Consider the following 54,130-nt stretch of genomic DNA (forward strand, 5'->3'; position numbering starts at 1 on the left):
GCCCGCGGCCGCGGCGCCCGCGCCGGACGTCCCGGCTCCGGCGGCGACCATCTGGGCGGCCGCGGCGCCGGCCATGGCCATGCCGCCAACCACAAGGCCCGTTCCGACGGCCGCGCCGGCGCCCAGTTGCGGCGCGCCCGACACCAGGCCCGACGCCACGCCAGGGCCGAAGATCGACAAGCCCAGAAGCGTCAGGGACGCCAGGGCCATGCCCAAGACCTCCTCCAGGGTGGGCTGACCGCTGGAGGCGCTGCTGAACTCGGCAAAGAGCGACGATCCGATGCCGACGATCACCGCCAGCACCATGACCTTGACGCCGCTGGCGATGACATTGCCTAGCACCTTTTCAGCCAGGAAGGCGGTGCGCCCGAAAAGGCCGAACGGCACCAGGACAAAGCCGGCCAGGGTCACGAGCTTGAACTCGATCAGGACGACGAAGACCTGAACGGCGATGATGAAGAAGGCGACTATGACCAGCAGGGCCACGGCCAGCAGGATGACGATCTGGACGATGTTCTCGAAGAAGCCCGGAAAGCCGCCCAGCTCCGCGGCGGCCTGGAGGATCGGCTTGCAGGCCGACACGCCTAGGGCCGCCAGGCGCCCGGGCCGCAAGAAGTCCTCGGCCGAGATCCCCGTCCCCGACGCCTTGAGGCCAAGGCCCGAGAAGCTCTTGAGCACGATAAGGCTGAGCGCCTGGAAGTTGCCGATCAGGAAGGCGAAGAAACCGACATAGAGGGTCTTCTTGACCAGCCGCGCCAGCACATCCTCGTTCTGCGCCCAGGCCCAGAACAGCGCCGCCAGGGTGACGTCGATGGCCACCAGGGTGGTCGACAGGAACGCCACCTCCCCGCCCAGGAGCCCGAACCCGCTATCGAGATAACGGTTGAAGGTGTCGAAGAACCGGTCGATGACGCCGACGTCGTTCATGACGCGGCCCCGCCGAAGAAGCGCTTGCGGGCCGACGCCCACGCCGCCCGGCATTGCGGGTCGTCGCCGCTGGCTTCGCCGAGCGTCTGGCATCGGGCCAGCTGGGGGTCTGGCGTCTCCGCGACCGATCGGTGATCCGATGATGGCTGGGACGCCCCGCCCGCCAAGACAGCGACGCCCAGTAGGATGATGAGGGCTGTCCCCCAAACGAGGGCTCGGGTCACGGCGTGCCAGCGCTCCCCATGAACTTGGAAAAGCGCGCCTTGGCGTCGGCTCGGGCGGCAGCCCGGTCGGCGGCTTCCAGGGCCTGGGCGCGGCCCTGGGCGATGTTGAGCGCGATCAGGTCCGACAATTGCTGAGCCTGGAGCGCCAAAAGCTGGTTGCCCGCCTGAGCGGCCTGCAGCCCGCCGACCGCGCCCTGGCTTTGACCCACCAGCGCGGTCAGCTGATCGCGGCTGGCCCCAAGCCCGCCGACCACGCCGGCCTGGACCTTCAGGGCGTCCTGAAATCCGGCCAGCGCCGCGCCCCAGCGCGCATCGGCGCGCTGCGTCAGGGCCGCGTCGGTGACCGACAGCGCGACGCTGCCGTACTGGCTCGAAAAGGCCTCGCGGATCGCGGCGACGTCATAGGCCAGGCCCTGAGCCTCCGCCAGCAGGGCCCGCGTGCGATCGACCTGGGCCTGCAGGGCGGCCAGCGACGAATAAGGCAGGCTCGCCAGGTTCCGGGCTTGTCCAACCAGCATCTGGGCCTGGTTCTGCAGGGCGGTGATCTGGTTGTTGATGGTCTGCAGGGCGCGGGCGGCCTGCAGGACGTTCTGGGCGTAGTTGGTCGGATCAAAGACCGTGAATTGGGCCAAGGCCGGGGTCGCAGCAACGGGCGCCAAGCCCAGAAGGCTCGCGGCCAGCACGCCCGCCAAGCGGCGGCGGTGTAAGATCATGACAATGTCTCCGAGGCGGAAGCTTGGGCGGCCGATCCGCCCGGCAGGAGGTCGGCGGTCCAATCCAGGCCCTTGCCGCGCAGCCAGGCGCGCGCGAACCCGCGCCGCCCGTGACTGGCCAAGACGCTGGCGATGGCGGCCTGGTCGGCCTTGGACGAGGCGGCGCAAAAGGCTAGGGCCACGGGCCCCAGGCCAAGATCGAACAATCGGTCGCCAACCCGGGATTGCAGGTAGTAGTCGCGGGCAGGCGTGGCTCGGGCCAGGATCTCGATTTGGCGCGGATTGAGGCCAAAGGCGGCGTAGGCCGCTGCACCCTGCGGCTCAAGTGCGCGCGGGTTGGGCAGGAAGATCCGGGTCGGGCAGCTTTCGATGATGGCCGGGGCGATGGCGCTGGTGGTGATGTCGGCCAGGGACTGAGTGGCGAAGACCACCGAGGCGTTCTTCTTGCGCAGGGTCTTGAGCCACTCGCGCAGCTGGGCGCCGAAGGCTGGGTCGTCGAGCGCCAGCCATCCCTCGTCGATGAGGATCAGGGTCGGGCGACCATCCAAGCGCCGGCCGATGCGGTGGAAGAGATAGGCCAGCACAGCAGGGGCCGCCGCGCCGCGCGCCAGGCCCTCGGTCTCGAAGACCTGGACGGCGGCGTCGCCGAGCCGCTCGCCCGCGCCATCGAGCAGCCGGCCATGCGGCCCGCCCAGCACGAAGGGGGCCAGGGCGGCTTTCAGGGCCGGCGCGGCCAGCAGCGCGACAAGGCCGGTCAGGGTGCGTTCGGGGAGCGGCGCGCCGGCAAGGCTTCCCAGCGCGGCCCACAGGTGCTCGCGCACCGAAGGGGTCAGGGTGACGCCTTCCCGAGCCAGGATCGCCGCCAGCCAGTCGGCCGCCCAGGTCCGCTCGTCGAGCTGGTCGATCCGGGCCAGGGGCTGGAGGGTCGGCGCCGCGCCGCTCTGTCCCGAAAGATCGTGGAAGTCACCGCCCATGCCGAGGACCGCCGCGCGGCTCGAGGCACCATAGTCGAAGGCGAAGACCTGGGCCTCGGGATAGCGGCGAAACGACAGGGCCAGCATGGCCAGGAGGACGCTCTTTCCCGCGCCGGTCGGCCCCACAACCAGGGTATGGCCGACATCGTCGACATGCAGGCAAAGCCGAAAGGGCGTCGATCCGGCCGTGCGCGCCACGAGCAGCGGCGGGCCGTCCAGATGCGCATTGCGCCGGGGTCCAGCCCACACCGCCGACATCGGCGCCAGATGCGCCAGGTTCAGGGTCGAGAGCGGCGGCTGGCGGATATTGGCGTAGACGTGGCCAGGCAAACTGCCGAGCCAGGCCTCCACGGCGTTGACGTCCTCGCGAATGACGGTGAGGTCGCGGGCCTGAATGACCTTCTCGACCAGGGCGAGCTTGGCGTCGGCCAGGGCGGGATCCTCGTCCCAGACCACGAGGCTTGCGGTGACATAGGCATAGGCGACCGCGTCGCCGCCGAGATCCTGCAGCGCCAGATCCGCGTCCCCGGCCTTGTTGGCCGCGTCGTTGTCGACCAGGGCCGCCGGCTCCTGGGTCAGGGCCTCGCGCAGCAGGACGAGCACGGACTTGCGCTTGGCGAACCATTGGCGGCGGATTTTGGTCAGCAGGCTCTGGGCGGCGGCCTTGTCCAGGCAGATGGCCCGGGTCGACCAGCGATAGGGCAAGGCCAGGCGGTTGAGGTCGTCGAGCAGGCCCGGCGTCGTCGAAGGGGGAAAGCCGACGATCGTCAGCACCCGCAGCGCGGCCCGGCCCAGACGCGGATCCAGGCCGCCGCTCAAGGGCTCAGTGGCCAGCAGAGCGTCGAGGTGGATGGGGGTCTCTGGAACCGCCACGCCCTGGCGAGCGGTCGAGACCGCCCCATGCAGGAAGCTCAATGTGGCCGCGTCATCGAGCCAGGCCAGGCGCGGCATTAGTCCGTCAAGGAGGGCCAGCAGCCGATCGGCGCGGTCGATGAAGGCGGAGCGCTCCGCGCGCCAGTCTATCTGGCTCCCGGCCCTGCCCTCCACGAAGAGGCGTTCAAGCCGGCCGCGGCGTTCGGCAGGCGGCAGGTAGGTCAGGGTCAGGAAGTAGCGGCTCTCGAAATGCTCGCCGCCGCCCAGAAAATCGGCGCGGCGCTCCTCGTCGACCAGGGCCGAGACCGGATCGGGAAAGACGCTCAAAGGATAGTCCTCCGCGCGGTCGCGGCGGGCCTCGACGAACAGCGCCCAGCCCGAGCCGAGTCTGCGCAAGGCGCCGTTGAGCCGCGCGGCGACAGCCGCGACCTCGGCATCGGTGGAGGAGTCGAGATCGGGCCCGCGAAACGCGGCGGTCCGCTGAAAGCCGCCGTCCTTGTTCAAAACGACGCCCGGCGCGACCAGGGCGACCCAGGGCAGGAAATCGGCCAGCAGCGCGGGCCGGCGGCGGTATTCGCGAAGATCGAGCATGGCTAGACCTCCAGTCGGGCCGGCAGGCGCACATGACGCGACCCGACCTCGAAGATCTGCGGATCGCGTCGCGCGGCCCAAACCGCCAGGCCGTGGCCGACCAGCCAGAGCATCAGGCCCAGCGCCCACAGGCGAAGGCCCATGCCCAGGGCCGCGGCCAGGGTGCCGTTGACCAGGGCGATCGCGCGTGGGGCGCCGGCCAGCAGCATCGGTTCGGTCAGGGCCCGGTGCACGGGCGCGGCGAACCCCATCGCGCGATCGCCGGCCATCAGATGACCGCCCCGCCGCCGAACGAGAAGAACGACAGGAAGAAGCTGGAGGCGGCGAAGGCGATCGACAGGCCAAACACGATCTGGATCAGCTTGCGCGATCCGCCCGAGGTCTCGCCAAAGGCCAGGGTCAGGCCCGTGACGATGATGATGATCACCGCGATGATCTTGGCGACCGGCCCCTCGACCGACTCCAGAATCTGCTGCAGCGGCTCTTCCCAGGGCATGGACGAACCGGCCGCGTGGGCCTGGGCGGCGATCAGGCCGAACGCCAGGACGCTCCCGGCGAGCAGCCAGCGCCGGATGGGCGGCAGGCGGGAAAAACGAGGGCGCTGGTCGGCGGGGGCGCACGCAGAAGCGCGCGGCACGGCAAGGCTCGTGGACACGAGACCATCTCCTTCAACGAGGTCAGGGTTTGCGGGGCTTAGGCTCTCAGGCGGGGCTGAGCTGGTAGGCGCCGTCGGGGCCAAAGCCCTCCAGGCGGACAAGGTCGGTCAAGCGTCGCGCTCGCCCGCGACCGGCGAGCACGGCGATGAGATCGATGGTTTCGGCGATCAGGGCCCGCGGCACGGTGACCACCGCTTCCTGGATCAGCTGGTCTAGACGCAGCAGCGCGCCCACGGCCGATCCGGCGTGCAGGGTCCCGACCCCGCCAGGGTGGCCGGTGCCCCAGGCCTTGATGAGATCCAGCGCCTCGGGTCCGCGGACCTCGCCGACGATAATTCGGTCAGGCCGCAGCCGCAGGGCCGAGCGCACGAGGTCGGTCAGCGAGGCCACGCCCTCGCGGGTCCGCAAGGCCACCTGGTTGCCAGCCGCGCACTGCAGCTCGCGCAGGTCCTCCAGCAGGATCACCCGGTCGCCGCCCATCGCCACCTCGGCCAGCAGGGCGTTGACCAGCGTGGTCTTGCCGCTCGAGGTGGGACCGGCGACCAGGATGTTGGCGCGCTCGCGCACGGCGCAGGCCAGCACCTGCCCTTCCCGCTCCGTCATGATCCCGGCCCGGACGTAGTCGTCGAGCCGAAAGACGAGGCTGGCGGGCTTTCGGATGGAGAAGGTCGGGGCGGCCGCCAGTGGCGGCATCAGGCCCTCGAAGCGCTCACCCGTTCCGGGGAGCTCGGCCGACAGTCGCGGCTGGCCGGCATGGATCTCGGCGGCGACGTGATGGGCCACCAGCCGCAGGATCCGTTCGGCGTCAGCGGGCGACACCGTCAGCCCCGCATCGATCATTCCCGCGTCGAGGCGGTCGATCCACACCCGGCCATCGGGGTTGAGCATGACCTCGGCCACGCCCGGATCCTCCAGCCGCGCCAGCAGCAGAGGCCCAAGAGCCGTGCGCAGCATCTGGCGGCTGCGCTCATGTCCAAGTTCGGTTTCGGAAGGGTCCACGGCTCATCCCCGGTTTCCACGGGGATGAGTAAGAAGACCTGGAATTGGCCGATCTCAACAGCCAAATCGCGCCGTCGTACCCTGGCGTACAGAGACAGGGAAACGGCGGCTCGACGCGCCAGGCCGGCCGGCGATCTAGGCCGCCGCGGCGCTCAGCGGCGTCACGAGCCGGGCGGCGATCTGGGCTCGCCGCGCTCCACGCTGGGCGTAGGTCACCGCCTCGGCGATCACTTCGGCCGCCACGTCAGCCTCCAGGGCGGCCAGCCTGATGAGGATAATCCCGGCCTTGCGCCGTCGGCCAGGCTCGCAGCTCAAGGCCTGGCTCATCGACAGCACCAGCGTCTGGCGCGCGGGATCGACCTTGATGACCGCATGGGCAGCGTCCGGCCAGCCCAGCGTGGCGAAGGTGTTTCCGCCGAGGCGAACCTGCCTGGCCTCCAAGACCAGCTTGGCCACCGCGCCGGGCGCGAGGCCGTGGACCCGTTGCAGAAAATCGTCCGGCGTCATCGCATCCCTCGTCACCTCGGCAAACAGACCCTGAGTCTGGCTGGCGAGGCAAAGTCGAGGCGCCCAACGTCAGAAGCGGACGCTCGAGGCGAGGCTTCGCACAAGCGGAGGTACGAGATCACCAGGGCGCCACGAAGCAGGTTGTGGGCGCTCACCGCCGAGGAGCCTCCGCACGGTGGAAAAAATGCTCCAATGCCGCAGCATCGTGCTGACAACTTCACTCGCTCCGCCTTGCGTCGCCGGCCAACCCCAATCAAGTTCTCGCCGAACTTATGAATGGATTGCGGCGTGACGGAAATCGCTGACGACATCGCGGCGGTCGCCTCGATCGAGGTCGTTCCCAGAATCCTGCAGAACGTCTGCCGGCTGACCGGCATGGGTTATGCCGTGGTCGCCAGGGTCACGCCTGACCGCTGGGTCGCGTGCGCGGTGGCCGATCACATCGACTTCGGACTTCCGGTCGGCGGGGAACTCAGCGTCGAGACGACGCTTTGCAGCGAGATCCGCGACCATCACCAGTCAGTCTTGATCAGCAACGTCGCCGAGGACGCGCAATACGCCAATCATCCCACGCCGGCCATGTACGGCCTGCAAAGCTACATCGCTGTCCCGATTTTTTGCCAAGGGGAGTTCTTCGGCACCCTGTGCGCCATCGATCCCGCGCCGGCTCCATTGGCTGAGCGCAACGCCAAGGAGACGTTCGAACTCTTCGCGCAGCTGATTGGGGCCCAGCTTGAGGCTGGACGTCGACTGGCGTTCAGCGAAGCGGCCCTGACCAATGAACGCGCCGGCTCCGAGCTGCGCGAACAGTTCATCGCCGTGCTCGGGCACGACCTTCGCAACCCCTTGGCGGCGGTCGAGGGCGGGGTTCGCCTCCTGCGCAAGGACCCCACAGGCCCACGCAGCGATTGGATCCTTAGTCAGATGGAGGCCAGCACGACGCGCATGGCCGGGTTGATTTCCGACGTCATGGATTTTGCCCGTGCGCGCTTGGGCGGCGGCTTCAATGTCGACCTCTCGCTGGACGGCGAAGTGGGCCCTGCCCTTCTGGCTGTGGTGTCCGAACTCTGGACGGCGCACCCCGATCGCGTGATCGAAGCCAACATCATCGTCCCCGAAGCGATTCCGGCCGACCGGCAAAGGCTGGCCCAGCTTCTCTCAAACCTGGTGGCCAACGCCCTCACCCACGGCGCCAAGGATAGCGCCGTGGTCGTCAAGGCCGAGATAAGCGGCCCGATGTTCGAGTTATCGGTCGCCAACCAGGGCCCGCCCATTCCCAGTGGAACCCTGGCGCGCCTGTTCCAGCCGTTCGAGCGCGCGTCAGCCACGCCAACCCAGCAGGGGCTTGGCCTTGGGCTCTATATCGCCTCGGAGATCGCTCGCGCCCATAAGGCGACGCTGACGGCGACCTCCACCTCCGAAGAGACCCGTTTCACCTTGCGCATGCCGATCGGTATCTGACCAACCGTCGCCAGTTCCCGCGTCAAGTCGGTGCGCAAGACGTCGAGTTTGGATTGGCGGCGAGCGGATAGTTGGAGGCGCGCCACATGCGGACATTGGGATCGAGCGAGGAACCGGACCCAAGATCCCCGGCGCCGAACGCGATGAGCAGCTCATCACTTCGGCTTTTGGCGGACGGCGTTGTAGACCGCGTCGAGACCTGTGAGTCCGCCCGGAACGAAGGGCTTGACCTCGATCGTGTCCCCCAACTCCAGGATGCGCGGATCGGCCTCATCAAACGGCGGCCAGGCGGGGCGGCCGTCGCCGTTCGGATCGCCGGTGCGGGCGAAGGCGACCCATTGGTCGACCATGGTCGCCGAGAGCCGCCGGTCGATCTCAGTCCAGGCCCAGCGCTCCTGATCGAGCTGACCGAACATGTACCAAAGCTCGGCGAAGTGCGATGCGCCCCAGCCGGCCCGAACCGAGTTGCTAGGGAACGGTGGCCGGCGTGAGAAGCGGTAGAGATAGGCCGGCGTCCCCGTCCGCGCCTGCAGCCGGACCCAGGCCCACATGTCCCAGCCGAAACGCAGATCGCGCTCGAACGCATCGCGTGCGGCTTGGGCCCCCACATCGTCGCTGAAGGGATAGCCGGCCAGCAGCGCGGACGGCAGTTGGCCGAACGTGTTGGCCAGATCTGCCTGGAAGCTTGCCGCGCGGATGGCCGACAGGTCGGTCAGGGACCGAGCCTCCTCGGCGTTGTAGCCTAGCAGCAGCGGGACGCGGCTCTGGCGGCGGGCCGTATAGGCGTCCCAGGGCGCCAGCGGCAGGACCCGCGCGCCTATCACCGGATGGCCCAGACGCGCCGCGTCAGGCGCAGTGAGAGCCTCTACCGGCAAGGCCCGCAACTGCGCCGTCGTTGTCGCGCCGAGCTTCTCGGCGAAGGCCGCTCCGTCGCGCTCGGCACTGGCCAATTGGTAGCTGGGGGCTAGGGCGATGGGCTCGAATAGACCGCCGCTCTGCGCGATGGCGCGATGAAACAGGCCCGTGGCCTCCGGCGACGCCAGCAGCAGGCTGACGGACATGGCGCCCGCCGACTGCCCCGCGATTGTCACGTTCCGCGGGTCGCCGCCAAACGCGGCGATGTTGCGTTGGACCCAGCGCAGCGCCGCGATCTGGTCCATGAGGCCGAAATTGCCGGATGATCCGCCATCCTCCGCGCTCAGCGCCGGATGGGCCATAAAGCCCAGCGCGCCCAGGCGATAGGCGATCGACACAACCACCACACCGCGCGCGGCTAAGGTGTCGCCGGAATACAGCGGCAACGACGTTGCGCCATTAGTCCAGCCCCCGCCGTGGATCCAGACGATGACCGGCGAGCGAGCGGCGGGCTTGGCGGTTTTGCTCGACGTCCACACGTTCAAATAGAGGCAGTCCTCGCTTGTCGCGGGAGCCGGCTCGCCAGGCATGGAGACGCCACGCTGCGGACAGGCCGGGGCAAACGTGTTCGCGGGCCGCAGACTCGTCCAAGGCATTGCGGGACGCGGCGCTCGCCACCGTAGGTCGCCGACCGGAGGCCGGGCGTAGGGCAGACCGAGGAAGGCCAGAACGCCGCCGGTTTCGACACCCTCGATGCTACCAGTGTCCAGCCGCGCCACCGGCGCGGCGTGCACAAGACTGACCCACATCCAAAACACCGTCACTAGCCCGATCCTACGCATCGCTTCGCCTCCTTGGGTACAAGGCGACAGGGTCGCGGCTTGCGCGCGGATCGATAAGACCGGTTTGTCCCGCCCAGACCTCGGCTCGTCACTTTGCCGAAAGGGCCGTGGACGCGGGGGACCCGGCCGGTGCAAATGACGCCATGGTTTTGCCGCGCTTACTTCCACGCCTCGACCGCCTATCCGGCCCCGGCTGGCTTGGCGCGGGCTTTCTCTATTGGCTGGCGCTGGTCTGCGCGCTCGAGCCTGGCAACCTCGCCGCCGCCAGCACGCCGCCTCCTTGGCTGCGCGAGGTCATACGCTTGCTGGCCGCCGGGGCCCTAGGCGCGGCCGCGACGCCGGCGGTGCTCGCCCTGGCCGGCGCAGGCAACCGCGCGCGCGCTGTGGGCGTGCTGGCCCTGGCCTTCGGCCTGATCATCGTCTCGTGTCTCTTGGAGGCTTGGCTCCTGGACGGCCACGCCTTGCCGAGCCTGCACGGGATCTGGCAGGAGCTGGCGGCCAACTTCGTGCTGCTCGTGTTCGGTTTGTCGGTGTCCCTGGGCTTCGTGCTGCTGGTCCGCCGCGACCGAGCGCAGCCCGCGCGCCTCGTGTTCAGCGAGCGGGGTCGGACTCTCGTGATCCACCCCCACGATATCGAATGGATCGAGAGCCAGGGCAATTACCAGGCCATCCGCGCGTGCGGTGTCACCCACCTGGTGCGCCAGACCTTGGAGGACCTGGAGGGGCGCCTTGATTCCGACCGCTTCGTGCGAATCCACCGCCGGACGATCGTCGCGGTGTCGGGCGTGCGGACACTCGCTGCCCTGTCGAATGGTGACGCCGAGCTCACCATGGCCGACGGCCAAGTCCTGAGGGTCGCGCGCGGTCGCCGGGCCCGACTGTCCGAAGCGTTGGCGAGGTTCGCGTAGAACCCTCCATGCAACGGTCGGCGCCTCTCTCCGGCCAGGTCGCGCCAGCAGCAGAACTTGGGATCGCTCCAGGAACACGACGTTCGATAGGGCCGGTCCGCAGCGATAAATGCCTTATTCGGTGCGCATTCCCATCGGAACCTGCTGCAGCTAAGCTCATCGATCGAGGCAAGCCTGCAGATACTCGATGAAGCGCTGGGTTTTGGCCGGCAAGAGGCGCGTCTCGGTGATGGCGTAGACAGAGATCGGCGCGGCTGACCATTCAGGTAAGACGCGGCAAAGATCGCCGCGCTCTACGTCCTCGGAAACGATGCCGTCGGCAAGCAGGCCGATCCCCATTCCCATCGTCGCCAGCCGGCGGATCATGCCAATGCTGTTGAGCCTGAAGCGTCCGTGCGTGAGGACTTCCACGACGTCGCCGCCTGACGACAGGCTCCAGTGGTCGATCCTCGGCGTGCAAAGGCACTCGTGGTCGATGAGATCAGCGGGCGCCTTCGGTGCGCCTCGTCGATCCAGATAGGCTGGCGAGGCATAGAGGCTGCGGCCGACCGTGGCCAGTCGGCGGGCGATAAGCCCGGAGTCGCTCAGCTCCCCCATCCGGATCGCCACATCGAACGGCTCGGCGACAAGGTCGACGCGGCGCGGGGTCAGATCGAACTCAAACGAGATGGCGGGGTATTTTTCGGCAAATTCGGCGATCACCGGCGTCAGGAAGTAGGTTCCAAAATCCACGGGTAGCGACACCCGCAAGGTTCCGCTCGGCTGTTCCAGCAACTCGCCCAATTGCTCATGAGCAAGACGGGCCTCATCAACGATGCGGCGACAACGTTCATAATAGAGCTGACCGGCTTCGGTGGGCTCGACTTTACGGGTGGTCCGGTTGAGCAGCCGAAGGCCAACGGCCTTTTCCAGCATTCCAATCCGGCGCGATAAGGTCGAGCTTGGCATGTGCAGGGCCTCTGCGGCCCTTCGGAAACTCCGTGTTTTCATGACCTCGACGAACAGCGCCATGTCGGCCAAAAGTTCCATGTCGATTGTTCCACCAGTGGATTATTCAATCCCAATCTGACGCCTTTATCTCATTGCCAGAGAGGTTGCACGATGGGCCATGGAAGACATTCGGCATTCGGCGGACAGCGCTGGCCCTACGGTCCTGAACTTGCAGCGCGCGCGTCACGGGCCGACGTTTCAAGCCTTCGGGCTTCGGGGCTCCAAGATCCAAGCGCTCTGCGACCCCTATCTGAACATCGACCACGCCTGGATGAGCGCACCGACCTTTCCGCCCCACCCTCACGCGGGCTTCTCGGCGATCTCTTACGTCTTTGCCGATTCAGAAACCGGCCTGGCCAATCGTGACTCCCTGGGCACGCAAAACCTGATCGCGCCCGGCGGGCTGCATTGGACCGCGGCAGGCCAAGGCATCGTTCACGAGGAGAGGCCTGCAGAGCCGGGCAAGACCGTCCACGCGCTTCAGATCTTCGTCGATCTGCCGCCTCGGCTTCGGACCGCTTCCCCGTTTGTTCTTGGCCTGGGCCCGGAAGAGATCCCGATCGCGCGGACGTCTGGCGCAGCTGTCAGAGTCGCGCTTGGTGACTTTGCGGGTCAGCGCTCGCCGCTCCAGCCGCCCAATGACGTTGGCCTCTTGGATATCACGCTGAACGCGGCGGGAAGTCTCGGCGTAGCCATCCCGGCGGGCCATGTGGCGATCCTGATGCCCATCGCCGGCGCCACGCGGGTCGAGGGGAGACGCTACGCCCTCGAAGACGCGCGCCTTCCCGTGTTTCCCGCCGCCGCCTCACAGCGCCAGATCACCCTGACCGCCGACGAAGGTCCCGCACAGGTGGTCGTCTTTACCGGTCGCCCGTTGGCCGAGCGGCTGGTGTGAAGGCCCTGATATGTCGATCCCCTCACAAGGAACATCTCTATGAGCTTTGAACCCTTCACGGCGCAGAACGCGGTCATGCTGTTGGTGGATCATCAGGTCGGCACGATCGCAATGGTCGGCTCGACCGATCCTGAGCGCCTCAAGCGCAACGTGGTGATGCTGGCGCAGGTCGCTCGGATCCTTGATCTACCGGTCATTCTCACCTCCAGTATGGAGGACCAAGCCCAGGGTCCGCTGGTCGAGGATCTACCGGCGATCTTGCCGGCCGCCCACGCGGCGCGGATCAAGCGGCGGGGCGTGATCAACGCCGTAGAGGATCCGGCCGTCGCGAGGGCGATCCAAACGACGGGGCGAAAGAAGATCATCCTGGCCGGCGTCACCAACGACGTCTGCACCGTGCTCCCGGCTTTGAGCTTGGTCGGCGACAGGTTCACTGTCCAGGTCGTCGCCGACGCGGGTGGATCGCCGACGCTGGCCGGTGACGAGCTGGCCCTGCGCCGCATGGAACAAGCCGGCGTCTTGCTTGCGGGGACCAACCAGATGGTCGCCGAACTGGTCGGGGACTGGAGTACGCCGCAAGGCCAGGAGGTCATCAAGCTCATCCGGTCGGACGCGGGCTGATATGAAAAGGGACAAGTCGTTTTCCTTGGGGCTGAAGGCGGGCGCGCCCGTCAGTTTTGCAGGCAAGACCGCGATCATCGTGGGCGGCACCGGCGGTCTGGGCCGGGAGATCGCGCGCAGCATCGCGCAGCGAGGCGGCCAGGTGGTTGTCGTCGGCCGAACATTCAGGGACACCGAGATGCTAGGCATCCGGTTCGTCCAGGCCGATCTTAGTTTGATGCGGGAAGCCGCCCGAGTGGCCGATGTGCTGCCGGCCGAGCATGCCGACTTTCTGATCTTCACCACCGGCATCTTCGCAGCGCCCCACCGTCAGCAAACGCAGGAGGGTCTTGAACGCGACATCGCCGTCAGCTTCCTCAATCGTGTGGTCATGCTGCGACGACTGGCGCCGCGGCTAGGCAGGGCCCGAACGGACGCCACGAGCAGACCGCGCGTGTTCGTCATGGGCTATCCCGGCAGCGGGCAGGCGGGCGCCTATGATGACCTCAACGCCGAGCGAAGCTACAAGGGCATGGCGGTCCACATGAATACCGTCGCGGGCAACGAGATCCTCGTGGCCGACGCGGTCGATCGCTACCCCGAGTTGGACACGTTCGGGCTCAATCCCGGGCTGATCAAGACCGATATCCGCTCCAACATGCTGGGGGCGGGTTCTTTGCAACATCGCATCATCGAGGCCCTGATCGGCGCCTTTTCGCCCACGCCACGTGCCTATGCCGAAAAGATGGCCCCGCTGATCGCCAGCCCAAGGCTGGAAGGCCAGAGCGGGCGGCTGTTCAACCGCGATGGCGATGCGCTGTCGCCCTCGCCTGGCATCGACAAGATCCATTCGCAGCGATTCCTGAACGCGTCGGAAGCGCTCGTTCGCCGGACCGGCATCACCCTGGCCGGCTGAGCCGTCCTTGTCCTCACCCTGGAAAACACCATGTCGAAACTGAACATCGCCGTGATCATCGGCAGTACGCGCGACGCGCGATTTGCCCCTACGCCAGCGGCCTGGATCGCTGATCTGGCTGGCCGGCGTGACGATCTCGATGTCGAGATCGTCGACCTGAAGGGCTTCGACCTGCCCTTCTTCAACGAGGTCGCGTCAAACGCCTGGCGTCCTAGCCAAGACCCGCGCGCCATCGCCTGGCAAAAGAAGATTTCGGAATTTGACGGCTACGTCGTGGTGACGGCGGAGTACAACCACTCGATTACGGCCGCGCTCAAGAACGCCTTCGACCAAGCTTATGTGGAATGGGGTCGCAAGCCCATCGGCTTCGTCGGCTATGGCGGCGTTGGAGCCGCACGCGCGATCGAGCATGCCCGCGCTATCGCCGTCGAACTGCAGATGGTCCCCGTGCGAAGCGCGGTCCACATCGGCGGTGGCGATTTCGTCAAGGTCGTTCACCAGCGCCAGCCCATGACGGAGATCGAAACCTCGATCACGCCGGCAGCCAACGAGATGCTCGATCAGCTGGCCTGGTGGGGCCGCGCGACCAAGGCGGCGCGCTAGCTAGGAGGCACGAATGGACGACGCGGCGGCGGTAGAGGCCTACTTCGAAGCCTGGCAGGCCAATCAACCCGAATGGCTGGACGCGGTGCTGGCCCCAGACATCCACGTCGAGGGTCCTTTAGGGGTGATCGACGGCGCGTCGCAATACAAGGCGGCGCTCTCGCGTCTCTTCGCTATCACCCGACGACTGGAAATTCGAAAGCGCTGGGTCGATGGGCCGGACGTAGGGACCTGGTTCGACCTGCACCATACTGGTGACGCCAAGGCGATCGCTTGCGTGAATTGGCTGCGCATTGAGGCTGGTCTCGTAACTCAGGTGAAGGTTGCGTTCGATCCGAGGGCTATCCTGACCCTGATGAACCGTTGAGGCCGTTTGTTAGGCAACTGCGCGCCATAAGCTGCCCTTGAGCCAGCTTCACGAACTCGACATTCGCAAGCGCAACCATCGAAATGGGCACAAATCACTGACGCCATCTCTGGCGAGCCCGGCTACCCCATCGTGAGCACGAGCTTGCCGCGGACTTTCTGTGTCGCGAGCATCCTGTAAGCGTCGCGAGCCTCGCTGAGGGGGTAAGTTCGACCGACGTGCACCTTGAGCTTGCCGTCCGCCACGAGGGCGTTGGCTTTGGCAAGGGCGTCGGCGGCCGGAGCGGCCCTGACAAGGATCGCGCGAACCCCGTATTTTTCCGCCTCGGCTTGATCGGGCGGCGCGACGATGCTGACGACGATGCCGCCCGCCTTTACCAATCCCCAGGATCGCGCCTGGGCGTCCGGGCCGAACAGGTCGATCACCGCATCGACGCCAGCGACGGCGTTCTCGTACGCGCTCGTCCGGTCGATGACCTGATGTGCGCCGAGCGCCCGGACGAAGTCGGTGTTGGCGGACGAGGCCAACGCAATCACTTCCGCGCCGCGGTTGACGGCGAGTTGTACGAGGATGGAGCCCACGCCACCGGCGGCGGCGTGAACGAGGATCCGATCCCCAGTCTTTACCGCAACAGCATCCAGCACCGCGGTGGCGGTGCTTGCCGCGACCGGCAGGGCCGCAGCCTCGACGAAGCTCAACGCAGACGGCTTGGCGACGAGCTTGTCGGCGTCAATCGCGATGTATTCGGCGAACGCGCCGCCCATGCCGTTGACCGCATGCACCGCGTCGCCAACGGCAAATCCCTGCACATCGGGGCCAAGTTCGGCGACCACGCCGGAGAACTCGCCGCCGGGCCGAAACGGGAACTGGATTGGAAGAAGGTCACGCACCACGCCGCTGGCGACCTTGAGGTCGAAAGGATTTACACCCGCCGCCATCACCTTCACGAGCACTTGGCCCTCAGCAGGGGTCGGCCGCGAGACGTTCACGACGCCGAAGCTGTCGGCACCTTGATAGTCAGAGTATTCGATAGCCTTCATTACTCGATTCCACGATAGACTACGCCAAGACTGACGTTGGAAATGTTCGGGAACGGCCGCAACGCCGCGCACGCCGTCCCCGCACGTCTGATCAGGGTTATTTGACGTAGGTCGCCAGCACCTCGCGGAATGACTTTGCCGGGCGGCCTGACAGGCGCTCGATATCGGTGGTCACGATGTCGAAGTACCCCTCCACGAACATCGCCTTCATATCCATGATCGCATCAACCACGAACGAAGGCAGGCCCATCTTGCCAATCTGTTCGCGCTGCAGATCCGCGGGAACGACCTTGAACTCGACGGGCCTTCCGAAGAGTTCGGCCGCCAATGCAGCGCGGTCTTCACCAGTCACGATCTCCGGTCCTGTGGCGTTGTAGATCGCACCCGCATGACCTTCACCGACCAGCACCCCGGCCAGCGCGGCCGCGAAGTCGTCACGCGACACATAGGCCACGCGCTCGCTGCCCAGCCCGGGAAGTACGCCGCTGGCGACCGAATTGGCAATCTGCTCGGCCATCGACTCCGAATAATAGTTCATGCGGACGATGGTCCAGGCCTGCGCCTTGCGGATGAGGTGCTGTTCGCCAAGCCAGTAGGCCCCGCCCACCGCGGGATCCGCGGCTTGGCGCGTGCCAGCTGCGGACAGCAGCACGATGTGCTTTACGCCGGCTTCCACGGCAGCGTCGATCGCCGCCAGAACCTGTGCGGTGCGCCGCCCGGGCGTGAAATCGGGAGAAGGGATCAGCACCAGCCGATCAAGGCCCGCATAGGCTGCGGCGAGCGTCTCCGGCTGGTCATAGTCGCCACGGCGGGCTTCCACGCCCTCCGTCGCATCCGGGGTGCGGCTGATCGCGACGATGTCTTCAGCTCCGCGCGCCTTCAGTTCCGCCAAGATGGTCTGCCCAAGCTTGCCGCTCGCCCCGTTAACGCCGATCTTCATCGTGATTTCACCTGGTTACAAATTGTGCCTGGGGCTGTAGGTAACACTGGCTCAAGAGCCCGCAAGAAGGCACATGCATGTACCCTTCACGCAGCAATCCTGATTGCCCTGGCCTCAGCGCGCACTAAACGCCAAGCCAACGCCTGGCTGCGGTCGTGACTAGACAACGAAAGAAAGACCCATGCCTGACGGCGTCTCCATCCCTCCGGCCCCTCACGAGGACGATCGCCAGCGCTGTCGTGCACTTGGCGCGGTGCTGGACCGGATCGGTGACAAGTGGGTCGTGATGGTCGTCGGCGCGCTTTCGAACGGGCCAATGCGATTTAACGCCATCAAGCGCATGATAGGGGGCGTCTCCCAGCGCATGCTCACGCTCACGCTTCGCGGCATGGAGCGCGACGGGCTGGTCACGCGGACCCAGTTCCCGACCATTCCACCGCGCGTCGATTATGAATTGACCCCGCTTGGTCAATCGTTGCTCGGGCCGCTTCTAACCTTGAGCGAGTGGGCGACGGCCAACCTGGCCACAATCGAGGCGTCGCGCGCCTTACACGATCAGGCGGATACCGAGGCAGCATAAGCGTCTTGTGAGTGTCGGCCGGATTGTCCGACGCCATTTTTCCCGGCCGATCTGCAACTTGGTTCGGGGCGACTACGCGCCACAAACTGACCTTGGCCCCGGCCCAGGAACAAGACGTTGGCGGAAGGCGCGCCTGGCGATCTATTCCGACGGCGTCGGCGGCTCGAAACTGACCACCAGCTGGCGCAGCCCAGGCCGCAAGCGCGTCGAGTTGAGGCTTTACGTAGGCCCGCGACGACCTTGGGGCCGCCAAGCCGAATTCCATCAAGGTGTACGCCGCCTGCGTGTAGACCGGCCAAGCCGGCGCTCCATTCGTCCTGCCAGCAGCCTGCCAGTCGCCGGGCGCCCCAAACCTCCAAGGCAATAATCTCAAATAATGACTTGACGAACCACAATATGAGATTATTCGATAAGTACGATAAATGAGCTAGGGGCCCGCTTACGAGGCCTCGGGGCACGTGGCGTTCGGGCGCCACGCGCATAGTGGGCAGGAATTTGTGATGCGCAGCCGCTTAGCGACCTTCCTCGCAGCCTTGAGCCTCGCCGGCGCCGCCGGCGCCGCCGCGCAAGACGCGCCCCATTTTCGGAAACAAGGCGCGGCCACCCAGCTCATCGTCGACGGCAAGCCGCTGCTGATCCTCGGCGGCGAACTGGGCAACTCGACCTCGTCCGACCTCAACTATCTCAACGGCTATTGGCCGACGCTGAAGACGATCGGCCTCAACACCGTCATCGCCACCCTCGAATGGGACATGATCGAGCCGAAGGAAGGCGTTTACGACTTCGCTTCGGTCGAGGGCCTGATCAAGCAGGCCGAGGCCAACGACGTGAAGCTGGTGCTGCTGTGGCTGGCGGCCTGGAAAAACTCGACCTCTTCCTATGCCCCGCCCTACATCAAGCACGGTTGGCAAAAGTACGCCAAGGCCCAGGACGACAAGGGAACGCCGGTCGATATCCTGAGCGCCTTCGACCCCGACACCCTAAAGGCCGACCAGCGGGCCTTCGCCGCGCTGATGGCCCACATCAAGGCCGTCGACAAGAACCACACCGTCGTCATGATGCAGGTCGAGAACGAGATCGGCATGCTGCCGGTCGTGCGCGACTACAGTCCCCAGGCCCAGGCCGCCTACAAGGGCAAGGTCCCCAAGGCGCTGACCGACTACCTGCAGAAGAACAAGGCGGGCCTGCATCCCTTCGTCCGCGACGCCTGGACCGCCAACGGCTCGAAGACGGCGGGGACCTGGACCGAAGTGTTCGGCGCCGGCCCGGTCGGCGAGGAGATCTTCCAGGGCTGGGGCTATGCGGTGTTCACCGACGCCCTGACCAAGGCCGGCAAGGCCGCCTACGACCTGCCGATGTACATCAACGGCGCGCTGAACGCCCCCGACCAGAAGCCCGGCGAGTATCCCAGCGGCGGGCCGATCCCGCACATGTTCGACATCTGGAAGGCCGGCGCTCCCGCCGTCGACCTGATCGGCATGGACATCTACTATCCCAACTACGTCCACTGGGCGGACCAGTTCAGGCGGGCCGACAACCCGGTCTTCGTGCCGGAAGCCAACCGCGCCGGACAGATCGACGCCGGCGGCAACGCCTTCTACACCCTGGGCGAACTGGACGGCATCGGCTTCTCGCCGTTCCACATCGAGACCCTGCCCAACCCCGAGACCCACCCGCTTACCGGCGCCTACCGGGTGCTTGGTCAGATCGGCCCGCTGGTCCTGGCCAACCAGGGCAAGGGAACGATGCGCGGCTTCAAGGCGCCGCTGAGCTACGAAGGCGTGGTCGACGAGACACCCAGAATCTTTGAACTGGGCGGCTACAAGATCAGCGCCTCGATGGTGGATTCCCGCACCCCGAAAGACACTCAGACCATCCCTGCCCATGGCGGCCTGATCATCCAGACCGGTAAGGACGAATTTCTCGTCGCAGGCAGGGGCGTGATCCTGCGGTTCGCCGACGCCGATCCAAAGTCCGGCTATCGGGTGGGGCTTGAGCAGGTCGTCGACGGCGAGTTCGTCAACGGCCAATGGGTTCCGGGCCGCTGGCTGAACGGCGACGAGAGCGGACAGGGCCGCTACCTGCGCATGCCGCCGGAGAAGTTCGGCATCCAGAAGCTCAAGGTCTATCGCTACAAATGAGGCTACGGCCTCGGCGGCCGCCTGCGAGCCGTCGCCCCACCCAGGCCGTCACGGAAGACAGCCGCGACACCCCGATTTTCTCGCCGCAACGATCGGCGCCCATCGCCCTGAAGGATTTCAGAACCATGGCGTTTCCGCTTACCCGAGCCGTCCTCGCCGTTTCCGCGCTGGCCCTGAGCGCCGGCGCCGCGCACGCCGCGCCGCGCTGGATGGAGGCTCTGGACCGCGGCGCGGTGGCCGTGCCGGCCAAGGACGGCGGCAATCTGGTCAGCTGGCGCCTGCTGGCCACCGACGCGCCGAGGATCGCGTTCGACGTCTATCGCGACGGGATCAAGCTCAATGAACGGCCGCTGACCGGCGCTACCAACTTCGTCGACACGGCCGGCTCGCCCCAGTCGACCTACGTCGTCAAGGCCCGCGTGAAGGGCAAGGACGTCGAGACCGCCAAGCCCGTCCCGGTATGGGCGGACGGCTATCTGAGCATCCCGATCGAACCGCCGCCCGCCGGGGCCACGCCGACCGGCGAGGCCTATGACTACACGGCCCACGAGGCGAGCGTCGCCGACCTCGATGGCGACGGCCGCTACGAGATCATCCTCAAGTGGGACCCGAACAATCCCAGGGAGACGCCGACCACCTATCCGTCGAACGCCAAGGACAACGCCTTCGACGGCTATACCGGGCCGGTCTACATCGACGCCTATACCCTCGAGGGAAAGCGGCTGTGGCGGATCAACCTCGGCCGCAACATCCGCGCCGGCGCGCACTACACGCAGTTCCAGGTCTACGACTACGACGGCGACGGGCGCGCCGAACTGGCGGTTCGCACCAGCGACGGCACGATCGACGGAACCGGCAAGGTGCTCGGCGACGCCAACGCCGACTGGCGTGAGCCGGGCGGAGAGGTCGCCTCGACGGATCGCACCGGCGGCAAGGTCCAGCCCGACGGCAGCCTGGTCGCGCCGCTGCAGGGCCGCATCCTCAAGGGACCCGAATTCCTGACCGTGTTCGACGGCTTTACCGGCAAGGCCCTGGCCAGCGAGCCCTACTGGCCGGCGCGCGATCCCCGGACGGACGCCCCGACGGCGGCCCAGCTCAAGGAAACCTGGGGGGATGGCTACGGCAACCGCGCCGACCGGTTCCTGGCCGGCACGGCCTATCTCGACGGCCAGCGCCCCAGCATCATCATGGGCCGCGGCTACTACGCCCGCAGCACCATCGCGGCCTGGGACTTCCGGAACGGCAAGCTGACCCGCCGCTGGGCCTTCGACAGCGCAGCGCCCGGCAACGAGAAGTTCTCCGACAACGGCAACCACCAGCTCAGCGTGGCGGATGTCGACGGCGACGGCCGCGACGAGATCATCTACGGCTCGATGGCCGTGGACGACAACGGCGAGGGCCTGTGGAGCGCGGGCCTGGGCCACGGCGATGCGATGGGCGTCAGCGATCTGGACCCGTCCCGTCCGGGCCTCGAGAAGTTCGGCGCCCACGAGGAGGTCAGGAAGAACGGCGGCATCGGGTCGGCCATGCTCGACGCCCGCACCGGCAAGATCCTCTGGACCACGCCCGCGCCGACCGACACGGGGCGGGCCGTCACCGCGGACATCGACCCGCGCTTCCCGGGCTCGGAAGCGTGGGCCAGCAACAGCGACATCCTCTACACCGTTCAAGGCAAGCCCATCGAGGGCGTCAAGCGCCCCCGGGAGATGAGCTTCGTGGTCTGGTGGGACGGCGACGACCTGCGCGAACTCTACGACAAGAACCGCATCACAAAGTGGGACTGGACGACGGGAAAGTCGAAGAACCTGCTGGTGGCGACCGGGGCGGTGGCCACCACCGGCACCAAGAACGTGCCGGTCCTGTCGGCCGATCTCTTCGGCGACTGGCGCGAAGAAGTGATCTGGCACACTCCGGACGAAAAGTTCCTGCGTGTCTACACCACGCCCTACCCCACCGATCGCCGCCTTGTGACCCTCATGCACGACGCTCAGTATCGCGTCGCCGTGGCCTGGCAGAACACCGCCTACAACCAGCCGCCCTATCCAAGCTTCTATCTGGGCGAAGGGATGAAGGCGCCGCCGACCCCGAAGATCGTGGTCAGAAAGCCAGGCGGCGCGAGGGGCGACTAAACGCCCTGACCGTACATTGGCGTACCCGTGGAAATGCGACGCGCCAAACAGGCGGGAGTCACCCATCGCCCATGAGGGCGGACGATGCGGAAATCGATGCTCATCCACTTCAGATGGATTCGGCCCCGCTAAGCATGGCCATGATCCGGCCATGCGTGGCGATGAAAGTGGCGTCGCCTCATCCCAAGAGCCTCCAAGGTCCGGCAATGCTCAAACCCGTCGGGGCGTGATCGGCGCCGCCGCGCTGTCGATCGCCTCGCTCCGTTCCCCGGCAGCTCTCGCCGCGCCGCAGGACGTCGTCGGGACGCGACTGGAGACCAGGGCGATCCGGGCCATCGGCGTTGAGACAGCGCGGACAGACTATCAGGGCCGTGCAGCCCTGCGCGCCACGGCCTTGGAAAGCGCCCCGGAGCTCGACCGCCTGGTGGTGCTGGACACGCCTGACTTCGGCGACGGCGTCATTGAGGCCTGGATAAGCGGCGCCCCGAGCGCTACGGCCAGCGCCACGGCGCGAGGCTTCGTGGGCGTGGCCTTCCGGGTGCACGACGAGGCAAAGCTCGAGGCCATCTACGTGCGTCCGACCAACGGCCGGGCCGAAGATCAGCTACGCCGCAACCATGCCGTCCAATACATCTCCCATCCCGATCATCCCTGGGAGCGGCTGCGCGCCGAAACCCCGGCCAAGTACGAGACCTATGTCGATCTCGAACCTGGTCGGTGGACACATGTGCGGATCGTGGTGGCGGGAGCCAAGGCCCTTTTACATGTCGACGGCGCCGTGCAGCCGACCCTGATCGTCGGCGATCTCAAACACGGCGCCAACGCCAAGGGCGCCGTGGCGCTGTGGATCGGCCCCGGAACGCTAGCCCATTTCAGTGACGTGCGGGTCACTCTTGGGGCGTCGTGAGGATAAAGCGCTTCAGCGCGAGCGCATGGCGATGGAGGCGCTGGCCACGAAGCGATCGCGGGTTGGTTTCCCAACCAAGCTTGCAGTGCGATGAACCGGTGTTATGCGGCAACGGTATGGGTGCACCACGTGAGGTCAACGCTCACTTTCCACCCTTCTCCGCCTGGCCGGAGGTCTGCATCGCTGGCCGGGTCGCGTCATAACCGGACTTTGGGATCGCTCCGGTAACACGACCTTGAGATCGGCCTGCGGCGTTGACGCTTTTCCGCAATCGGCAGGCAGCAGTTTGCTCCAAGAGAACTGGTCGGGTTGCCGCTGGCCTTGCCTTAAGTCTGACCTGAGCCGGCGTCGCCCCCACGCACCCACCGGTCGTCACACCGTCTCGTGGGAAATTATGACCGAGGGTCACGAGATGCCCGGCCGTACCGGTTCGAGGTGACGCGCTAGCCCGAACCTTCCGCCGCGGCGTGGCGAGCGATCCGTTCAGGCTAACGGTTGCTCCCAAGCATCGAAAGCGTCGCGGCCGCCAGCGTCCGATGGGTGTCGATCAGAGTCTCAGGTGAGCCGGTGAGACCCGCGTCGAGCCAGACACGGATCTGCCCCATCAGGCCGCCCGCCAGGAACGCCGCCGCCTGTCGACGAACCTCCGGCCGGACTTGCGGAGAGGCGGCCGTCAGATTGGTGTTGGCGATGATGCGAAGGCGGTCCTCGCCGGCCGCCAGCATGGGTGCGAGTGTCTTGGATCGCGCGATCGCCAGGGCGAACTCGCGCTGCCCCGCGACGTGAAGGACTAGAGGCTCGACCGGAAGACAATCGTTTCGCCCACCTTCGCGATTGCGCCGCTCGCACAGCGAGATCATGTCGCTGAAGGCCCTGCAGACCAGGTCGTCCTTGTTCTGGAAATGCGCATAGAAGGTCGAGCGACCGATGCGCGCCGTGCGAATGAGATCGCCAAGTCGGATGCGGTCGAAGTTCTCCACCGTGCCGAGCGTCATCAAGGCGTGCGACAGGCGGCCCCGCGTCCGCGCCGCACGGTGATCGATCGGTTTCAGCTCAACCCTATTTCCGGACATTCCGGCCCCATTGTCCCGATCCCGTCCCACGCGGCGGGCCACCGCTGGTTTTCCGCGCGATCCGTGCCAACGACAAGCCTTCAGCCGAACCTGGAGCGCGAGATGTCGAACACCACCAAAGCCGGAGCCATGACCCTGATCATCGGCTGGCTGGCCTATATCGGCCTGATGGCGGTTCATCCGTCACATACGGGCGGCCCCAGCCTGGGCCATATCGACCTCAACGACGCCGTGCACTGGACCGGCCTGATCATCGCGCCCCTCCTCGCCTACGGCTATTTCGAGACGTCGCGTCATCTCGAACTCTCGCGCCCCCTGCCGGTGCTGGCGCTTTGCGTCATGACGTTCAGCCTGCTGGCCGGCATGGGCGCTGGCGTCATGAGCGGCCTGGTTCAACCGCAGATCTCTCAGGCCGCCATCGATGGCGAGATGTCGCCCGACCTTCTTCGGGCGCTGCGCCACCAGACCTACTGGATCAATCAAGGCTTCGCCTCCATCCACTATGCGCTGGGCGCGATCGGCATCGGGATCTACGGCCTGGCCTGGATGGGACGGTCCGGTGGGCGCCGCATCGCCATTGGCGGCTTGGCCGTATCGGGGCTGTTTCTCGCCTGGCTGGCCACGGGGACGTGGCGACCAGACTTGCACGGGGCGTTGTTTGCGACGCTCGCGATCGGGGCCTGGTCGATCGCTTCGGCGCTCGCTATGCGCCGAGAGGTCAACGATAGAGATCCGGCCTGAGATCGCGCAGGCGCCGCGTCAGCTCCCTCTTCCGCGCTCGATCCGTTTCAGACACTCGTGGCGCCCCATGGACGCCGACCGCCAACCTTGCCAAAGCCATTCGTACTCGTGGAGCTTCACCTATGCCCGACACCGCAACCCCTAATCTCCCGTCGCGCGACTTCGACGTGACCTCACGGTTCTATGGCGGGTTTGGCTTTGTCGAGACTTGGCGCGACGCAGGATGGATGATCCTCAAGCGAGGTGATTTGATCCTGGAGTTCTTCCTGTTTCCAGACTTCGATCCTGCAGGCAGCGCCTTCGGATCTTGCCTCAGGATGCAAGACATAGCGCCGCTTTTCGAAGCCATTCTCGCGGCGGGTGTGCCCGAGAGGTCCGAGGGCCGGCCATCTGCTCAGCGCCCTAAGCTGGAGAATTGGGGCGGGCTTGTTGGTGCGATGGTGGATCCAGACGGCAGCCTGATCAGGCTTGTTCAAGCGCCAAACTGAGCCTCGACCTTTCCCCTGCCCTGTCGGTCCAATGGTCTGGAGTAAGGCCCGGGTCGCGCCAATTGCTGCCGTTGGGACCGCTCCAGGAACGCGACATTCAGAGCGGGCGCGTTGATGCGTTACAGGTCGATCTGCTCGGACATCTCCAGCGCGTCATCGACCTCAATGCCAAGGTATCGGACCGTGCTCTCGAGCTTCCTGTGCCCGAGCAGAAGTTGGCATGCGCGCAAGTTGCCGGTCTTCTTGTAGATCAGCGCCACCTTCGTTCGGCGGAGGCTATGCGTGCCGTAGGCTCTGGGCTCAAGTTCAATCATCGACACCCACTTGTCGACGAGTCGGGCGTACTGCCGCGTGCTGACGTGATCACCTGGCCGGCTGCGGCTGGGAAACAGCCAGTCGTCGTTGCGCCGCCCACGCACCTTCAGCCAAACCGCCAAAGCGTCTCTTGTAGGCTCGGTGATCTCGAATGGGACGGGCTGTCCGGTTTTCTGCTGGATGATCGTGGCGCGTGCCCGCAGCGAACCACCCGGAGCCACGTCGCTGACACGCAGCTTCACCAGATCACAGCCTCTGAGCTTGGCGTCTATGGCGCAATTGAACATAGCGAGGTCGCGGACCCGCCCGTTCGCTTTGAGCTGCTGTCGTATCCCCCAGATGTGCCTGGGCTTGAACGGCGGCTTGGGGCCGATGATACGGCCCGTGTTCCAGGGGCGCTTGGGAGGAAGGAAGAGGTCAAATTGAGCCATGTTCGCCTCCTGCGAATTGGCTACTCCCCTCGGTTCATTCTACCACGTCTGAGCACCTCACGCGCCGGCGGCGCATAGCTGAAAGGTCCGCTTCTGGAAGCGCCCATCTAATTCGACCCGCGAGACAATTCCGCTCCCTCGCGTTCCAAATCTAGCAAGGTTTTGCCGTCGGGTGGCTGGACATACGGCCTTGCTGGTGGGGCGTCTGCGGCGCACTGCAGTGGCGGATTGCGCGGATCGACGCTCAACACATTGAAGGCGCCCAGCGTGTTTCGCTGGAGCCATCTCAAGTGGTATTGTCGGCCTCGAAGGGTATGCGTGTGCTGCACCGTCAAGACGGTAAGGCGGCCCGTTGTGGCATGGCCGCTCAGCACCCGTCCTACGTTCAACTCGACGATCCAAGGCCACGACATAACGATACGATCGGGTCCGCAATCATAGGCGGCGGTTGGCGTCTCGCGAAGAACCCTTGCTTTCACAACCTTGTCCGCAAACCGAACGGTAACCGGGATGCTGTCGTTGAAGTTGCAGGCGTTGTAGTTGATCTTGGTGAGGCCCATGATGTCGCGGAGCACGCCTTCGATCTTGGGAAAGGCCTCTTTGCTCCGCAGGACCGAGATGAAAAGCGGGTTAGGTGTTTCGGGACCGATGTAAGTATCGAGCTGCGGTGCATAGCCGAGCCGGCACGTTTTTATGAAGCGCCTTTGCGGCGCTGCGCGACAGGGATTTTGAAAGGGCTCGCCATGTTCCCGACCTTCGAAGACGCCCTGCAAGTGGTTCTTCGCCACCTCGACAACCCGCCGGTCGAAGGAACGCCTGAGGACGAGGCCTTCCTGGCTGCCTTGGACGAGGTTCTCACCTTTTCCCGAGACGGTCAGAACGACGAAGACGGCTTGGAGCAGCCCGCCGTTATCGACGACGATCTGCGCGCGCGGCTCGAAGCGGTCGCCCATCGCCGCCGTCCGCAAAACCCCTTCGGCGAACACCCCGACGGCATCGGCCCGACGCTCGGCATGGACCTTCGGATGAAACCGGGGTGACGTCGCTCACTTGTCCTTTCGACTGTCGGCGCGAAGCGGGCGGACCCGAAGCGACCTTACCAGGCCTGGCGTCGGCAGAACCCGAAAGACGAAAGGAAGGGCAAGCGCCAGGGCGGCGCAGGCCGAGGCGAAAACAAAGAGATAAGGCATGGATCGTCTCCGATACGCCGGCTGAATGTTCCCCGACCGCATAGTCGCGAGGCAGCCGGCGAAACGATGCGGGTCCGGGCGACCGTCGAACGGGTCGCCCGGCGTACTGAAAGTCACTGCAATCGCGCGTGACGATCTCAGCGATCGTCGCGAATGTCCCCGCTGACGCTGTCGCTCAGCCGATCGAGACGAGCGGTGATGATCGCCCGCCCCTTGGGGCCGAGATTGCCCTGGCGATTACGCAGGGATCGCTCCTGGCGTTCGATCGCGGCCAGGGTTCGGGTCGCCTGGCCGGCTTCGGCCCGGCTCAGCCTGCCGCTGCTGGCGCCGCGGTTGATCCGCTCGGCCAGTTGCGCCTGACGATCGTCGATGCTGAGCATGCCGCGACCATCCGGATACTGCCCGTTGACGTAATCGGCGCGCGAGCGTTGCGCGTCCGTCGAAACCCAGCTTCCACGAGCATCGTAGTAGCCGACCGTCTCGCCGCGCACCCAACGTCCATTGTCATAGTAACCCGGCTGCGGATCGGAGATCCACGTTCCATCGGCGGCGCGGCGCCCGGCTGCCTGGCCAGGCATCCAGCGTCCATCGGCGTCGTAGCGGCCGGTGGCGGCGCCCGCGATCCAGCGCCCGGAGCTGTCGTAGTGACCCGACGTCACCTCCATCCAACGGCCGTCCTGGGCGTAGTAGCCGGCGGCGGACGCCGGCACCCAGAGACCGTTCGCATAGTAGCCGGACGCGCCTGCGTCCGTGCTCGTCTGCATCCAGCTGCCGTCGGCGCCGTAGTGGCCGCGCGGAGCGCCGTCCACCCACTCGCCGTTGCGGTCGAAGTAGCCGGAGGCCTCGCCGCGCGAGACGGCGTTGGCGTGCCAGGAACCCTGGTTGTCGTAGAAGCCGTAGGCGCGGGCGCAGTCCTCCCGCCCCTTGGCCGCCTGCCCCTTGGCGACTTGATTGCCGATCAGCGCGCCGGCGACGCCGCCGATCACGGCCCCCTTGCCGCGATCGTCGCGGCCCGCCACGGCTCCGCCCGCGACCGCGCCGACACCGGCGCCGACGATGGTTCCGGCCACGCGGTTGTTCTGTCGCTGCTCGCAGGTCTGTTGCGCGAGCGCCACGGCTGGAATGAAGGCCGCGGCGCAGACGCCGGCGACCAGGACTTGGATGCGCATTTTGTGGGATTCCTTGGGAGGAGACATACTCTTCCCGGCAGTCGACATATGGCGCTTCAATCCATATATTCAATGACAACAGAGAATATATGATAGTAATTGGCGCGAATATATATTTGTCGAACGTTGGAACCAAATCAGATATTGGTTCCAACGCGACTAAATAAACGAGCTACATCAACTTGTGAAAATTATTTCAACAGACCCGCCGCCCGCAGCGCCTTGGCTATGACCTCTTGAACGCCGGCGGGCACATGGCCAATGGCGTGCATGACGCCCTGCCCCAGGCCCGAGGCCTCGACAGGCTCCGGATCGACGGCATGCTTCGCCGCCCCCTCACGCTGCGGCGTCGCGGGGATCATCGCCAGGGCGCCGGGCTCGACCCGTTCGCCGCCGTCGATGTTCCAGAACCTGGCGATCTCCAGCGACGAGGATATGCCGGCCTCGAGCATGAAGGGTCCCGCCCTGCCGACATCGTCCGCGCGCTTGGTTGAAAGCGGCGTTCCGTGGCCGAGACCGCGCACGATGTTCAACTCGACGAGGGGTTCGCCGTCGGCGGACCGCCAGATCGATCGCGTTCCGTGCGGCAGAGGCTCCACCCGATGCGGCGCGCTGGGCAAGCCGTTCAAGGCGGCCCATTGCTGGGCCAGGTCATGACCGTTCTTGACCTGCACCGTCCCGTCGGCGTCGCCGTGCCAGATCGACAGCCGCGGACGAGACCCGCCGTCGCGAGACACTGGAACCAGGGCGGCCAGGTTCGCGCCCGAACGGCCGGCCGGATGGTTCATCACCTGCATCGCGCCCTGGACATTGCTGGCCACGCCATAGGGCAGACCGGCGATCACCGCGCCGCCGGCGAAGAGGTCGGGATAGACCGCCAGCATCACCGCAGTCATCGCCCCACCGGCCGACAAGCCGGTGACGAAGACGCGGCTTCGATCGAGATCATGAGTCTCGACCGCGTGGGCGACCATCGCCGCGATCGACGCCGCCTCGCCTTCGCCGCGCCGGATGTCGCCCGGCAGGAACCAGTTGAAGCAGCGGCCCGCATTGTTGGCCTGCGGCTGCTGGGGCGCGACGACCATGAAGCCCATCCGATCGGCCAGGTCGAGCCAGCCGGCGCCTTCCGCATAGGCCGCGGCGGTCTGGGTGCAGCCGTGCAGAACAACGACCAGGGGCGAGTCTGGCGCCAGCCCTTCCGGGCGATAGCCGAGCATCGTCAATTGGCCGGGATTGGCGCCGAAATCGTCGATGCGATTCAGGCGCCCCGTCGCGTCGGAGGTCGGGAAGGACGTACGGCGCAGGCGCGCCAGCATCGCGGTGGTGTCGCCGAGGCTCGGCATGGTGATGTCCTGAAAGAGCGAGACGGAAAGCCGCCGCCCAGTCTGAATGCTGCAATGCAGCAAAGGCGCCATCACGCTTGATCACGTCTTTTGAGAGAGCGAATATACCCCGACTCCAGGCGTTTCCAGAGTCGGGGTGAAGGCTCAGTAGTCGCGACGGACGGGGTCGACGACGTCGCGGTCCTCGGGGCGAACAGCGTCGTCATCGATCAGCACATCGTCGGTCGGAGCCGCCTCGAACGAGCGGTTCTCGCCGTAGAGGGTGCGCTCGCGACCGATCTGCTCGGCGCTGTACGGCGTGGCGGCCGGATCGAAGCTGGTCCAACCGTCCTGACGATAGGCGTCGCCGCGCGTGGCCGCGTCCACGCCCCGTCCCTCGTCGAGGATCCGTTCGACGGCCTGGATCTCGTTGTCATGCGCCTTGACGCTGACCAGGGCGCCGCCGCGACGCACCCCTTCGGAATAGACATTGGCCTCGTCGTCGCTGTGGCCGGCCTCCTTGAGGGCGCCCAGCAGGCCGCCCGTGGCGCCGCCGGCGGCCGCGCCGACCGCGGCGCCGACTGCGGTGGCCGCGAGCCATCCCGCCGCCACGACCGGACCCAGGCCCGGAATGGCCAGCATGCCGAGCCCGGCCAGCAGGCCCGCCCCGCCGCCGACCAGACCGCCTGTGGCCGCGCCCTTACCGGCGCCGTCGGCGACGTCGTTGTCGCCGTCGCCATTGTGGTCGCCCAGCGGACCGTCGGCCTTGCGGTCGCCGTCATGCCAGTTGTCGGTGTTGTCGGAAACCAGGCTGATGCGGTCGTGACCGACGCCGTAGGCTTCCAGGTCCGAGACGACGTCGAGCGCCTCGGTGTGGCTGTCGAACAGCCGGGTGATGGTCTTGCTCATGTGGATGTTCCCAGAAAGGTTATGATTTGAGGCGAGCAAGGACGGCCGAGCCTAGAGCTCGGTGATAGCGCCCTTGTAGTCGATCGAGACGTTGACTTTGCGGCCGTCCTTGGTGGCTTCGCCCTGCCACAGACCGTTGGCGTTCTGGTTCAGCGGACCCAGCGCGGTGTAGCCGGCCTTCTCGATGGCCATGCGGGCCTGGTCGGCGGTGTAGGAGCTGGCGCCCGGGGTGGGGCCGGTCTCGCCGGTGGTCGGCGCGGTGTCGACGGCGGCGTTACCCGGAGCCGCCGGCGCGGAGACGGCAGGCCCTTCGACCTTTTCGTGGTCGGCGTTCTTCTGGCCGCACGCGGCCAGCAGCATCGCGACGAGCGCGACGCCAATCATGGGCTTCAACATGTTCGTGGATCTCCGAGAGGTGCGGAGTTAAGCCCTCTCAACCCGAGAAGGTTGCACGATGATCCGCAGCTTATTCCCGGAAATATGGAAATTTATCTCTGGTAATATGAATATAAATATTTGCACGCATCGTGAAAATAATTCACGCGCGACGGCATCATAAAACAATCGACGTCGAATTCTCCGCGAAGATATTTCGCCACCTGTTTCGTCACCGACTAATAAAGGCGGCCGCCGTCGCGCCCTTCCGGATCGAGACCGCCCACGGCGCGTTGCATGCTCGGATCATCGAGGGACGCAAGATGAACGATCAGGTCGGCGACAAACCCTTCCTCAGCGACGTGCAGACCCTGCGGGCCAGGGCGCGGGAACACCTGGAGGACGGCGCGCTGACGCCGGCCTATGGCGGCGACGTCAAGAAGACCATCGAGATCCTGCAGACGGTGCTGGCCACCGAACTGGTCTGCGTGCTGCGCTACACCCTGCACTCGATCATCGCCTCGGGGATCTCCAGCCAGGGCCCGAAGGCCGAGTTCGCCGAACACGCCAAGGAAGAGCACGCCCACGCCCTGGCCGTGGCCGAGCGCATCACCCAGCTGGGCGGCACGCCGAACTTCAGCCCCGAAGGGCTCGCCAGCCGCTCGGCCTCGCAATATGTCGAGGGCGAGAACCTGGTCGACATGATCAAGGAAAACCTGATCGCCGAACGGATCGCGGTGGAGCACTATCGCGAACTGATCCGCTATTTCGGCGACGACGACCCGACCACGCGGGTGATGCTGGAGGGCATTCTCACCGTCGAGGAGGAGCATGCCGACGACATGCACGACCTACTGGTCGCGCACGAAGGCACGCCGATGCTCGAGGACGCCTGACTTGGCGCAGATCGCGTTTACGCCAGCGCCGGCCCCGCCGTCTGTGGCGGCGGTGCTGGCCGCTTTGCGCCATGCCTTGCAAGACATTCGCGCCCGCGCCGCGGATCTCGACGCCGGCGGCGAGTTCCCCGCCGAGGACGTTGCTTTGCTCGCGTCGATCGGCGCGCTTGAGGTGATGGCCGGCGACGCCACCTCCCCGCGCGAGTTGATGGAGGCGTTGCGCCTTGTCGGCCGCGCCAATCTCAGCCTGGGGCGGATCTTCGAAGGTCACGTCAACGGCGCGCGGCTGGTCGCCTGGTACGGGTCGGCCGAACAGCGGCGGACCTTGGAAGCCGACCTGGCCGCCGGCAAGGTCCTGGGTGTCTGGAACACCGAACCGACGCCGGGCGTGACCATCGCCGATGGTCGCCTGCACGGGGCGAAGTCCTACGCCACCGGCGCGGGCCATATCGACATCGCCGTGATCACGGCCGCCACGGCGAGCGGCGGCAAGCAGATGGTCCTGGCGGACGCCGCCGATCCGGCCCGCGCCGATCCATCGGCCTGGCGGGTGCGGGGCATGAGGGCGACGGTCAGCGGGACATACGACCTTACCGGCCTGCCGGTCGACGCCGCGACGCGCCTGGGCGCGCCCGGCGACTACGAACGCGAGCCGCGCTTTTCGGCCGGAGCCTGGCGGTTCACGGCGGTGCAGCTGGGCGGCGTGGAGCACGTGCTGACCCTGCTGCGAGAGCATCTGGCGGCCTCGCCCGCCGGCCAGGATCCGATCCATCGGGCCCGCTTCGGCAAGGCGCTGGCGGCGACGCGCTCGGCCTATCTGTGGGTGCGGGAAGCGGCCCAGCGGGCCGAAGCGCCGGATGCGGGAGCCGAGGCGATCAGCTTCGTACTGATGACCCGAGGCGTGGTCGAGGAGGCCGGCCTGACCGTCATGGAGGCAGCGGCCCGCAGCGTCGGCACCCGGGCCTTCTTCGTCGACAATCCACTGGACCAGGCCTGTCGCGACCTGGCGCTCTATCTGCGCCAGCCCGTGCCGGACCAGGCGCTGGACCGCGCGGCGGCGGCGTTCCTGGCCAAGGACGCCTGGGCGGACGATCCCCTGTGGTGACGGCGATGGGCGAGCCGGCCTGGGCGGCCCTGGTCAACCAGGCCTTCAACCTCGACGCCACGGTGCTGGACGGCCTGTCGCCGTTGCTGATCCTGGCGCCGCACCCCGACGACGAGACGCTGGGCTGCGGCGGCCTGATCGCGACAGCCAGCAAGCTGGGCCTGAAGCCCCGCGTGGCCTATCTCACCGATGGCGCCGGCTCGCACACGGGCTCGCCGACCTGGCCGCCCAAGCGGCTGGCCCGTGTTCGGCGGCAAGAGGCGCTGGCGGCCCTGGAGGTGCTGGGCGTTCCGCCCGAGGACGTCCATTTCATGGGGTGGCCCGACGGCGCGCCGATCCCTCGCGAGGATACAGCCTACGCCGCGTCGCTGCGGGAGCTGCGCGACTGGTCCGACGGCTTCAAGCCGTGGAGCGTCTGGGCGCCGTGGCTCGAGGAACGGCATTGCGACCATGTCGCGGCCAACCTTCTGGCGTCGGACTACATCGCCTCGATCGACACCCGCGAGCCGGTGAAGATGGAATATCTGGTCTGGGGCTGGGCCGATCCGGACCTGGCCCATCGCCACGGCGCCAAGGGCGTCTGGGGCCTGATGTGCGGCGGCGAGATCACGCGCCGCCGAAAGGCCCTGGCCTGCCACGAGACCCAGATGACCCCGATGATCCAGGACGCCGCCGAGGCCTTCCAGGTGCCGCCGGACCTGGCGGCCCTGACCGACCGGCCGGTCGAGATCTTCCTGGAGTGCAGGCGTTGAGAAAAACCCGCTCGCTGGAGCCCGGCTATTTCGAAGGCCTTTACACCGCCGATCCCGACCCCTGGGGCTTCGAGACCAGCGCCTACGAGAAGGGCAAGTACGCGGCCACCCTCGCCGCCCTCGGTGAAGAGCGCGCCGCCCATGCGCTGGAGGTCGGCTGCTCGATCGGTGTCCTGACCCGGCAGTTGGCCGAACACTGCGACCGCCTTCTGGGGCTGGACGTTTCGGAGACCGCTCTGGATCAGGCGCGAAAGCGTTGCGCCGACTTGGCCAATGTCGAATTCGCCCTGCTGCAGGTTCCGCGCGATCCCGTTCCCGGGTCGTTCGACCTGATCGTGCTGTCGGAGGTCGCCTACTACTGGGACGACGGCGACTTGGCCCTGGCGGCCGAAGCCTTCCGGGCGGCACGCGTTTCCGGCGGACGGATCCTGTTGGTCCACTGGCTAGGCGAGACCGATTATCCCAAGACCGCCGACGAGGCCGTCGAAGGCCTGCGGGCGCACCTGGGCGACGCTGTCACTGTGGATACGGCTCAGCGCAACGCCGACTATCGCCTCGATCTGTGGCGCTGGGCCTAGCCGGCCTCGGCCAGCAGCATCCGCTCGCGCCCGATGCGCACCAGAGCGCGGGCCTTGTCGATCTCGGCCGGAAGATCGGCGAAGGTCAGGGCGGGTCCCGGCGTCGCAAGACCGAGGGCGACATTGAGCGGCGGCGCCTCGTGGATCGGCTCGTCGACCGCCTGGCGCCCCCAGAGGTCCAGGGTGTCGGAGGTTCCGCCTACGGCGCGACCGGCTAGGCGGCAGGAGGTGAAGACCTTGACGTCGATGGGGTGGCGCACGCGTCCGCCGGCCGCCCTTACGGCCTGGAACAGCGCCTTGTCCTCGCCCACCGGCGGGGCGGGCGCGCCGCCGATGCGGGCATAGCAGCCGAGGGTCAGGGCTATACTGGCGCCGCCTTCGTAGAAGTGGTGCGGCCAGGCCTCGTCGCTCCGCGCTGCCCGCAAGGCGTCGAGAGCGGCGTAGTAGCGGCGCAGCAGGGCCAGCCGGGCGCGGTGCGCCGGGTCGAGGCCGCGCAGTTCAGCACCCTTGAGCCGCGCCAGCCCCGCTACCGCGTCGTAGCCGGCGTCGACATGGTCGAGCGTACGCCTCAGCCAGTCCGCCGCGACGTGGGTGTCGGCGTCGGTGGTCAGCAACAGGTCTTCGGGCGAGTGCAGAAGGGCCGCGGCGGCCTCGAACGCCGCGCGACGGGCGCCGCCGGCATGAGCCTGGTCAGGATCCAGCCGCATCTCGACGACCTCAACGTCGCCGCCCAGGCGACGGGCGCGCTCGGCAGTGTCGTCGATGCAGTTGTTGGCCAGCACCACGATGCGCAGCGACGCGATCCGATCGTCGCGCTCCATCGCAAGCAGGCGGGTCAGGCAGACCTCTATCCAGGCGGCCTCGTTTCGCGCCGGAACGGCCACCGCCACGCGGCGCTTCAAGACGAGATTCCCAGCCGGTGAATGATCGATGCGCGCATGACGTTCCTGCTCTCGTTCCCAAGCCGTTCACAGAGACGCGGCGGGGTGCAAACTCTCCACGGAGCGGAAAGTTCGAGGCGAGGCCCGCACGAAAATAAATCGTGGTTTCAGGGAGTTATGTCGGCTTGGCGACAGCAACCTCGACTCCGCGCGAACGTTAGTTCGCCACACCTCAAAATTGAAAGACGCCCCATGGCCACCCCGGCTAAGACCAAGGCCAAAACAGCGGGCGCACGCGCCGGCTCCACGCCGCCGACCAACGCCCCTCCCCCCAGGCCCGCGGGTCCCTCGACCGAAGGCGAGACCTTCATCGCGCCCGGCGGCGAGACCCACCAGCAGGCCGACGGCCCGGAAACGCAGCTGACCACCAATCAGGGCGTGCCGATCGCCGACAACCAGAACTCGCTGAAGGCCGGGGTCCGCGGCCCCGTGCTGCTGCAGGACTTCATCCTGCGCGAAAAGATCATGCACTTCGACCATGAGCGCATCCCCGAGCGCGTGGTCCACGCCCGCGGCTCGGCCGCGCACGGCTTCTTCGAGTGCCTGGATTCCTGCGCCGACGTCACCGCCGCCGACTTCCTGCAAAGGACCGGCGAGCGCATTCCGGTGTTTACGCGGTTTTCGACCGTGGCCGGCAACAAGGGCTCGGCCGACCTGCCGCGCGACGTGCGCGGCTTCGCGGTGAAGTTCTACACCCAACAAGGCAACTTCGATCTCGTCGGCAACAACATCCCGGTGTTCTTCATCCAGGACGCCATCAAGTTCCCCGACCTGATCCACGCGGCCAAGCAGGATCCCGATCGCGAGTTCCCACAGGCCCAGACCGCCCACGACACCTTCTGGGACTTCATCTCGCTGACGCCCGAGAGCATGCACATGATCATGTGGGCGATGAGCGACCGGGCCATTCCGCGCTCGCTGCGGATGATGGAGGGCTTCGGCGTCCACACCTTCCGCCTGATCAATGCGGCGGGGACGAGCACCTTCGTCAAGTTCCACTGGCGACCCAAGCTGGGCTCGCAGTCGGTGGTCTGGGACGAGGCGCTGAAGATCAACGGCGCCGATCCGGATTTCCACCGCCGCGACCTGTGGGAAGCCATCGAGGGCGGAGATTTCCCCGAGTGGGAGTTCTGCCTGCAGACCTTCACCCAGGAACAGGCCGACGGCTTTGCCTTCGACGTGCTGGACGCCACCAAGCTGATCCCCGAGGAGGACGTACCGCTGCGCGTCGTCGGGCGCATGGTGCTGGATCGCAACCCCGACAACTTCTTCGCCGAGACCGAGCAGGTCGCCTACTGCGCCGCGCACGTGGTGCCAGGCATCGACTTCACCAACGACCCGCTGCTGCAGGGGCGCCTCTTCTCCTATCAGGACACCCAGCTCAAGCGCCTGGGCTCGCCCAACTTCCACCAGATCCCGATCAACCAGCCCAAGTGCCCGTTCCACAACCTGCAGCGCGACGGCCACATGCAGATGGCCGTTCCCAAGGGCCAGGTGAACTACGAGCCGTCGAGCCTGGGCCAGGACGTGGCGCGCGAGTCCCTGGAGCGCGGCTTCCAGGCCTTCCCCAACCCCGAGGCCGGCGAGCAGTTGCGCCTGCGGCCGGAGACCTTCGCCGACCACTACACCCAGGCCCGATTGTTCTTCGCCAGCCAGACCAAGCCCGAGCAGGACCATATCGTCGCGGCCCTGGTGTTCGAGCTTAGCAAATGCGTCACGCCGCGGGTGCGCGAGGCGGTGCTGTCGCGCCTGATTCACATCGACGAGTTCCTGGCCCAGTCGGTCGCCGAGGGCCTGGGCTTCCCGGGCGAGATCGTTCCGGCGCCGGCGCCGATACCGGCCCAGGACATGACCCCCTCGCCCATGCTCAGCCTGCTGGCCAAGGCGCAGCCCACGCTGGAAGGCCGCAAGGTCGGCGTCCTGGTCAGCGACGGCAGCGACGACAAGCTGCTTGCCAAGCTGAAGGCGGCCGTCGAGGCGGCCGGCGCGCGACTGCAGATCATCGCGCCGACCATCTATGGCGTGACTACGGCCGGCGGCGCCCTGCTGCCTGCCGACCACAAGATCGATGGCGGCCCTTCGGTGCTGTTCGACGCGGTGGCGATCCTGCCGTCCGACGAGGGCGGTGCGCTGCTGGCCCTGGAAGCGGCGGCCGTCAACTTCCTGCGCGACGCCTACGGCCACCTCAAGGTCATCGCCTACCTGCCCTCGGCCGGTCCCCTGTTCGCCAAGGGCGGGATCACCGAGGTGGGACCGGACGACGACGAAGGCCTTATCGATCTCGAAGCCTCCAGCGTCGACGACTTCGTCGCCACGGCTTCCACGGGCCGGGTCTGGGCGCGCGAGCCTCTCGTGCGTCCGCCGCCCAAGCCGCTGGTCGCCGACCCCGCATGAGCGATCGGCGCACATGAGCGACGAGAGGATTCACTGCCTGATCGTCGGCGGCGGACCCGCAGGCCTGACCGCCGCGATCTATCTGGCGCGGTTCCGGCTGTCGGTGGTCGTCGTCGACGCCGGCGACAGCCGCGCCGCCCTGATCGCGCTGACCCGCAACCATGCGGGCTTTCCCGAAGGTATATCAGGCCAGGCGCTGCTGGCGCGCATGCGCGAGCAGGCCAAGCTGTATGGCGCGCGCGTGATCTCGGCCCGTGTCGCCGCGTTGGAGATCGCGCCCGAGGACTTCCTCGTCCGCTGCTCGACCGGCGCGTTCCGAGCCCGCGCCGTCCTGCTCGCGACCGGGGTGACCAATCGCCGGCCGCCTATGGACGAGACGCTGCATGCCCGGGCGCTCGCGCAGGGGCGCCTGCGGTACTGCCCCGTCTGCGACGGCTTTGAAGTGACCGACCAGAGGGTGGCGGTGATCGGTGGCGGCGCCCGCGCCGCTGGCGAGGCCGAGTTCCTGCGCGCCTACACCAGCAGCGTCACCCTGATCGCGCTGGAGGCCGACGACGGCCTCGACGAGAGCCAGCGTCGACGGCTTGATGAGATCGGGGTCAGGCGCATCGCGGGCCCGGCTGGAGACTTCGCGTTGGAGGACGACAGTATCAGCCTGGCCTGTTCCAAGGGACGCCTGCGCTTCGATGCGGTCTATCCGGCGCTCGGATCGGAGGTTCACTCCGATCTGGCTAGCGGCCTGGGCGCGGCGGTAACGGAAGACGGCTGCATCAGGGTGGACGCCCATCAACGGACGAGCATCGAGGGCCTCTACGCCGCCGGCGACGTCGTGCTGGGCCTGGACCAGATCAGCCACGCCATGGGCGAGGCCGGCGTCGCCGCCACGGCCCTGCGCAACGATCTGGCCAAGCAGGCGCTGTTCCTGCGCTGACCAGGGGAGGCTGCGGGAAACGCCCGAAGTCCCCCCTGGTCGACAGGCCTATCGCGGATCGCGCAGATAGACGGTCCTGCTGCGGCCGCGCAGAAGCAGTCCCAGTACGATGCCTACGGCCGCCGCGATGGCCACGGCCGGAAGGGGCTTGCCCCTCACATAGGTCTCGATAGTGTCGAGGCGTTCGTGCACCTCGCCGCGCACCGTATCCAGCGCGCCCTCGAGCCGGTCGCGCACGTCGTCGGTGAGTTTGCCGTAAGCCCGCTGGGCGCCGCCGGCGGCTTGGTTGAGCTTGCCCTTGATCTGGGTGGCGCTGTCGCCGGTCAATCCGCCGACGGCGTCCTGGACCCGGCCGACGCCCTGGCGGGCGACGCCTGTGACTTGATCGTCCATCGGTCTGTCCTTTGCCTGCCGCCGAACGCGGCGACAGACCAATCCGCCAACCCGCATGGATGTTCCGGGGAATGTTCGCAAGCGTTCGACCGGCGTTCTATTTCTGCTCCAGATCGATCAGCCGGCGCTCCGCCCGGCGCGCCCGACGGTTCCTCCGCGCCAGGCGCAGATACCCGCCGCAGACGAGGACGAAGCCGCCCGCGGCAAGGATCAGCGCCAGCCCGAGGCGATCTCGCACAGGCCAGCCATAGAAGCGCGCCGCGACGATGAAGCCCAATAGAGCGAGCGCGGCGCCGCAGACACCGGCCATAAAGGCTCCGCCAACGGGCTTTGGCGCATACGCCTCGGCCCGATCCTCAGCCAGCATCTCGCGTTCGGTCTCGTTCATTTCGTAGTCTAACATGGTCACGACGCCAGGCCCCGCGATCATCGCCTCCGCGCGAACGGAGCAGTTCCGGAATTCCCGAGAGCGACACCCGCTACGATGACCTTGGCTCCAGCCTTTGACCAGGCCGAGCCGGGATTTCTCGCCGGTTCAGCTGGCCCGCTGGGCCGGCCACCCGCGCCCGGCAAATGGGTCGGGGCGCGTCAGTCCTGCGAAGGTCGTGTTTCTGGAGTTGGCCCAAAAACATTTACAGGCGCTGTTTGCGGAGGCCTCGGGGCTAGTGGGTTGCCGCTACTGCATTTAACGCTGCTAGCTCGCGTCGATCATGAGACGGTTCCAAGCTGGATTTTAAGCGTTAGATTGACGGGGGCTCGAAGCAATGAGGTCGCCACAATGCTTGATGAAGCAGCGCTCAAGCGGATTGACCCTGTGGACCTGCACGTCGGCGCGATGTTGAGGGCCCTGCGTCGAGCTAAAGGCATGGGAAAGAGCGAGCTGGGTCGCGGAGTTGGCGTCAGCTATCAACAAGTACAAAAGTATGAATTGGGGCACAACCGCCTAAGCGCGGGCATGTTATTTAGGATATCTCAAGCACTGGATGTCGAAATAGCAGAATTTTTCTCGGGGTTGGAACGAAAAGAGATCAATCAACCATCAATATTGAGTCGTTTTGTGGTCGCTCCCGACGCGGTGAAATTTATGAAGGCGGCGCTGGCCTTAACTGGGGCGACGCGCGATCAATTATTTCAACTTTGTATTGTGCTTGCAGAGGATAAATAGCGCTGCGCCATATCGCATGTCATCGGACAAGGACTTTTAAAGCGAACAGTCGCGCTCGACGCTCGTCTTGATCAATCGTGAAGGCGCAGGTCAAGGCCATCGCCGGGGCCCGGGTCCGCTACGTCAGCGGATCACCGTGCTGCTCAAGCTGGAGGGGGCTCAACCGCAAGCGGGTCTATCGCCTTTACAAGGCTTTGGCCCTCCAGCTGCATGGCAGGACGCCCGTTCAAAATGCGAGGCTTGGCGTAGGGACTATAATGAGCAGCGTCCCCACAGCTCGATCGGCGACACGTGCCCGATCGAGCTGATGAACGGCGCCGGGCCATATGGCCCGCCCGGCGCCTGACCGGCGAGAAATCCCGGCCCGACTTGGTCCAAGGTTGGGGGCAAGGTCGGGCTGTCACCGCGCCGGCCGCCTCCGGACCGTCGCCATCAAGGACAGCGCCTTAGCGATGGGCGCCGACGTCTAGCGTATAGCGCGCCACCTCACCGCGGCGCGCGGCGTTGCGCATCAGATAGACCTCAATCTTGTAGCGGCCGCTCACGCCGGCGCGACCGCGATAGCGGTTTCCGCTCGCCGAGCCGTTGAACAAAGCCTGGTCGGCGCGCGGCGCTGTGATGTTGAAATAGGCCGATCGGTTCTGGCTCTGCATCGAAACCGTGAGCATCTGACCCGGACGAACGTCCAGCCAGTAGGTCATAGTCTCGTAGCCCGTGATCACGCCGCGCCGGGTCGCCGAAGATGCGCCGCGCTCGAAGCGGATTTCATCGCTGCGGCCGCTGGCGACCGGGGCGCCGACCGGGCCTGGCAAGGTGCTGGGCCCAGGCCGGCAATCGGGCGCCGGCGTTGGGGTGATAGCGACCAAGCGGCCGTTGACCACGGCCACCGACAGGCAAATTTTCCGCCGTTCGTTCCACCAGTAGGTCCACTTGCGATCATCGCCAGCCTGCGTGCGAACATTGACATAGCCACGCGAGGCCAAGGCGCCTTCTGCTCCGGCGGCCCGCGCGCCGACAAGATCGCGCAGGTCGGACGGCGTATCCTGGGCGGCCGCCGGCGCGGCCATGGCCAGGCCGATCAGGGCGGGGAGGATCAAAGTCGTCGCCACTCTACGCATGGTCGCCTCCAGACAGGACTTTAAAGCCGGCTATTCGATCGTCTCGCCGCGAAGGGTCTCGGGCGCCTGCATGGCCCGCATCCACTTCACGGACCTCACCTTCCAATGGGGATCGGCCTTGCGCAGTTCCGCGAGCAAGCCCTTCAGGTGCTCGGCGCCATAATTGACGTAGATGCGGTCTTGCGGCGCGGCCTCGATACGCGCGGCGAGCTGGCGATTGCGGAAGTCCAGGATCACGGGATCGAGGACGGCGGGCTTTTCGCCCTTCGCCTTGAGGAGCAGTGTCATGGCGCCCCGGCACGTCACGCCCGCTAGGCTCTGGTGGCGCGGATCCCCGTCCTGGGCCCAGGCGAAAAACTGGGTCATGGCGCCGGCGTCCTTCTTGTCCCGCCGCGTTTCCTCGACCGAAGCCTGGACCTTCTTGGCGAAAGCCGGATCGGCGGCGGCCAGGCGCTCGTACTCCTGCTTCAGCTGCAGGGTGGTGACGTCTGCGGCGACATGCCGGTCGGGGTGTTCGAGGATCTGCGGCTTGAGCAGCTGGAAGTAGTCGCCTTGGAACGTCAGGCCGCAGACCTTGCTCATGGCCTTGTATTCGTCGTTCAGGCTGCCGCCGCCGGCGACCACGTCGCGGAAGAAGGCGTCGCCTGCTGGATCGGGGCGGACCCCTTCGTAGTAGATAACATAGCCGTCGCTGAGCGCGTGCTCGAGATCGTAGATCATTGCCTTATAGAAGGGCTCTGAGCCGACGTGCACCGCGCCCTGGAAGAGTACGGTCTTCTTTCCGTTCGACAGCACCGCTTGGGGCGCGAGCAGCGGATCAAGGCCCACGACGATCGCCAGGGCGTAGAGCGGCGCCGCCGCCAGAATCGAGAACGCGAAGGCCAAGGCGAGCGCGCATCTGATCCAAGCCCGGAGCAGCGACCGACGCCGCGCGCGATCGAAGATCAGCCGTTCCAGCCACGCCGCCGGCGCGGCCACCAGCGCCGCGAGCGCCAGCACGCCTGGCAAGACCAACGGATGAAGGCCGAGCAGGACGGGCAAGGCGAGCAGGAAGCCGGCGCCGAACAGAAACCAGATAACGGTGGCGATCCGCTGGCCGAGATTCAGCCGGCCGCTGTCGTCGTTCACGCTCGTCATGTTCCCTCGCGATGGCGCTCAACCTTTCCGCGTCAAGCTTTCAAAGCCAAGCGCGATCTGGGATTGTCGCCGAAAATTCCCGCTTGGACCCGCGCTTCGTGCAGATGAACAAGGCCAGCTCGATGGATTTCATGCGTATCCTCCGCTCGCTGGAGGAGTTCCTCTATGAGGTGATGACCTGGCTGGTGTTCTATCCTCGCACCTTGTTGAGGACCGCGCTTCACCCCATCGAGATCTTGGACTATTCGCGCGCCGAGCTGCGCAAGGCCGAGGACGACCAGTACCAGGAGACGATCAGCGCTCCGCTCTTCCTGATGCTGAGCTTGGTCATATCGCACGGCGTCGAACTGGCCCTGCATCTGCACCCCTTCGCCAATGTCGGCCACGGCGCCGAAAAGCTCGTCGGTTCCGACCAGAATCTGATCATCCTGCGCTCGCTGATGTTTGCGGTCTTTCCGCTCATGTTCGCGCTGGAACAGGTGCGGGACGCCAAGCAGACGCTGACCCGAAAGAGCCTGCGCGGGCCGTTCTACGGCGAGTGCTATCCCGCCTCGGTGTTCTGTCTGGTGTTCGGGATCGGCGGAACCATCGACCAGGCCTGGCCGGACAAGCGCGCCGCCGGCTGGGCGATCATGGCCGTGGCGATCGTCTGGTACCTTCTGGTGCAGATCGTCTGGCTCAAGCGCTTCAATGATCGCTGGTCGCGCGCCATCGGTGTCGCCGTGCTCTGCTTCCTGAAGGCGTCGATGGTCGTGTTCATCGTCGCCGTCGCCGTGAGCCTGGCGATCCTCGGATGAGGGTCGGACGCGTCAGAGCGTCCGACCCGCAAGGCCGCTAGAGCTTTTTAGCTCTCACATGGAAGCATGTGAGGCGTCTAAAAGCGCTCTAAATCAAACGCTTAGAGCGCGCTGGTCGGCGAAGCCGCTCGCGCTTTCGCCTAACGCGCTCTAGAATTTGCGATCGCCGTCAAGCGGATCACAGGTCCCATTGAACTTGGTCAGGCCGTCGAGCACGATCCGGCCGGCGCGGCGGTCGATGGTCAGCTTGGGACGATTGGCGCCGTTGAGCTTGAACTGGCCTCGGATCATGTCGCGGTCGATGCTGAGGTTGCTAATCTCGTACCAGCCGCCGTCGCTATTGGAATGGATCGGCGGGAGCATGCTCTTGGCCGGCCGGATCCGGCCGCGGCCGCCGTCGATCTCGACGGTCACCGATGTGTCGTAATCCTGGCGGGTAAGCTCATAGCCGCTCTTGGGCACGTAGCGCCGCTTGTCGCTGTCCCACTCGTAGCCCGAGCGGTACTGGTTGGTCAGCTTCTGGCCCTCTCCGTAGCAAACGAGCGCAATATGCTCGCGATAGTCGCCGCCGGCGCCGCCATAGCCGAATTCAGGCGGGCGATAGCCGCCGCCGCTCGCGCCACCCCCGCGACGGCAGTCGGGCGCCGGCGTCGAGACGATGGAGTCATAGCGTCCGCCGACGGTGCTCACCGACAGGCAGACGCCGCGCCGGTCATTCCACCAGTAGGTCCATTTGCGATCGTCGCTCGACTGCACGCCCGTGTTGACGTAGCCGCGCGCGGCCAGTTCGGCCTCGCCGCCGGCGGCGCGGGCGCCGACGAGGTCGCGAACGTCCGACGGCGTCACTTGAGCCGCGGCCGAGTGCGCCCAAAGGACCGCAACGCCGAAAGTCGCCGCCGCGATCATGGAGTAAGACAGCTTCATCATTGGACCTCCGAACGCCCGCACCGATAGACGCGGTTCATGACGGCTCGATATCGTCAACTAAAGGTTGGCTTCAGAGCGACGTCAAACCTTGATTACGGATGATCGAGAGGAGCCGCCAACGAGGCTTTCATCCCTATAGCCTTCTGGTGTGTACCGATCCGAAGATCAGACGCCGGCCGGGGCGCGCCAGACCGCGCCAAAGGTTGCGGCCAGATATGGCGCAATTGAACATGGCGAGATCGCGGACTCGCCCGTTTGCTTTGAGCTAATGGCGTATTCCCCATATGCGCCTGGGCTTGAATGGCGGCTTGAGGCCGATAATGCGGCCTGTGTTCCAAGGACGCTTAGGTGGAAGGAAGAGGTCAAGTTGGGCCATGTCCGCCTCCTGCGGATTGGCTGCTCCCCTCACGTCATTCCACCACGCGCGCGGTTGGGGTCCGCGTCATAACCCCTGGTGCATGGATTGGCGGCCCGTGAGCGCCTGCCTCGTGCCGCTAGATGGCGAAGCCGTGCTCGCCTTCGACCCGGATTTGGCAGGCATGGCCTTCCCCCATGCGCTCGCGAGCTCGGCGGGCGGCCGAAGCCTTGGCGATATCCTTGTCGGGCGACGCACCAAAGAAGAGGCCGGCTTCCTCGGCCGCCCATAGGCCGTCGTTGCGGCAAACCGTAATGACGATGCGATCGATGGGGGGCTGTTTCATGGATGTCCTTTATCGGCGTTCGCTAGGGGGCGGCGATCGCGCTACGCGTTGCGAGGCCGGGAGGGGCGCGAGGCATTGAACGCGTCGTTGGAAAAGCGCCGCCCAAGCTCGTCGGCCAAGCCGCCGACCTGGGAGGTGACGTCGTTCAACTGCCGCTGGAGTTCATCGCAGCGCTGACGAAGCTGGTCACACTCGTCGCGAATGCGTTGGATGTCTTCGCCCATAGGCTGTCTTGCTCTCCGGCTTTGCGGTTGTTGCTTCAGCCTCGGCCGTGTTGATCCTGGCGCCTGCCAAGATAGTTCAGGCCGTCGCTGGTCGGCCGCCATCCGCCACGGCCATGGTGTGCAAGGCCCCGCCCGGCCAGCTCTTGAGCGTCTCGGATATTGACCGCGTCGAGCGCGCCGGTGCGCAGCCGGCGTTCCAGTTGGCGCAGCGCCCGGTAGGCGCCTTGCGAAATCTGGTTCGGGCCGACCTCGTGTTCCGCCTCCTGAACGAGGCTCAGCCCCAGGGGGGCGTCGGTGACGTCTACGGGCTCAACCATCTTTGGCTCCTGTCTCGCCGGTCTATCGGCGGGCCTGATGGCTGGGGCGCAAGGATGGCCCCCGGCCCGCGCGCAGCCGCGCGATCAGCGAGCGGCGAAGATCGCGGCCACGGGCGGCCATCGGGCGCGCATCCGACGGCGCGGCGAAGGCGGCGATCAGGGTCTCATGGACAAGGAAGCGCGCCGCGTTTCGGTCGGGCAGAAGCCGATCGGCCAGGCGCTGCAGGTTCTCGGACAAGATCACGACTTGGAGATTGCGCTGGGGGTGAGGCAGCATCTGGGCTTTTCCTTCCTGAAGAGGTTGAAACCGAGTGATGCGTCCTTGCCTTAGAAGGATTTACCAGCGATCCCGTTCAAATTTCGGCAATGTTTCGGCGCGACGGAAAAATCATCGCTGCGCCTTCTATTTTCTGACATTACGCCTATATTGAAGAAATGGCCAGACTGGGCCGGCCTATTTATTCACATTTATTTTCGAAGGACGCGCTCGAACGGGGCGTGAATGGCGGCGCTGCCGCCTGAAGGGCGTGCATGCGTTTTGAGATCGAAGCCTCCCTCACCTATGATTTCGCGGCGCCGTGCGAGGTTCTTCTGCTGGTCGAGGCCGCGCATGGACGGTACCAGCAGGTGTCGTCCGATGCGCTCACCTTCTGGCCGCCCGCGCCGGCCAGGCGCATCGACGATCCGCTGACGGGCGAGCGCCGCACCGTGTTCGCCGCCTCGGGCCGGATCAACGCGCTCTATCGCGCCACGGTCGAGGCGGCGCCGGCCGACCATGACCTGGCGGGCGCGGCGGAGATGGCGATCGCCGCCCTGCCAAGCGAAGTGTTGCCGTTCCTTAGGGCCAGCCGCTTTAGCCCGTCCGATCGCCTCATGCGCTTCGTCGAGCGGGAGTTCGGTGAACTGCGGGGCGGTGCGAGGGTCGCCGCGATCCTGGCCTGGATCGCCGACCATGTGGACTATCGCGCCGGGGTCAGCAACGCGGCGACGACCGCCGTCGACACCCTCATCGATCGCGCCGGGGTCTGCCGCGACTTCAGCCATCTGGCGATCGCGCTCTGCCGGGCCGGCAACATCCCGGCCCGCGCCGTCAGCGCCTATGCCTGGACGCTGGAGCCGCCCGATCTCCACGCCGTGGCGGAAGTCTATCTGGGTGGGCGGTGGAGGCTGATCGACCCTTCCGGTCTGGCTCCGCTCGATGGCCTTGTCCGTGTCGCGACGGGGCGGGACGCCGCCGACATCGCGTTCATGACGATCTTCGGCGCCGCGACCCTCGTCGAGCAGCATTTCAGGATCGACAGGGTCGGCGGGTAAGGTCGTGACCCGACCTCGCCGCCGCTCGGCTCTGCCTGATGCGCTCGGGCCGTTCCACTATCAGTTTCGGCCCAGTTCCGCCGGTCGCTTCGACGCGGTCCTGATCCGCGCGCCCCTCGGCGCGCCGCTGCCGAGATGCGGCGATGCGATCACGCTGACGACCCGCGATTGCTATGACGCCGATTTCGAGGTGACGCAGGTCAATCACAATGGCGAAGGGTGGTGGATCGGGTGCGAGCGCAAGCCGCGATAGCCGCGCCAGCGCCGCAAAGTTGGCGACTGATCGACTTGGTCGGGGGTTAGGCCCGCCGGACCTTTCGAGGCCTCAGGCTTCGCCAGTCTCGCCGGCGCGCGGGCGGAACCGCCCTACCCATCGCGCGCGCCTTGGCCTTGCCGTCGCCTTTCAGCGACTTTGGCCGCCTAGACGCGCTCGCGCTCGCTGCGTACGTGCTCGCGCGTTTGGCGGCCGCGGCGTCAAGCCTAGCGCCGCGCCTGGCGAGCGGCGTAGCGCGCATCGCGCTTGGCCTTGGCTTCGGCGGCGGAGAGCACCTTGCGCTCGCCGTGCTTGGCGCCTGGCGCCTCGGCTTCCAGGTCGGCGATCGCCCGGGCGGCCGCTTCCTGGTCCGCGAGTGTAGCGGCCTTACGTACTGCCTTGGTCTCGGCCCGGTCGTTCCGGACCTGTTTGAGGTGCGCCGCGCGCTCGCCGGCGCGGTCGATCGGCCCGATCGCCGGCTGCGAGGGCTTGGGCTTGAACGCGGCGATCAGGACGCGGCGGGCAGCGGCCGCGGCCGATAGGCGATCGGCGAAATTGTCATGGGGAGCGTTGGCCATGAAGGCTTTCGTCTGGAGCAAAGGGCGTTCTCCGCGCCATGCGGCGCGGAGAACGACAGCTTAGGCGGCCTGGAGCTGGCCGGCCGACGTCTTGCCGCTGCGCTGGTCGCGCTCGAGCTCGAAGCCGATCTTCTGGCCTTCCTGCAGCGCGCCGAGGGTCGAACGCTCGACGGCCGAGGCGTGGACGAAGACGTCCGGGCCGCCATTGTCGGGTTGGATGAAGCCGAAGCCCTTGGTGGCGTTGAACCACTTCACAGTGCCAAAGGTCATGAGAACACCTTTCAGGTGCGAGTGTTCTCGCGCGGAAAACCCGACGCGAGATCAAAATTCGATGAGGATAAGGGGGCGGACTCGGAGCTCGATCCGGAGATCGAAACCTGGAGAGCAACCGAAGCCAAGGCGATATTCGACACCACAATACTGGCATGGCGGCGGCATGATAGCCAGGTGATATTTTATTTTATCTCAAAGCAGGCATCAGTTGGCAGCTGCCACTACTCCAAGCGAGGCGAACCCTGGCAAAAATCGCTCTCGGCTCCGCCGCCATTACCGCCGTTTGCGCATCTCCACCGCCACGACGTTCACGGGACACGCATCGAGCGCCGGCCCCGCACTAGACCGACAACTTGGGCAGTCAGGACGCTCGGCTGACGGCTCGACGCCAAAAGAACCTGCCCTCCTGGTCGCGCGCTACGGCCTTTCCTCAGCGAGCATCATAAGGACGTCACCGATCAGGGCCGCCGCGGCGTCCTGCCCAGCCAGATCGGCGAGGAGATCCTGACGCACCTCCAGCTCGAGATAGTCCAGGCCGCGCGGATCCACGTGGTGCGGGATGGTGAAATCGGTCCCGTCCATCGCATAGGGCGCGTTGTCGCCCACCGCATCCTCCCCCACACGCGCCCTCAGCGCACCGAGCACCGCGGCCGAGACCATGGAATCGCCCCGGTGCAGAACGCCGTAGCGCCAGGGTCTGGCCAGGCCGGCCAAGGACGGCGTGAAGCTGTGCAGAGACACCACCACCGTCGCGCCGTGGCCGCCGTCGAGCGTAGCGGCGATCTGGTCGTGATACGGCAAGAAGATTTCCGCGGAGCGACCGCGACGCGACGCCGCATCAAGGTCGTTGTTGCCCGGGATGACCGTTCCATCGCTGACGGGAGGGATCGAGCCCTCCGAGCCCAGGGCGCGATTGCAGTCGATGACGAGGCGCGAATAGGTCTGGCGGACGAAGGTCGCGTTCAGCCGCTTCGCCAGGCGCACGCCAAGGCCTTCGACCCCGATGTCACAGGCGATGTGGCGCGCCAGCTCGACATCATCCAGGCCCAGGCGGTCCAATCGCCGGGGAACGGCGCGACCGGCATGATCGCCCAGCAACAGAAACGGCGAGGAACCGCCCCGATTATCGACAGCCACCGGATCGATGTCGCCTGCGACCAGCAGCCTCATCGACGGATCGTCCCGGCTCAGGTCACGCTGGCTCAATGTCGATCCTCTCGATCCGTCACCTGACGCGCTATCGCTATCGCAAGCCCGTCGGGTTTGGCGAGCACCGGATGATGTTTCGCCCGCTGGAGAGCTACGACCAGCGCCTGATCAGCGCGGATCTGGTCATCGGGCCAGAGCCCTGCCTGATCCGCAACGTCCACGACGTCTTCGGCAACTGCGTCGCCATCGCCCGCTTCGCCGAGCGCGCCAGTGAACTGTCGTTCGAGAGCCGCGTGACGCTGGACCACCGGCCCCTGCCCGCCTTCGCCGGCGTCGACGGCGAGATCGAAGCCTATGGCGGCACGATGCCGTTCGCCTACAGCCCCGAGGACATGCCCGACCTGCTGCGTTCCATGGAGCGACAGTATCCGGATCCTGATGGCGCGCTTGAACGCTGGGCGCGGAGCTTTCTGCGTCATGACGGCCGCACCAGCCTCCAGACCCTGCTGGCCGAGATAACCCAGGCCATCTACAGCGAGTTCCGCTACGCGACCCGGCTCCAGGGCGCAGCCCAGAGTCCGGCCGAGACCTTGGCTTGGCGCACCGGCACCTGCCGCGATTTCGCGGTGCTGATGATGGAGGCTGTTCGAACCCTGGGCCTGGCCGCCCAATTCGTGTCCGGCTACCTCTATTGTCCACCGCGACCAGCTGACCTGCCCGTCAAGCTCGGCGGGGGGCATACCCACGCCTGGGTCCGGGTCTATCTGCCGGTCTGCGGCTGGGTGGAGTTCGACCCGACCAACGGCATCGTCGGCAACACGGACCTGATCCGCGTGGCCATCGCCCGTGATCCTCGCCAGGCCTTGCCGCTGTCGGGCGGGTGGTCCGGCGAGGCTGGCGACTATCTGGGCATGGACGTCGAGGTCGAGGTGCTGAGCGAGCACGATCGCGTCGGAACGCGCGCGGCGCTGCATGGGTCGCAACCGCCCGGTCAGGCGGACGTTGCCTTGGCCAGTTAGCCATCAGGACACTCCATGCGCATCCGGGCCGGTTTCGAGATCATCTACGAATGCCCGGCCCCCACGCCGATGCTGCTGATGCTCAATGTGCGGCCGGAACGCGAGGCGGATCTGGAAGCCCCCGACACCATCCACATCGACAGCGCCGCCAAAATCGACAGCTACTTAGACGGCTTCGGCAACCGTTGCAGCCGTGTCGTGCTGCCCGCCGGCCGCTCGGTCTTGTCGTCCGATTTCATCATTCGCGACAGCGGCGCCCCTGACCCCGTCCTGCTCGACGCCCAGGCCTCAAGGGTCGAGGATCTGCCCCCCGAGGTTCTCGTCTTCCTGCTGGGCAGCCGCTACTGCGAAACCGACACCCTCAGCGATCTGGCCTGGTCGCTGTTTGGCGACACGCCGCCCGGCTGGGCGAGGGTGCAGGCCATCGTCGACTATACCCACCAGCGCATCGAGTTCGGCTACGCCCACGCCCGGGCGACAAAGTCGGCCTGGCAGGCCAACCAGGAACGGCGCGGCGTCTGTCGGGACTTCGCGCACCTGGCCATCACCCTGTGTCGCTGCATGAACATCCCGGCCCGTTACTGCACGGGCTACCTAGGCGACATCGGCGTTCCGCCAGCGGACGCGCCGATGGATTTCAGCGCCTGGTTCGAGGTCTATCTCGACGGTGGATGGCGCACCTTCGACGCCCGTCACAACGCGCCGCGGATCGCTCGCATCCTGATGGCGCATGGGCGCGACGCCACTGACGCGGCTATCACAACCTCGTTCGGCCCCGCGCTGCTGCAGAGCTTCATCATCAGGACTGATCAATTGCAGCCGGCGGGGTAAGGGCGCCTCAGAACCGCCATGGGTGTTGTCTGTTAGCTCGGTTTGGGTCTCCATCACCCGCACAACCAGAACGAAACAGGCTCGGGAGAACGTGGAGGCGGATTGTGGCGACTTGGACGGCGATATTTCTTTTGTCCGATCCCATCAGGAACATCGGACCGCTACAGGCATTTTGGAGAAGGTCGCGCGAAGCGATTGCGGCCGACAGCTCCAGCGTCAGGTCACTAGGGCATAGGCCCGGAAGGGCCTTTTCATGCCACCCCCTGATATGACCGCGGCTGCCGGAAGGCGGGGCGCTACTTTGCTTGTTGTCGAGGATGAGCCCATCGTCCGCATGGTCGCCTCCGACCACCTTCGTGACGCCGACTACATTGTGCTCGAAGCCGGATCAGCCTTGGAAGCTTTGGCGATGCTCGAACACCACGGACCAATTGCCTTGGTTTTCACGGATATCGACATGCCTGGTCCAATCGATGGTCTGGGCCTGCAGAGGATCGTCGGCCAGCGTTGGCCGGACATCGCCGTGTTGATTACATCCGGCCTCCACGGTCCAACTGGACCGGACGCATCGCCTTTCCTGGCCAAGCCCTACGACCTTTCAAAGTTGGTCAGGCTCGTCGAAGCTTTGCTGCGCAGCGCCCACGCTTGAACCACGCGGACAATATCAGCGCAGCTGTCAATGCTGCGCCTCGCAAATGACACCTGCGAAACTCGCCGTGGGAACCTGGCCCCTCATCGCGCTTTGACCTCCAACCAGCGTTCATGTTCATCAGGACCGCTACCGATGCCGCACACATCGTCAACACCGCCATCGACCAATGGCAGTTGAATCCGCCGCGTTGAACTCGCCCTGTTGCGTACAGACTCTGGACGACACCGGGGCCGTCCGGTCCTTCAACGAGGAGGGCTTGAGACTTATGGCCGTCGACAGCCCCACGGACATAGTCGGGCGTTATTGGCCGGATCTTTGGCCCAAGAACGTGCGCCCGACCTTGATCACCGCTCTCGAAAAAACGCGATGCAACGGCACGGCAAATTTTCAGATACGCTGCTCTATGACCACGGGCGCCAACCGCTGGTGGGACGTGACTATCGCGAGCCTGCCTGGAAACATCGCGCAGTTCATCGTCATCTTGCGAGACATCACCGCCGCTCACTCCGATCTCGCCGCCGAAAAACGGACCAATGACCGCCTGCAAGACATCATGCGGTCCAATGCTGATATCCTTTGGGACATCGATCTCGTCGACAACAAGGTTTGGTGGGGCGAAGGCATGACCTCGACCCTCGGCTACGATCCCGACCAGATCGGCGAGAGCACCCGGTGGCGTGATGAACGCATCCATCCAGACGACCGGAAGCGAATTGTCGAGGGTATGAGGGCGGCGATCGAGGACGGCTTGGCTAACTGGGAAGGAGAGTTCCGCTATCTCGACGCGGCCGGCAGGTATCGCGACGTCCTGGATCGCGGAGCGATCCTAACGGACGTCAATGGCAAGGCGTTCAGATTTGTCGGCGTTATGCAGGACGTTACCGCGCGAACCGCCTTGGGGGAGGCGTATAAGTTGGTCGCCGGCGAACTTGCCCACCGGGTCAACAACGTGCTGGCCGTGGTTAGCGGGCTCTTCCAGAACTCGGTACGTTCGACGACCTCCCGTGCCGACCTGATCGACGCCTTTGGCGGTCGGGTGATGGCCATGGCGGCGGCCAACACCGCGGTACTGCGCAGCGAATTCGGCGGTGCGAAGCTCGAAGACCTGATTTGCGTTCAACTCGCACCTTTTATCGGCGCGGGCCGTCTTCGTCTTTCGGGGCCGCCCGTCGTGCTCAAAGAGGCAATGACGCAACCCTTCGCCCTGGCAGTCAACGAGTTGGCGACCAATGCACTCAAATATGGCGCTCTTTCCAACGAAGTGGGTCGCGTTGACTTAATGTGGCGCCTGGAGCTACGGGGCGAGCAAAAGCGCCTTATCGTTGATTGGAAGGAGAGCGGCGGGCCTATCGTCAAGTCGCCAACGCGACTGGGGCTCGGCTCAAAACTCATTGAACGAGGAATCCGAAACTGCGAGGTGTTGCGAAGGTTCCATCTTTCAGGATTCCATTGCACGCTGGATTTGGAGCTCGACTAAGGCGCTAGCTGCCAGCCCCATGACGGACCGCGTCTCACTGTTGGCCAGGGATGGCCGGTTCGCGAAACCTACGTCCCTAGCGCCTCAACCTCCCGCAAGCGGACACTCCGAACGGAAGAGAAGAGTCAGGTAACGTCTCGTTCTTCAGAAATCTCGCTTCGAAGCAAACGCCCTGATGCAAGCCGTCGGGACAGAGCATCGAGGAACCCGACATAGCGCTCCTGCCCCTTGGCGTTCTGCGCCCTCTGATCTCCAGCCGACAGGCTTGGCGTCGCCGTTAGCCAAGCCTTCACGAACAGGGCGACGGCCTCGTTGGAGATTGTCACGTCGCGTTCTAGCCGCTCGATCGCACGGCTAATCCGATCGAGACGCCGGGTGACCGCCGCCTCCGACGCCTCTTCCCCATCCGCCGACAGGTAGGCCGCCACCGCCGCCTGCACGATCTCGGACTTCGACCGACGCATCCGGCGTGACGCCGCGTCTAGGGCGAGGGACAAATCCCTGGCCATGAACACCTTCGTCTGGACCTTCACAGCGGGATGCCATCATCAGGATCCAGGGCCGCAAGCCGAGCAGCAGTCCTGAACCGCCGCGATTGCTCAGTCTGGACGATGTCATCGGCGTCGAGATCGGGATCCAACCCACGCTCAACCTCCTCCGGCGTGGCCACCAGTTCGGTCGGACCATCCAGTTCGGGCTCGAGGCGCAGCCCGCCGTCATCGTCTTCACCGGAGTTGCCTCCACCCTCCCCTGCCGCCGCCTGGACAGACACCCATTCGGATACCTCGGCTGGCAGAAGGATCGCCGGCTTCTCGGGCGACGAGGCCACCCGCGACGCAAGCTCCCGATCGAGATAGAAGCGCGCCTTTTTCGCGCGGATGGGCGCAACACCCGAGACCTGCACCAAGGCCTCGTCGGCCGGCAGCTGCATCACCTCGCCTGGGGTCAGCAGCGGCCTTGCCGTCTCCTGGCGGCTGACCATCAAATGACCGAGCCAGGGCGACAGCCGATGCCCGGCGTAGTTCTTCATCGCCCGCATCTCGGTGGCGGTGCCGAGACTGTCGCTGATCCGGCGCGCGGTGCGCTCGTCGTTGGTCGAGAACGCGACCCGGACGTGGCAGTTATCGAGGATGGAATTATTCTCCCCGTAGGCCTTGGCGATCTGGTTCAGACTCTGGGCGATCAGGAAGGCCTTGATCCGGTACCCGGCCATGAAGGCCATCGCCTGCTCGAAGAAGTCGAGCCGGCCAAGCGCCGGAAACTCGTCGAGCATCAGCAAAAGCCGCGGCCGTTGACGCGCCGACTCCAAGCCCTCTGTCAGGCGTCGACCAATCTGGTTCAATATCAAGCGGATCAGCGGCCGGGTGCGGCTGATGTCGGATGGCGGCACGACCAGGTAGAGGGTTACGGGACGTCCCGGGGTGACGAGGTCGTCGATCCGCCAATCGCATCGCGACGTAACGGCCGAGGCGATCGGGTCGCGGTAGAGTCCCAGGAAACTCATGGCGGTCGACAGCACGCCCGACCTCTCGTTCTCGCTCTTATTCAGTAGCTCCC

At 66.1% G+C, this 54,130-nt stretch carries 63 protein-coding genes and 1 pseudogene (1 of these 64 cut by a window edge); 29 read left to right on the forward strand and 35 right to left on the reverse strand.

Features of this window, described 5'->3' with window-relative positions; genetic code table 11:
- The 8 genes from trbL to DDF67_RS04900 all read right to left on the reverse strand — a co-directional run.
- On the reverse strand, positions 1-927 hold a 927-nt coding region (gene trbL / locus DDF67_RS04865), incomplete at its 3' end, for a P-type conjugative transfer protein TrbL (RefSeq protein ID WP_109099811.1).
- Positions 924-1,151: a putative entry exclusion protein TrbK-alt gene (gene trbK-alt, locus DDF67_RS04870; RefSeq protein WP_109099812.1), complete on the reverse strand. Its 228-nt coding sequence runs from the start codon at positions 1,149-1,151 to the stop codon at positions 924-926. The genes trbL and trbK-alt, both read right to left, overlap by 4 nt.
- Positions 1,148-1,864, reverse strand: coding sequence for a P-type conjugative transfer protein TrbJ (gene trbJ / locus DDF67_RS04875; protein WP_109099813.1), 717 nt, complete (start codon positions 1,862-1,864; stop codon positions 1,148-1,150). The genes trbK-alt and trbJ overlap by 4 nt, the downstream gene beginning before the upstream one ends.
- The gene (gene trbE / locus DDF67_RS04880) at positions 1,861-4,302 is read right to left on the reverse strand and encodes a conjugal transfer protein TrbE (protein WP_109099814.1); all 2,442 of its coding nucleotides are present in this window, start codon (positions 4,300-4,302) and stop codon (positions 1,861-1,863) included. Before trbE ends, trbJ begins: the two co-directional genes overlap by 4 nt.
- A 2-nt stretch (positions 4,303-4,304) precedes the next feature.
- Complete coding sequence (locus DDF67_RS04885) at positions 4,305-4,571, reverse strand: VirB3 family type IV secretion system protein (protein WP_109099815.1); 267 nt, start codon at positions 4,569-4,571, stop codon at positions 4,305-4,307.
- On the reverse strand, positions 4,571-4,876 hold the full coding sequence (locus DDF67_RS04890; protein ID WP_456297800.1) for a TrbC/VirB2 family protein: 306 nt from the start codon (positions 4,874-4,876) through the stop codon (positions 4,571-4,573). Before DDF67_RS04890 ends, DDF67_RS04885 begins: the two co-directional genes overlap by 1 nt.
- Before the next feature lie 127 nt (positions 4,877-5,003).
- Complete coding sequence (gene trbB, locus DDF67_RS04895; RefSeq protein ID WP_109099816.1) at positions 5,004-5,912, reverse strand: P-type conjugative transfer ATPase TrbB; 909 nt, start codon at positions 5,910-5,912, stop codon at positions 5,004-5,006.
- Positions 5,913-6,092: 180 nt separating this feature from the next.
- A complete protein-coding gene (locus tag DDF67_RS04900) occupies positions 6,093-6,464 on the reverse strand; it encodes an MmcQ/YjbR family DNA-binding protein (RefSeq protein ID WP_109099817.1) in 372 nt (123 codons plus the stop codon).
- A gap of 288 nt (positions 6,465-6,752) precedes the next feature.
- Here DDF67_RS04900 and DDF67_RS04905 point away from each other — a divergent pair, with 288 nt between their 5' ends.
- Positions 6,753-7,925 carry a GAF domain-containing sensor histidine kinase gene (locus DDF67_RS04905; protein WP_199229155.1) on the forward strand — a complete coding sequence of 391 codons (1,173 nt, stop codon included), beginning with the start codon at positions 6,753-6,755 and terminating at the stop codon, positions 7,923-7,925.
- Positions 7,926-8,080: 155 nt separating this feature from the next.
- Here the strand turns inward: DDF67_RS04905 and DDF67_RS04910 are convergent, their stop codons facing one another.
- Positions 8,081-9,622: a carboxylesterase/lipase family protein gene (locus tag DDF67_RS04910; protein ID WP_109099819.1), complete on the reverse strand. Its 1,542-nt coding sequence runs from the start codon at positions 9,620-9,622 to the stop codon at positions 8,081-8,083.
- Positions 9,623-9,765: 143 nt separating this feature from the next.
- On the opposite strand from DDF67_RS04910, the gene DDF67_RS04915 reads away from it, so the two are divergent.
- Positions 9,766-10,530 (forward strand): LytTR family DNA-binding domain-containing protein, encoded by a 765-nt coding sequence (locus DDF67_RS04915; protein WP_146197957.1) that lies wholly within the window; start codon positions 9,766-9,768, stop codon positions 10,528-10,530.
- A gap of 156 nt (positions 10,531-10,686) precedes the next feature.
- On the opposite strand, the gene DDF67_RS04920 is transcribed toward DDF67_RS04915, so the two are convergent.
- The gene (locus tag DDF67_RS04920) at positions 10,687-11,559 is read right to left on the reverse strand and encodes a LysR family transcriptional regulator (protein WP_109099821.1); all 873 of its coding nucleotides are present in this window, start codon (positions 11,557-11,559) and stop codon (positions 10,687-10,689) included.
- A 79-nt stretch (positions 11,560-11,638) separates the two neighbouring features.
- Between DDF67_RS04920 and DDF67_RS04925 the strand changes: the two genes are divergently transcribed.
- The 5 genes from DDF67_RS04925 to DDF67_RS04945 are packed head-to-tail and all read left to right on the forward strand — an operon-like array spanning position 11,639 to position 14,901.
- Positions 11,639-12,415, forward strand: a complete 777-nt coding sequence (locus DDF67_RS04925) for a pirin family protein (RefSeq protein ID WP_109099822.1) — start codon at positions 11,639-11,641, stop codon at positions 12,413-12,415.
- 39 nt (positions 12,416-12,454) lie between these two features.
- On the forward strand, positions 12,455-13,036 hold the full coding sequence (locus tag DDF67_RS04930) for an isochorismatase family protein (RefSeq protein WP_109099823.1): 582 nt from the start codon (positions 12,455-12,457) through the stop codon (positions 13,034-13,036).
- A 1-nt stretch (position 13,037) separates the two neighbouring features.
- A complete protein-coding gene (locus tag DDF67_RS04935; protein ID WP_109099824.1) occupies positions 13,038-13,931 on the forward strand; it encodes an SDR family NAD(P)-dependent oxidoreductase in 894 nt (297 codons plus the stop codon).
- 30 nt (positions 13,932-13,961) lie between these two features.
- Complete coding sequence (locus DDF67_RS04940) at positions 13,962-14,534, forward strand: NADPH-dependent FMN reductase (RefSeq protein WP_109099825.1); 573 nt, start codon at positions 13,962-13,964, stop codon at positions 14,532-14,534.
- A 13-nt stretch (positions 14,535-14,547) separates the two neighbouring features.
- Positions 14,548-14,901 carry a nuclear transport factor 2 family protein gene (locus DDF67_RS04945; RefSeq protein ID WP_109099826.1) on the forward strand — a complete coding sequence of 118 codons (354 nt, stop codon included), beginning with the start codon at positions 14,548-14,550 and terminating at the stop codon, positions 14,899-14,901.
- Between the two features lie 122 nt (positions 14,902-15,023).
- Here DDF67_RS04945 and DDF67_RS04950 read toward each other — a convergent pair whose 3' ends face one another.
- On the reverse strand, positions 15,024-15,941 hold the full coding sequence (locus tag DDF67_RS04950) for an NADP-dependent oxidoreductase (protein ID WP_109099827.1): 918 nt from the start codon (positions 15,939-15,941) through the stop codon (positions 15,024-15,026).
- 97 nt (positions 15,942-16,038) lie between these two features.
- The gene (locus tag DDF67_RS04955) at positions 16,039-16,881 is read right to left on the reverse strand and encodes an SDR family oxidoreductase (protein WP_109099828.1); all 843 of its coding nucleotides are present in this window, start codon (positions 16,879-16,881) and stop codon (positions 16,039-16,041) included.
- 181 nt (positions 16,882-17,062) lie between these two features.
- On the opposite strand from DDF67_RS04955, the gene DDF67_RS04960 reads away from it, so the two are divergent.
- The 4 genes from DDF67_RS04960 to DDF67_RS04975 all read left to right on the forward strand — a co-directional run bounded on the left by DDF67_RS04960 (position 17,063) and on the right by DDF67_RS04975 (position 22,638).
- On the forward strand, positions 17,063-17,461 hold the full coding sequence (locus DDF67_RS04960; RefSeq protein ID WP_109099829.1) for a winged helix-turn-helix transcriptional regulator: 399 nt from the start codon (positions 17,063-17,065) through the stop codon (positions 17,459-17,461).
- A 500-nt stretch (positions 17,462-17,961) separates the two neighbouring features.
- The gene (locus tag DDF67_RS04965; RefSeq protein WP_109099830.1) at positions 17,962-19,602 is read left to right on the forward strand and encodes a GH35 family beta-galactosidase; all 1,641 of its coding nucleotides are present in this window, start codon (positions 17,962-17,964) and stop codon (positions 19,600-19,602) included.
- A 125-nt stretch (positions 19,603-19,727) separates the two neighbouring features.
- On the forward strand, positions 19,728-21,731 hold the full coding sequence (locus tag DDF67_RS04970) for a rhamnogalacturonan lyase (protein ID WP_109099831.1): 2,004 nt from the start codon (positions 19,728-19,730) through the stop codon (positions 21,729-21,731).
- Positions 21,732-21,957: 226 nt separating this feature from the next.
- A complete protein-coding gene (locus tag DDF67_RS04975; protein WP_233247544.1) occupies positions 21,958-22,638 on the forward strand; it encodes a LamG domain-containing protein in 681 nt (226 codons plus the stop codon).
- 488 nt (positions 22,639-23,126) lie between these two features.
- Here the strand turns inward: DDF67_RS04975 and DDF67_RS04980 are convergent, their stop codons facing one another.
- Positions 23,127-23,633, reverse strand: coding sequence for a TetR-like C-terminal domain-containing protein (locus DDF67_RS04980; RefSeq protein ID WP_233247545.1), 507 nt, complete (start codon positions 23,631-23,633; stop codon positions 23,127-23,129).
- A 207-nt stretch (positions 23,634-23,840) separates the two neighbouring features.
- On the opposite strand from DDF67_RS04980, the gene DDF67_RS04985 reads away from it, so the two are divergent.
- Together DDF67_RS04985 and DDF67_RS04990 are read left to right on the forward strand one after the other, a co-directional pair.
- Positions 23,841-24,452 (forward strand): hypothetical protein, encoded by a 612-nt coding sequence (locus tag DDF67_RS04985; RefSeq protein ID WP_109099834.1) that lies wholly within the window; start codon positions 23,841-23,843, stop codon positions 24,450-24,452.
- Positions 24,453-24,574: 122 nt separating this feature from the next.
- Entirely contained in the window at positions 24,575-24,940 is a 366-nt protein-coding gene (locus DDF67_RS04990) for a bleomycin resistance protein (RefSeq protein ID WP_109099835.1), read from the forward strand.
- Positions 24,941-25,059: 119 nt separating this feature from the next.
- Here DDF67_RS04990 and DDF67_RS04995 read toward each other — a convergent pair whose 3' ends face one another.
- Positions 25,060-25,686 carry a site-specific integrase gene (locus tag DDF67_RS04995; RefSeq protein ID WP_109099836.1) on the reverse strand — a complete coding sequence of 209 codons (627 nt, stop codon included), beginning with the start codon at positions 25,684-25,686 and terminating at the stop codon, positions 25,060-25,062.
- 107 nt (positions 25,687-25,793) lie between these two features.
- The gene (locus tag DDF67_RS25695; protein ID WP_199229156.1) at positions 25,794-26,459 is read right to left on the reverse strand and encodes a hypothetical protein; all 666 of its coding nucleotides are present in this window, start codon (positions 26,457-26,459) and stop codon (positions 25,794-25,796) included.
- On the opposite strand from DDF67_RS25695, the gene DDF67_RS05005 reads away from it, so the two are divergent.
- The gene (locus DDF67_RS05005) at positions 26,430-26,726 is read left to right on the forward strand and encodes a hypothetical protein (protein WP_199229157.1); all 297 of its coding nucleotides are present in this window, start codon (positions 26,430-26,432) and stop codon (positions 26,724-26,726) included. The two genes, DDF67_RS25695 and DDF67_RS05005, sit on opposite strands and share 30 nt — an antisense overlap.
- A 287-nt stretch (positions 26,727-27,013) precedes the next feature.
- Here DDF67_RS05005 and DDF67_RS05010 read toward each other — a convergent pair whose 3' ends face one another.
- The 4 genes from DDF67_RS05010 to DDF67_RS05025 form a co-directional block, all read right to left on the reverse strand.
- The gene (locus DDF67_RS05010; protein WP_158277990.1) at positions 27,014-28,045 is read right to left on the reverse strand and encodes a glycine zipper 2TM domain-containing protein; all 1,032 of its coding nucleotides are present in this window, start codon (positions 28,043-28,045) and stop codon (positions 27,014-27,016) included.
- A gap of 191 nt (positions 28,046-28,236) precedes the next feature.
- Positions 28,237-29,388, reverse strand: a complete 1,152-nt coding sequence (locus DDF67_RS05015) for an extracellular catalytic domain type 1 short-chain-length polyhydroxyalkanoate depolymerase (RefSeq protein WP_158277991.1) — start codon at positions 29,386-29,388, stop codon at positions 28,237-28,239.
- A 144-nt stretch (positions 29,389-29,532) separates the two neighbouring features.
- Complete coding sequence (locus DDF67_RS05020) at positions 29,533-30,276, reverse strand: hypothetical protein (RefSeq protein ID WP_109099839.1); 744 nt, start codon at positions 30,274-30,276, stop codon at positions 29,533-29,535.
- 51 nt (positions 30,277-30,327) lie between these two features.
- Positions 30,328-30,672: a hypothetical protein gene (locus DDF67_RS05025; protein WP_109099840.1), complete on the reverse strand. Its 345-nt coding sequence runs from the start codon at positions 30,670-30,672 to the stop codon at positions 30,328-30,330.
- Positions 30,673-30,974: 302 nt separating this feature from the next.
- On the opposite strand from DDF67_RS05025, the gene DDF67_RS05030 reads away from it, so the two are divergent.
- The 4 genes from DDF67_RS05030 to DDF67_RS05045 are packed head-to-tail and all read left to right on the forward strand — an operon-like array spanning position 30,975 to position 33,982.
- Entirely contained in the window at positions 30,975-31,547 is a 573-nt protein-coding gene (locus DDF67_RS05030) for a ferritin-like domain-containing protein (RefSeq protein WP_109099898.1), read from the forward strand.
- 1 nt (position 31,548) lies between these two features.
- Positions 31,549-32,652: an acyl-CoA dehydrogenase family protein gene (locus DDF67_RS05035; RefSeq protein WP_109099841.1), complete on the forward strand. Its 1,104-nt coding sequence runs from the start codon at positions 31,549-31,551 to the stop codon at positions 32,650-32,652.
- A complete protein-coding gene (locus DDF67_RS05040; protein ID WP_146197958.1) occupies positions 32,646-33,404 on the forward strand; it encodes a PIG-L deacetylase family protein in 759 nt (252 codons plus the stop codon). The genes DDF67_RS05035 and DDF67_RS05040 overlap by 7 nt, the downstream gene beginning before the upstream one ends.
- Positions 33,401-33,982: an SAM-dependent methyltransferase gene (locus DDF67_RS05045; protein WP_109099899.1), complete on the forward strand. Its 582-nt coding sequence runs from the start codon at positions 33,401-33,403 to the stop codon at positions 33,980-33,982. Before DDF67_RS05040 ends, DDF67_RS05045 begins: the two co-directional genes overlap by 4 nt.
- Here the strand turns inward: DDF67_RS05045 and DDF67_RS05050 are convergent.
- Positions 33,979-34,884: a glycosyltransferase gene (locus tag DDF67_RS05050; protein WP_158277992.1), complete on the reverse strand. Its 906-nt coding sequence runs from the start codon at positions 34,882-34,884 to the stop codon at positions 33,979-33,981. The genes DDF67_RS05045 and DDF67_RS05050 overlap by 4 nt on opposite strands.
- A gap of 231 nt (positions 34,885-35,115) precedes the next feature.
- On the opposite strand from DDF67_RS05050, the gene DDF67_RS05055 reads away from it, so the two are divergent.
- Together DDF67_RS05055 and DDF67_RS05060 are read left to right on the forward strand one after the other, a co-directional pair.
- Entirely contained in the window at positions 35,116-37,317 is a 2,202-nt protein-coding gene (locus tag DDF67_RS05055) for a catalase (protein WP_109099844.1), read from the forward strand.
- Between the two features lie 13 nt (positions 37,318-37,330).
- On the forward strand, positions 37,331-38,248 hold the full coding sequence (locus DDF67_RS05060) for an NAD(P)/FAD-dependent oxidoreductase (RefSeq protein WP_109099845.1): 918 nt from the start codon (positions 37,331-37,333) through the stop codon (positions 38,246-38,248).
- 48 nt (positions 38,249-38,296) lie between these two features.
- Here DDF67_RS05060 and DDF67_RS05065 read toward each other — a convergent pair whose 3' ends face one another.
- Both DDF67_RS05065 and DDF67_RS05070 read right to left on the reverse strand, forming a co-directional pair.
- A complete protein-coding gene (locus tag DDF67_RS05065; protein WP_109099846.1) occupies positions 38,297-38,641 on the reverse strand; it encodes a CsbD family protein in 345 nt (114 codons plus the stop codon).
- 97 nt (positions 38,642-38,738) lie between these two features.
- Positions 38,739-39,029, reverse strand: a complete 291-nt coding sequence (locus tag DDF67_RS05070) for a hypothetical protein (RefSeq protein WP_146197959.1) — start codon at positions 39,027-39,029, stop codon at positions 38,739-38,741.
- 390 nt (positions 39,030-39,419) lie between these two features.
- On the opposite strand from DDF67_RS05070, the gene DDF67_RS25475 reads away from it, so the two are divergent.
- Positions 39,420-39,806, forward strand: a complete 387-nt coding sequence (locus DDF67_RS25475; RefSeq protein ID WP_158277993.1) for a helix-turn-helix domain-containing protein — start codon at positions 39,420-39,422, stop codon at positions 39,804-39,806.
- A 136-nt stretch (positions 39,807-39,942) separates the two neighbouring features.
- Complete coding sequence (locus DDF67_RS26385) at positions 39,943-40,152, forward strand: integrase core domain-containing protein (protein ID WP_158277994.1); 210 nt, start codon at positions 39,943-39,945, stop codon at positions 40,150-40,152.
- Positions 40,153-40,252: 100 nt separating this feature from the next.
- Here DDF67_RS26385 and DDF67_RS05085 read toward each other — a convergent pair whose 3' ends face one another.
- Together DDF67_RS05085 and DDF67_RS05090 are read right to left on the reverse strand one after the other, a co-directional pair.
- A complete protein-coding gene (locus tag DDF67_RS05085; protein ID WP_146197960.1) occupies positions 40,253-40,924 on the reverse strand; it encodes a hypothetical protein in 672 nt (223 codons plus the stop codon).
- Between the two features lie 30 nt (positions 40,925-40,954).
- Positions 40,955-42,052, reverse strand: a complete 1,098-nt coding sequence (locus DDF67_RS05090) for a hypothetical protein (RefSeq protein ID WP_199229158.1) — start codon at positions 42,050-42,052, stop codon at positions 40,955-40,957.
- 20 nt (positions 42,053-42,072) lie between these two features.
- Between DDF67_RS05090 and DDF67_RS05095 the strand changes: the two genes are divergently transcribed.
- Positions 42,073-42,858 carry a hypothetical protein gene (locus DDF67_RS05095; RefSeq protein ID WP_146197961.1) on the forward strand — a complete coding sequence of 262 codons (786 nt, stop codon included), beginning with the start codon at positions 42,073-42,075 and terminating at the stop codon, positions 42,856-42,858.
- 150 nt (positions 42,859-43,008) lie between these two features.
- Here the strand turns inward: DDF67_RS05095 and DDF67_RS05100 are convergent, their stop codons facing one another.
- The 6 genes and pseudogenes from DDF67_RS05100 to DDF67_RS05125 form a co-directional block, all read right to left on the reverse strand.
- The gene (locus DDF67_RS05100) at positions 43,009-43,782 is read right to left on the reverse strand and encodes a hypothetical protein (RefSeq protein ID WP_146197962.1); all 774 of its coding nucleotides are present in this window, start codon (positions 43,780-43,782) and stop codon (positions 43,009-43,011) included.
- 208 nt (positions 43,783-43,990) lie between these two features.
- Positions 43,991-44,161, reverse strand: a pseudogene (locus DDF67_RS26390) (integrase); the annotation flags it as partial.
- Positions 44,162-44,279: 118 nt separating this feature from the next.
- Entirely contained in the window at positions 44,280-44,486 is a 207-nt protein-coding gene (locus DDF67_RS05110; protein WP_109099854.1) for a hypothetical protein, read from the reverse strand.
- A gap of 41 nt (positions 44,487-44,527) precedes the next feature.
- The gene (locus DDF67_RS05115) at positions 44,528-44,710 is read right to left on the reverse strand and encodes a hypothetical protein (protein WP_109099855.1); all 183 of its coding nucleotides are present in this window, start codon (positions 44,708-44,710) and stop codon (positions 44,528-44,530) included.
- Positions 44,711-44,745: 35 nt separating this feature from the next.
- A complete protein-coding gene (locus DDF67_RS05120; protein WP_109099856.1) occupies positions 44,746-45,027 on the reverse strand; it encodes a hypothetical protein in 282 nt (93 codons plus the stop codon).
- Positions 45,028-45,049: 22 nt separating this feature from the next.
- Positions 45,050-45,304 carry a hypothetical protein gene (locus DDF67_RS05125; RefSeq protein ID WP_109099857.1) on the reverse strand — a complete coding sequence of 85 codons (255 nt, stop codon included), beginning with the start codon at positions 45,302-45,304 and terminating at the stop codon, positions 45,050-45,052.
- A 254-nt stretch (positions 45,305-45,558) separates the two neighbouring features.
- Here DDF67_RS05125 and DDF67_RS05130 point away from each other — a divergent pair, with 254 nt between their 5' ends.
- Together DDF67_RS05130 and DDF67_RS25255 are read left to right on the forward strand one after the other, a co-directional pair.
- A complete protein-coding gene (locus tag DDF67_RS05130) occupies positions 45,559-46,341 on the forward strand; it encodes a transglutaminase-like domain-containing protein (RefSeq protein ID WP_109099858.1) in 783 nt (260 codons plus the stop codon).
- Positions 46,342-46,345: 4 nt separating this feature from the next.
- On the forward strand, positions 46,346-46,594 hold the full coding sequence (locus DDF67_RS25255; RefSeq protein ID WP_146197963.1) for a hypothetical protein: 249 nt from the start codon (positions 46,346-46,348) through the stop codon (positions 46,592-46,594).
- Between the two features lie 227 nt (positions 46,595-46,821).
- On the opposite strand, the gene DDF67_RS05135 is transcribed toward DDF67_RS25255, so the two are convergent.
- The 3 genes from DDF67_RS05135 to DDF67_RS05145 all read right to left on the reverse strand — a co-directional run bounded on the left by DDF67_RS05135 (position 46,822) and on the right by DDF67_RS05145 (position 48,651).
- Positions 46,822-47,172: a DUF6481 family protein gene (locus DDF67_RS05135; protein ID WP_109099900.1), complete on the reverse strand. Its 351-nt coding sequence runs from the start codon at positions 47,170-47,172 to the stop codon at positions 46,822-46,824.
- A gap of 60 nt (positions 47,173-47,232) precedes the next feature.
- Complete coding sequence (locus DDF67_RS05140; protein WP_109099859.1) at positions 47,233-47,442, reverse strand: cold-shock protein; 210 nt, start codon at positions 47,440-47,442, stop codon at positions 47,233-47,235.
- A gap of 420 nt (positions 47,443-47,862) precedes the next feature.
- Positions 47,863-48,651: an N-formylglutamate amidohydrolase gene (locus tag DDF67_RS05145; RefSeq protein WP_199229159.1), complete on the reverse strand. Its 789-nt coding sequence runs from the start codon at positions 48,649-48,651 to the stop codon at positions 47,863-47,865.
- Between DDF67_RS05145 and DDF67_RS05150 the strand changes: the two genes are divergently transcribed.
- From DDF67_RS05150 to DDF67_RS05165, 4 genes are all read left to right on the forward strand, one after another.
- Positions 48,651-49,613, forward strand: coding sequence for a transglutaminase family protein (locus tag DDF67_RS05150; protein WP_109099860.1), 963 nt, complete (start codon positions 48,651-48,653; stop codon positions 49,611-49,613). The genes DDF67_RS05145 and DDF67_RS05150 overlap by 1 nt on opposite strands.
- A 15-nt stretch (positions 49,614-49,628) precedes the next feature.
- The gene (locus tag DDF67_RS05155; protein WP_109099861.1) at positions 49,629-50,444 is read left to right on the forward strand and encodes a transglutaminase-like domain-containing protein; all 816 of its coding nucleotides are present in this window, start codon (positions 49,629-49,631) and stop codon (positions 50,442-50,444) included.
- A 268-nt stretch (positions 50,445-50,712) separates the two neighbouring features.
- On the forward strand, positions 50,713-51,093 hold the full coding sequence (locus DDF67_RS05160; RefSeq protein ID WP_109099862.1) for a response regulator: 381 nt from the start codon (positions 50,713-50,715) through the stop codon (positions 51,091-51,093).
- 169 nt (positions 51,094-51,262) lie between these two features.
- Complete coding sequence (locus tag DDF67_RS05165; protein WP_109099863.1) at positions 51,263-52,573, forward strand: PAS domain-containing sensor histidine kinase; 1,311 nt, start codon at positions 51,263-51,265, stop codon at positions 52,571-52,573.
- A gap of 125 nt (positions 52,574-52,698) precedes the next feature.
- On the opposite strand, the gene DDF67_RS05170 is transcribed toward DDF67_RS05165, so the two are convergent.
- Together DDF67_RS05170 and DDF67_RS05175 are read right to left on the reverse strand one after the other, a co-directional pair.
- Positions 52,699-53,082: a CopG family transcriptional regulator gene (locus tag DDF67_RS05170; RefSeq protein WP_199229160.1), complete on the reverse strand. Its 384-nt coding sequence runs from the start codon at positions 53,080-53,082 to the stop codon at positions 52,699-52,701.
- Positions 53,083-53,102: 20 nt separating this feature from the next.
- Positions 53,103-54,130, reverse strand: partial view of a conjugal transfer protein TraG gene (locus tag DDF67_RS05175; RefSeq protein WP_109099865.1) — the 3' portion only. The gene runs 925 nt beyond the window's last position; only the last 1,028 of its 1,953 coding nucleotides appear in the window; the start codon falls outside the window, past its right edge; it ends in the stop codon at positions 53,103-53,105.

This window comes from Caulobacter endophyticus (assembly GCF_003116815.1).
GTDB classification, from domain to species: Bacteria; Pseudomonadota; Alphaproteobacteria; order Caulobacterales; family Caulobacteraceae; genus Caulobacter; species Caulobacter endophyticus.

Bases quoted from the DNA above. Each gene is read 5' to 3' on its own strand.
- trbJ (WP_109099813.1), bottom strand. From the start codon at position 1,864: ATGATCTTACACCGCCGCCGCTTGGCGGGCGTGCTGGCCGCGAGCCTT.
- trbE (WP_109099814.1), bottom strand. From the start codon at position 4,302: ATGCTCGATCTTCGCGAATACCGCCGCCGGCCCGCGCTGCTGGCCGAT.
- DDF67_RS04885 (WP_109099815.1), bottom strand. From the start codon at position 4,571: ATGGCCGGCGATCGCGCGATGGGGTTCGCCGCGCCCGTGCACCGGGCC.
- trbB (WP_109099816.1), bottom strand. From the start codon at position 5,912: ATGCTGCGCACGGCTCTTGGGCCTCTGCTGCTGGCGCGGCTGGAGGAT.
- DDF67_RS04900 (WP_109099817.1), bottom strand. From the start codon at position 6,464: ATGACGCCGGACGATTTTCTGCAACGGGTCCACGGCCTCGCGCCCGGC.
- DDF67_RS04910 (WP_109099819.1), bottom strand. From the start codon at position 9,622: ATGCGTAGGATCGGGCTAGTGACGGTGTTTTGGATGTGGGTCAGTCTT.
- DDF67_RS04915 (WP_146197957.1), top strand. From the start codon at position 9,766: ATGGTTTTGCCGCGCTTACTTCCACGCCTCGACCGCCTATCCGGCCCC.
- DDF67_RS04920 (WP_109099821.1), bottom strand. From the start codon at position 11,559: ATGGAACTTTTGGCCGACATGGCGCTGTTCGTCGAGGTCATGAAAACA.
- DDF67_RS04925 (WP_109099822.1), top strand. From the start codon at position 11,639: ATGGAAGACATTCGGCATTCGGCGGACAGCGCTGGCCCTACGGTCCTG.
- DDF67_RS04930 (WP_109099823.1), top strand. From the start codon at position 12,455: ATGAGCTTTGAACCCTTCACGGCGCAGAACGCGGTCATGCTGTTGGTG.
- DDF67_RS04935 (WP_109099824.1), top strand. From the start codon at position 13,038: ATGAAAAGGGACAAGTCGTTTTCCTTGGGGCTGAAGGCGGGCGCGCCC.
- DDF67_RS04940 (WP_109099825.1), top strand. From the start codon at position 13,962: ATGTCGAAACTGAACATCGCCGTGATCATCGGCAGTACGCGCGACGCG.
- DDF67_RS04945 (WP_109099826.1), top strand. From the start codon at position 14,548: ATGGACGACGCGGCGGCGGTAGAGGCCTACTTCGAAGCCTGGCAGGCC.
- DDF67_RS04950 (WP_109099827.1), bottom strand. From the start codon at position 15,941: ATGAAGGCTATCGAATACTCTGACTATCAAGGTGCCGACAGCTTCGGC.
- DDF67_RS04955 (WP_109099828.1), bottom strand. From the start codon at position 16,881: ATGAAGATCGGCGTTAACGGGGCGAGCGGCAAGCTTGGGCAGACCATC.
- DDF67_RS04960 (WP_109099829.1), top strand. From the start codon at position 17,063: ATGCCTGACGGCGTCTCCATCCCTCCGGCCCCTCACGAGGACGATCGC.
- DDF67_RS04965 (WP_109099830.1), top strand. From the start codon at position 17,962: ATGCGCAGCCGCTTAGCGACCTTCCTCGCAGCCTTGAGCCTCGCCGGC.
- DDF67_RS04970 (WP_109099831.1), top strand. From the start codon at position 19,728: ATGGCGTTTCCGCTTACCCGAGCCGTCCTCGCCGTTTCCGCGCTGGCC.
- DDF67_RS04980 (WP_233247545.1), bottom strand. From the start codon at position 23,633: ATGACGCTCGGCACGGTGGAGAACTTCGACCGCATCCGACTTGGCGAT.
- DDF67_RS04985 (WP_109099834.1), top strand. From the start codon at position 23,841: ATGACCCTGATCATCGGCTGGCTGGCCTATATCGGCCTGATGGCGGTT.
- DDF67_RS04990 (WP_109099835.1), top strand. From the start codon at position 24,575: ATGCCCGACACCGCAACCCCTAATCTCCCGTCGCGCGACTTCGACGTG.
- DDF67_RS04995 (WP_109099836.1), bottom strand. From the start codon at position 25,686: ATGGCTCAATTTGACCTCTTCCTTCCTCCCAAGCGCCCCTGGAACACG.
- DDF67_RS05005 (WP_199229157.1), top strand. From the start codon at position 26,430: ATGTTCCCGACCTTCGAAGACGCCCTGCAAGTGGTTCTTCGCCACCTC.
- DDF67_RS05010 (WP_158277990.1), bottom strand. From the start codon at position 28,045: ATGCGCATCCAAGTCCTGGTCGCCGGCGTCTGCGCCGCGGCCTTCATT.
- DDF67_RS05015 (WP_158277991.1), bottom strand. From the start codon at position 29,388: ATGCCGAGCCTCGGCGACACCACCGCGATGCTGGCGCGCCTGCGCCGT.
- DDF67_RS05020 (WP_109099839.1), bottom strand. From the start codon at position 30,276: ATGAGCAAGACCATCACCCGGCTGTTCGACAGCCACACCGAGGCGCTC.
- DDF67_RS05025 (WP_109099840.1), bottom strand. From the start codon at position 30,672: ATGTTGAAGCCCATGATTGGCGTCGCGCTCGTCGCGATGCTGCTGGCC.
- DDF67_RS05030 (WP_109099898.1), top strand. From the start codon at position 30,975: ATGAACGATCAGGTCGGCGACAAACCCTTCCTCAGCGACGTGCAGACC.
- DDF67_RS05055 (WP_109099844.1), top strand. From the start codon at position 35,116: ATGGCCACCCCGGCTAAGACCAAGGCCAAAACAGCGGGCGCACGCGCC.
- DDF67_RS05060 (WP_109099845.1), top strand. From the start codon at position 37,331: ATGAGCGACGAGAGGATTCACTGCCTGATCGTCGGCGGCGGACCCGCA.
- DDF67_RS05065 (WP_109099846.1), bottom strand. From the start codon at position 38,641: ATGGACGATCAAGTCACAGGCGTCGCCCGCCAGGGCGTCGGCCGGGTC.
- DDF67_RS05070 (WP_146197959.1), bottom strand. From the start codon at position 39,029: ATGAACGAGACCGAACGCGAGATGCTGGCTGAGGATCGGGCCGAGGCG.
- DDF67_RS25475 (WP_158277993.1), top strand. From the start codon at position 39,420: ATGCTTGATGAAGCAGCGCTCAAGCGGATTGACCCTGTGGACCTGCAC.
- DDF67_RS05085 (WP_146197960.1), bottom strand. From the start codon at position 40,924: ATGCGTAGAGTGGCGACGACTTTGATCCTCCCCGCCCTGATCGGCCTG.
- DDF67_RS05095 (WP_146197961.1), top strand. From the start codon at position 42,073: ATGGCGCTCAACCTTTCCGCGTCAAGCTTTCAAAGCCAAGCGCGATCT.
- DDF67_RS05100 (WP_146197962.1), bottom strand. From the start codon at position 43,782: ATGAAGCTGTCTTACTCCATGATCGCGGCGGCGACTTTCGGCGTTGCG.
- DDF67_RS05110 (WP_109099854.1), bottom strand. From the start codon at position 44,486: ATGAAACAGCCCCCCATCGATCGCATCGTCATTACGGTTTGCCGCAAC.
- DDF67_RS05115 (WP_109099855.1), bottom strand. From the start codon at position 44,710: ATGGGCGAAGACATCCAACGCATTCGCGACGAGTGTGACCAGCTTCGT.
- DDF67_RS05120 (WP_109099856.1), bottom strand. From the start codon at position 45,027: ATGGTTGAGCCCGTAGACGTCACCGACGCCCCCCTGGGGCTGAGCCTC.
- DDF67_RS05125 (WP_109099857.1), bottom strand. From the start codon at position 45,304: ATGCTGCCTCACCCCCAGCGCAATCTCCAAGTCGTGATCTTGTCCGAG.
- DDF67_RS05130 (WP_109099858.1), top strand. From the start codon at position 45,559: ATGCGTTTTGAGATCGAAGCCTCCCTCACCTATGATTTCGCGGCGCCG.
- DDF67_RS05135 (WP_109099900.1), bottom strand. From the start codon at position 47,172: ATGGCCAACGCTCCCCATGACAATTTCGCCGATCGCCTATCGGCCGCG.
- DDF67_RS05140 (WP_109099859.1), bottom strand. From the start codon at position 47,442: ATGACCTTTGGCACTGTGAAGTGGTTCAACGCCACCAAGGGCTTCGGC.
- DDF67_RS05150 (WP_109099860.1), top strand. From the start codon at position 48,651: ATGTCGATCCTCTCGATCCGTCACCTGACGCGCTATCGCTATCGCAAG.
- DDF67_RS05155 (WP_109099861.1), top strand. From the start codon at position 49,629: ATGCGCATCCGGGCCGGTTTCGAGATCATCTACGAATGCCCGGCCCCC.
- DDF67_RS05160 (WP_109099862.1), top strand. From the start codon at position 50,713: ATGACCGCGGCTGCCGGAAGGCGGGGCGCTACTTTGCTTGTTGTCGAG.
- DDF67_RS05165 (WP_109099863.1), top strand. From the start codon at position 51,263: ATGGCAGTTGAATCCGCCGCGTTGAACTCGCCCTGTTGCGTACAGACT.
- DDF67_RS05170 (WP_199229160.1), bottom strand. From the start codon at position 53,082: ATGGCCAGGGATTTGTCCCTCGCCCTAGACGCGGCGTCACGCCGGATG.